We start from the raw sequence: 56,563 nt of genomic DNA, 5'->3' as shown, positions 1-56,563 counted from the left end.
TCTTCCGGATGCTGCGGTCGATCGGGTACGAGGGCCCCGTCTCCGTCGAGTGGGAGGACGCGGGCATGGACCGGCTGGCCGGGGCGCCCGAGGCGCTCGCCGGTCTGAAGCGTTTCGACTTCGACCCGCCGAGCGCGTCGTTCGACGCCGCGTTCGGGGGCGGTGAGTAGGTCCGGAACCCCCGGTACGGGGTCCTCCCCGCCCCGGGGAGTTCCGGTCGCCCGGCGGCGGCTCGCGCCGCCGGGCGGTCCCGGCTGCCCGGCGGGCGCTTTGTCCAGAAACTGGAAGAAGTTCAACTTCACCCGTGCGCAAGGTCTTTCGGTACGGGACGAACACGGCTACCGTCCATGACATTGAGTTGTACAGAACAACGCGTATCACCTGGCATCACACAGCACCACGTTGGTCCCCGATGTGACGGCGCACGTCGGTGACAGAGCCACCTCCACGGGAACCCGGTGCGCGACGAGCACCACCCGGGGAGGAGAGGACGCGAGGGACCGCGTTCTCCCGGCAACCAGCAGGTACGAACAGCCCACTGTGGAGGACTTTCGTGCACAGAAAACGCCCCCGAGCCGGCCAGCACCCCCGAGCCAGAAACCTCCTCGCACTCCTGACGGGCGCCCTGCTCGCCGGGTCGAGCCTGAGCGCCGTACCCGCGTCCGCCGCCGGGTCAGGACCGTCGGCCGCCGAAGAGAGCTTCCAGCAGGTGACCCTCGCCAAGGGCGCCGACGAGGTGGGTGAGCCCATGTCGCTCGCCGTACTCCCGGACCGCCGCGTCCTGCACACCTCGCGCGACGGCACCCTGCGCATCACCGACGCCGGCGGCGACACCATGGTCTCCGGCAACCTGGACGTCTACAGCCACGACGAGGAAGGTCTCCAAGGCGTCGGGGTGGACCCCGGATTCGCCGAGAACCGGGCGATCTACCTCTACTACGCGCCCAAGCTGGACACCCCCGCGGGCGACGCCCCCGAGAACGGGGCGCCCGCCGACTTCGCCCCCTTCGACGGCATCAACCGGCTCTCGCGCTTCACCCTGAACGAGGACGGCACCCTCGACAAGGCGAGCGAGAAGAAGGTCCTCGACGTCGCCGCCACCCGCGGCACCTGCTGCCACGTCGGCGGTGACATCGCCTTCGACGCCGACGGCAACCTGTACCTGTCGACCGGCGACGACACCAACCCGTTCGCCTCCGACGGCTACACCCCGATCGACGAACGGACCGACCGGAACCCGGCGTTCGACGCCCAGCGCAGCGCGGGCAACACCAACGACCTGCGCGGCAAGCTCCTGCGCGTCAAGGTCGCCGAGGACGGCTCGTACACCGTCCCCGAGGGCAACCTCTTCGCCCCGGGCACCGAGAAGACCCGCCCCGAGATCTACGCCATGGGCTTCCGCAACCCGTTCCGCATATCCGTCGACCAGCAGACCGGTGTCGTGTACGTGGGGGACTACGGCCCCGACGCGGGCGCCGCCTCCCCGACCCGCGGCCCGTCCGGCATGGTCGAGTTCGCGCGGGTCACCGGACCCGGCAACTACGGCTGGCCGTACTGCGTCGGGAAGAACGAGCCGTTCGTCGACTACGACTTCGCCACCAAGGAGTCCGGCGCGGCCTTCGACTGCGCCGCGCCGAAGAACACCTCGCGGAACAACACCGGGATCACCGACCTGCCGCCCGCCCAGCCCGCCTGGATCGACTACGACGGCGGCAGCGTGCCCGAGTTCGGCTCCGGATCCGAGTCCCCGATGGCCGGCCCGGTCTACCGTTACGACGCCGACCTCGACTCCCCGGTGAAGTTCCCCGAGGAGTACGACGGCGACTTCTTCGCCACCGAGTTCGGCCGCCAGTGGATCAAGCGGATCGAGCAGGGCGAGGACGGCACGGTCGAGAAGATCAACCCCTTCCCGTGGACCGGCACCCAGGTCATGGACTCGGCCTTCGGCCCGGACGGCGCGCTCTACGTGCTCGACTACGGCCTCTCCTGGTTCGGCGGCGACGAGCACTCCGCGCTCTACCGCATCGAGAACTCCACCGGCGGCAAGTCACCGATCGCCGTGGCCGCCGCGAGCAAGACCTCCGGGACCACGCCGCTGAAGGTCACGTTCTCCTCGGCCGGCACCCAGGACCCCGACGGCGACGCGCTCAGCTACGCCTGGGACTTCGGCGACGGCGCCACCTCCACCGAGGCCAACCCGGCCCACACGTACCGGAAGAACGGCACGTACACCGCGCGGCTCACCGTCACCGACCCGACGGAGCGCACCGGTACCGCGTCCGTACGGGTGGTCGTCGGCAACACCGCGCCCAAGGTGACGCTCGAACTCCCCGCGGACGGACACCTCTTCAACTTCGGGGACAAGATCCCCTTCAAGGTGAAGGTCACCGACCCGGAGGACGGCACGATCGACTGCTCCAAGGTCGTCGTCCGCTACATCCTGGGCCATGACAACCACGGCCACCCGATCACCTCCGCGAACGGCTGCGAAGGCACCATCACCGCGCCCGCGGACACCGAACACGACCCCAACGCCAACATCTTCGGTGTGATCGACGCCGAGTACACCGACGGCGGAGGCGGCGGCCAGGCCGCGCTGACCACCCATGACCAGGCACAGCTCCAGCCGCGCCACCGGCAGGCCGAGCACTTCGACAACTCCTCCGGCGTCAAGGTCTACGAGAAGGCCGCGGCCAACGGCGGCAAGACCGTCGGCGACATCGACAACGGCGACTGGATCTCCTTCAAGCCGTACAACCTGACCGGATCGAAGACGCTCACCGCCCGGATCTCCTCCGGCGGCGCCGGCGGCTTCCTGGAGGTACGGACCGGCTCCGCGACCGGCAACCTGCTCGGCTCCGCGCCGATCCCCGTCACCGGCGGCTGGGAGACCTTCCAGGACATCGACGTACCGCTGCGCTCCGTACCGAAGAAGACCACCGAACTCTTCCTGGTCTTCAAGGGCGGCTCGGGCGCGCTCTACGACGTGGACGACTTCCAGCTCTCCGACGCCGTGCCCGGCAAGACCGAGAAGCGGGTCCTGGTCTTCTCCAAGACCGCCGGATTCCGCCACGACTCGATCCCCGCGGGCGTCACCGCCCTCAAGGAGCTGGGCAAGACCACCGGTATCACCGTCGACTCCACCGAGGAGGCGGGCCAGTTCACCACCAACAACCTCGCCCGGTACGACGCGGTGGTCTTCCTCTCCACCACCGGTGACGTGCTCAGCGCCGACCAGCAGAAGGCGTTCGAGAACTACGTCGCCACCGGCGGCGGCTACATGGGCGTGCACGCCGCGGCGGACACCGAGTACGAGTGGAAGTTCTACGGTGGCCTCGTCGGCGCCTACTTCGACTCGCACCCGGCGATCCAGCCCGCCACCGTACGCGTCGAGGACCACGACCACCCGGCCACCGCGCACCTGGACGACGAGTGGCAGCGCACCGACGAGTGGTACAACTACCGCACCAACCCGCGCGGTCAGGCCCGCGTCCTCGCCACCCTGGACGAGACCACCTACCAGGGCGGCACGATGAAGGGCGACCACCCGATCGCCTGGTGCCAGACCTACGAGGGCGGCCGGTCCTTCTACACCGGCGGCGGCCACACGAAGGAGTCGTACGCCGACGCGCCCTTCCGGGAGCACCTGCTCGGCGGACTGCGGTACGCGGCCGGCCAGGTCAAGGCCGACTGCAAGCCGAAGACCGGCTACCGCTCCCTCTTCAACGGCAAGACCCTCGAAGGATGGAAGCAGGCGGGCCCCGGGAAGTTCGACGTCGTGGACGGCGAACTGCGCTCGGAGGGCGGCATGGGACTGCTCTGGTACCAGGCCAAGGAGCTCGGCTCGTACTCCCTGAAGCTGGACTGGAAGATGGCCGGTGACGACAACTCCGGTGTCTTCGTGGGCTTCCCGGCCTCCGACGACCCCTGGTCCGCGGTGAACAACGGGTACGAGGTGCAGATCGACGCCACCGACACCCCCGACCGCACCACCGGCTCGGTGTACGGCTTCAAGTCCGCCGACGTCAAGGCCCGGGACCGGGTGCTGCGCCCGCCGGGCCAGTGGAACAGCTACGAGATCAAGGTCCAGGGTGAGCGGCTCCAGATCTTCCTCAACGGAGTGAAGATCAACGACTTCACCAACAAGGATCCGGCGCGCAGCCTGAAGAACGGTTACATAGGGCTCCAGAACCACGGGGCCGACGACCAGGTGTCGTTCCGCGACATCCAGATCAAGGAACTGCCCTCCACCTGACGGGCGGGACCGCCGGCCGGCGGCGGGCGGGGAGGCGCCGTACCCCCCGCCCGCCGTCCACCACCGCACCACACCACCGCAGCGCACCACCGCGACATCGCGTGATCACCACACCACACCACACCGCACCACCGCAGGGAGGCAGCCCGTGACCACCACCGGTACGGAATCGACAGCAGCGGGGACGGCCCGGGCCGCCGTACGAACAGGGGTGTGGTTCGTCGGGGCGCGCGGCTCCGTCGCCACCACGGCCGTCGCGGGGTGCGCGGCCGTCACCGCCGGACTCCACCCCCCGACGGGCATGGTCACCGAGACCGCGCCCTTCGCCGGGGCCGGGCTGCCCGCCCTGTCCACACTCGTCTTCGGCGGACACGACACGGCGAGCTGCCCGCTCCCCAAACGCGCGGAGGCGCTGACCACCGCGGGCGTGCTGCCGCACGGACTGACCGCCGGAATCCAGGCCGAACTCACCGCCGCCGACCGGGAGATACGGACCGGCGGCCCCCAGCCCGGCGACACCAGGAGCGACGACGAGATCATCGACGGCTTCGCCGCCGACCTCACCGACTTCGCGCGACGCACCGGCGTCACCCGCACCGTCGTCGTCAACGTCTCCTCGACCGAGGCCGAACCGGACCCCGACGACCCGCGCCTGCCGGCGAGTTCGCTCTACGCGGCGGCGGCGGTACGGGCCGGCTGCTCATACGTCAACTTCACCCCCTCGACCGGGCTGCGCACCGCCGCCCTCACCGCCGCCGCGGCGGCCCGCGGACTTCCCCACGCGGGCCGCGACGGCAAGACAGGCCAGACGCTGCTCCGTTCCGTACTCGCGCCCATGTTCGTCCAGCGGGCCCTGACCGTCCGGGCGTGGTCCGGTACGAACCTGCTGGGCGGCGGGGACGGAGCGGCGCTGGCCGACCCGGCCGCGGCGGCGGCCAAGAACGCGGGCAAGGAGCGCGTTCTCACCGACACCCTGGGCTCCGCGCCCGAGGGCGAGGTCCACATCGACGACGTCCCGGCGCTCGGTGACTGGAAGACCGCCTGGGACCACATCGCCTTCGACGGCTTCCTCGGCTCGCGCATGGTCCTCCAGACCATCTGGCAGGGCTGCGACTCCGCGCTCGCCGCGCCCCTGGTCCTCGACCTGGCCCGGCTGGTGGCCCGCGCCCACGAGACCGGACTCGGCGGCCCCCTGCCCGAACTCGGCTTCTACTTCAAGGACCCGGACGGCGGCCCCGCCGCACTCGCCGAACAGTTCGAGGCGCTGCTCTCCTTCGCGGAGCGGCTGGGGGAGCGCGGATGAGCGCTCGCACCGCGAACCCGGGTACCGGCCGGCTCGGTGCCTGGGCCGAACTGCTGCGCGTCTCCGCCCTGTTCACCGTGGTCGGCGACGGGCTCGCGGGCGCGGCGTCGCTCGGGGTACGGCCCGGCCGTTCCACCGCGCTCGCCGTGGGCGCCTCGCTCTGCCTGTACGAGGCGGGCATGGCCCTCAACGACTGGGCCGACCGCGAGGAGGACGCGGTCGACCGCCCGCACCGTCCGATCCCGTCGGGCCGGATCTCCCCGCCCGCGGCCCTCGCGGCGGCCGGCGGCCTGACCGCCGCGGGCCTGGCGCTCGCCGCCCGCGCGGGCCGCCCCTCGCTGGCGGTGGGCGCGGCGCTGGCGGCCACGGTCTGGTCGTACGACCTGCACCTCAAGCACACCCCGGCGGGCCCGGCGGCGATGGGCGCGGCCCGCTCCCTGGACCTGCTGCTCGGCGCCACGGCGACAGCGACGGCCAACGTGAGTGCGTCGAGTGCCGCGGGGGGCGCCGGGCGTTCGGCCGGGAACGGCGTACGGGCCGCGCTGCCGGCCGCCGCCGTCCTCGGCGTGCACACCGCCGCCGTCACCACCGTCTCGCGCCGCGAGACACAGGGCGGCTCGACCGTCCTGCCGCTCGCCGCGCTCGCGGTGACCGGGACGGTGGGGGCGCTCCTCGGCCGCCGGCCACCGCCGGCCGGCCCCGGCGCCTCCGGCCGGACGGCCCGCCACGCACTCGCCGCCGGCCTCGCCGCCGTCTACGCGGGGACCGCCGGGCGGCCCCTGCTGCACGCCGCGCTCAACCCGTCCCCCGCCCTCACCCAGCGCGCCGTCGGCGGCGGGATCCGGGCCATGATCCCGCTCCAGGGCGCGCTGGCCGCGCGCGGCGGGGCGGCCGGGGTGGCGCTGGGAGTCATGGGGCTGGTACCGCTGGCCCGCACCGTCGCACGGAAAGTGAGCCCCACATGAGTCTGCGTCTCGGATACGGCACCAACGGGCTCACCGATCTACGGCTGGACGACGCCCTCGGCCTCCTCGCCGACCTCGGCTACGACGGCGTCGGACTCACCCTCGACCACATGCACCTCGACCCGACGGCCCCCGAGCTGGCCGCCCGTACCCGCCGCGTCGCCGGCCGCCTCGCGGAACTCGGGCTCGACGTCACCGTCGAGACCGGCGCCCGCTATGTCCTCGACCCGCGCCGCAAGCACGGCCCCACCCTGCTCGACCCGGACCCCGAGGGGCGCGCCGCCAGGACCGGGCTGCTCGTCACGGCCGTCCAGGTCGCCGCCGATCTCGGCGCCCACGCCGTGCACTGCTTCAGCGGCGTCACCCCGGACGGTACGGACCCCGACACCGCGTGGAAGCGGCTCGAAGAGGCGATGGGACCCGTGCTCGACGCCGCCGAGGCCGCCGACATCCCGCTCGCGATCGAGCCGGAGCCCGGCCACCTCGTCGGGGACCTCGCCGGTTTCCACGAACTCAGACACCGCCTCGGAGACCCCGACCCGCTCGGCCTCACCCTCGACATCGGCCACTGCCAGTGTCTGGAGGCCGCGTCGCCCGCCGACTGCGTACGCGAGGCCTCGCCCTGGCTGCGGCACGTACAGATCGAGGACATGCGACGCGGTGTCCACGAGCATCTGCCGTTCGGCGAGGGCGAGATCGACTTCCCGCCCGTCCTCGAAGCGCTGGCCGCCACCGGCTACCAGGGCCTGACCGTCGTGGAGTTGCCCCGGCACTCCCACGCCGGGCCCGAACTCGCCCGTACCTCCTTGGACTTCCTCCGCGCCCTGGAGGTACGCGCATGACGCACGACCACGCGGAACCGGCGGGCACTCTCGCCCCGGACGCCGCCTCCTGGCTCGACGCGGCGCTGGCGGAGGCGAGCGCCGCAGCCGGGCAGCAGGACACCGGCGCCGCCGCCCCCTGGGAGCTGCGCTTCGCCGCCGCCGGGCGCCACTGCGGCCAGGACCACGCGGACGCCGTACGCATCCTGCTGCTCCACCGGGCCGGAGCGGGAACGGCCACCCTCACCCGGCTCTACCACCGGGGCAACGCCGCCGAGCGCCGCGCCGTGCTGCTCGCCCTGCCCGAGCGCGTCACCGGACCCGGCGCGCTGCCCCTGGTCGAGGACGCGCTGCGGACCAACGACACCCGGCTCGTCGCTGCGGCCGTCGGCCCGTACGCCGCCGCCCACCTCGACGCCCACGCCTGGCGGCACGCCGTCCTCAAGTGCCTCTTCACGGAGGTCGCCCTCGACGCCGTCGCCGAGCTGGCCCCACGCGCCCACGGGGACGCCGAACTGGCCCGCATGCTCCGCGACTTCGCCGCCGAGCGTTCTGCCGCGGGCCGCCCCGTACCCGCCGACCTGCACCGTGCGCTCCACCTGACCGGCGAGGAGTCCTGATGCGTATCTTCGACCCCCATATCCACATGACGTCCCGTACCACGGACGACTACCGGGCGATGTACGCCGCCGGTGTGCGCGCCCTCGTCGAGCCGTCCTTCTGGCTCGGCCAGCCCCGCACCTCGCCCGCCAGCTTCTACGACTACTTCGACGCCCTGCTCGGCTGGGAACCGTTCCGCGCCGCCCAGTACGGCATCGCCCACCACTGCACCCTCGCCCTCAACCCCAAGGAGGCGGGCGACCCGCGCTGCACCCCGGTCCTGGACGAACTGCCCCGCTACCTCGTCAAGGACGGCGTCGTCGCCGTCGGCGAGATCGGCTACGACTCCATGACCCCGGCCGAGGACACCGCGCTCGCCACCCAGCTCCAGCTCGCCGCCGACCACGGCCTGCCCGCCCTCGTCCACACCCCGCACCGCGACAAGCTCGCCGGGCTGCGCCGCACCATCGACGTCGTACGGGAGTCCGCGCTCGACCCGGACCGGGTCCTGCTCGACCACCTCAACGAGACCACCGTCAAGGAAGCCGCGGACAGCGGAAGCTGGCTCGGCTTCTCCATCTACCCGGACACCAAGATGGACGAGGACCGGATGGTCGCCGTGCTCAAGGAGCACGGCACGGAGAAGGTCCTCGTCAACTCGGCCGCCGACTGGGGCAACAGCGACCCCCTCAAGACCCGCAAGGTCGCGGACGCCATGCTGGCGGCCGGATTCGACGCCGACGACGTCGATCTCGTCCTGTGGCGCAACCCCGTCGCCTTCTACGGACTCAGCGGCCGGCTCCAGCTCGACGTCCCGGCCCCCGACGCCCTGCACGAGGGCAACTCCGTTCTGCGCGGCGGGGAGTGAGCCGATGCGCTTCCGCCACCCCGACGGCTCCACCGTCCACCTCGCGTACTGCACCAACGTCCATCCCGCCGAGACCCTCGACGGTGTCCTCGCCCAACTGCGCGACCACTGCGAGCCGGTACGCAAACGCCTCGGCCGTGACCGTCTCGGCATCGGCCTCTGGCTCGCCAGGGACGCCGCCCAGGCCCTGATCAACGACCCGGTCGTCCTGCGCGGGCTGCGCTCCGAACTCGACCGGCGCGGACTGGAGGTCGTCACCCTCAACGGCTTCCCGTACGAGGGGTTCGGCGCCGAGGAGGTCAAGTACCGGGTCTACAAGCCCGACTGGACCGACCCCGAGCGGCTGTCCCACACCGCCGACCTGGCCAGACTGCTGGCCGCGCTGCTGCCCGACGACGTCACCGAGGGCTCGGTGTCCACCCTGCCGCTCGGCTGGCGCACCGCCTGGGACGCCACCGCCGCACACACCGCGCACACCGCGCTCACCACCCTCGCCGGACGTCTCGACGCGCTGGAGGAGCTGACCGGCAAGTCCATCCGGATCGCCCTGGAGCCGGAGCCCGGCTGCATCGTGGAGACCACCGCCGACGCGATCGGCCCGCTCTCCGCGCTCCCCGACCGGATCGGCATCTGCGTCGACACGTGCCATCTCGCCACCTCCTTCGAGGACCCGGCCGCCGCCTTCGACGCGCTGGACGCCGCCCGCATCCCCATCCCCAAGGCGCAGCTCTCCGCCGCCCTGCACGCCGAGCACCCGCACCTGCCCGAGGTGCGGGAGGCCCTGCGCGCCTTCGACGAGCCCCGCTTCCTCCACCAGACCCGCACCAGCACCGCCGCCGGACTGCGCGGCACCGACGATCTGGACGAGGCGCTGGCCGGCGGGTCGCTGCCCGAAGGGGCGCCCTGGCGCGCCCACTTCCACGTACCGCTGCACGCGCCGCCCGCCCCGCCGCTCACCTCCACCCTTCCCGTGCTCCAGGAGGCGCTGGGCCGGCTCGTCGGCGGAGCCGAGCCGCGCACCCGCCACCTGGAGGTCGAGACGTACACCTGGCAGGCGCTCCCGCCGGAGCTGCGGCCCCGCTCGCGCGGCCGGCTCGCCGAGGGGATCGCCGCCGAACTCACCCTGGCCAGGGACCTGCTGGTCGACCTCGGCCTCAAGGAGCTGCCATGAGCGACACCCCGGCCGGGCCTCCGGCCGACACGCCGACCGCGCGTCCGACGCCCCTGCTGGTCCTCGACGTCGTCGGCCTCACCCCGCAACTGCTGCGCCACATGCCGCACCTGACGGAGCTCGCCGGGTCCGGCTCGCAGGCCCCGCTGACCACCGTGCTGCCGGCCGTCACGTGCAGCGCGCAGTCCACCTTCCTCACCGGCACCCTTCCCGCCGAGCACGGCATCGTCGGCAACGGCTGGTACTTCCGCGAGCTGGGCGACGTCCTCCTCTGGCGGCAGCACAACGGCCTCGTCTCCGGCGACCGGCTCTGGGACGCGGCCCGCCGCGCGTATCCCGGCTACACCGTCGCCAACATCTGCTGGTGGTACGCGATGGGCGCCGACACCGACTACACGGTCACCCCGCGCCCCGTCTACTACGCCGACGGACGCAAGGAGCCCGACTGCTACACCCGGCCGCCCGCGCTCCACGACGAACTCACCGAGAAATTGGGCACGTTCCCCCTCTTCCACTTCTGGGGGCCCGGCGCCGACCTGGTCTCCTCCCAGTGGATCGTGGACGCGACCCGCCACATCATCGCCACCCGCCGCCCCGATCTCGCCCTCTGCTACGTCCCGCACCTGGACTACGACCTCCAGCGCTTCGGCCCCGACGACCCCCGCTCCCACCGGGCCGCCGCCGAACTCGACGCGGTCCTGGCCCCGTTGCTCGCGGACGCCAAGGCGGAAGGCCGTACCGTCGTGGCGCTCTCCGAGTACGGCATCACCCGGGTCTCCCGGCCCGTCGACATCAACCGCGCGCTGCGCAGGGCCGGGCTCCTTGAGGTCCACACCCAGGACGGCATGGAGTACCTGGACACCATGGCCTCCCGCGCCTTCGCCGTCTCGGACCACCAGCTCGCGCACGTCTACGTACGCCGTCCCGAGGACCTGGAAGCGACCCGCGAGGCGCTCAAGGACCTCGAAGGGATCGACCAACTCCTCGACGACGAGGGCAAGAAGGCGCACGGACTCGACCACCCCCGCTCCGGCGAGCTGGTGGCCGTCGCGGAACCCGACGCCTGGTTCACGTACTACTACTGGCTGGACGACGACCGCGCGCCCGACTTCGCGCAGCTCGTGGAGATCCACCGCAAACCCGGGTACGACCCCGTCGAGCTGTTCATGGACCCCCTCGATCCGTACGTACGGCTCAAGGCGGCCAAGGCGATCGCCCGCAAGAAGCTCGGGATGCGCTACCGGCTCGCCGTCGTCCCCCTCGACCCTTCCCCCATCCGCGGCAGCCACGGCCGCCTCCCCGCGAGCGACGACGAAGGCCCGCTCATCCTCTGCTCCACCCCACACGCCGTCGGCGACCGCGTCGCGGCCACCGAGGTGAAGAGCCTCCTCCTCCACCTTGCCGGACTGCACTGACCGAAGGAGTTCCGCAATGAGCCGCAAGACGTCAGCAGATCCAGAACTCGCCCACCAGCTCAGCCGCCGCGGCATGCTCGGTGTCGCCGCCGGAGCCACCGCGGCGGCGGTGCTCGGCGCCTCGGCCGCCGCCACCCCGGCCGCCGCCCACGGCACGGGCCACCGGCCGGGATCCGGCCACGGCCACGGCAAGGGGCAGCCCGTCCTGCCGCCGGGACGGCTCGGCATCCAGCTCTACTCCCTGCGTGACAAGGTGTCCACGATAGGCTTCGCCAAGGTCTTCGACGAGCTGGAGCGCTTCGGCTACGACGAGATCGAGTTCGCGGGCTACACCCAGGGCAGCGCCGGCGCCATCACCCTGCCGCAGCTGCGGAGACTGGCCAGGGACCACGGCCTCAAGCCCATCGGCAGCCATGTCAACTACGCCGACGACAACAACCCCAACGCCTACAGCTTCGCCCAGAACCTCACCAAGGTCCTGGACGACGCCCAGGAACTCGGCCTGGACCACATCGGCACCGCGTCGGGACCCTTCCGCTACGGATCGACCGTCGACGCCTGGAAGCGGGCGGCGGCCGACTTCAACACCTACGGCGCGGCGGCCAAGCGGCGCGGCATGAAGTTCTACCAGCACAACCACGCGGAGGAGTTCTCCTTCGCCACCGACCGGCCCGGCGTACGGCTCTACGACATCCTGCTCGCCGAGACCGACCCGAGCCTGGTCTATCTGGAGATGGACATCTACTGGGCGTACGCGGGCCAGTTCCGCTTCAGCAAAACACCCGAGGGCAGGCCCGCGCCCTTCGACCCGCTGCGGTACGTCCTCAAGCAGCCGCACCGCTACCCGCTCTTCCACGTGAAGGACGGCATCGAGGACATCACCGCCCGCGACGGCTACCGGATGGTGGACGTCGGCGACGGAGACATCGACTACCGGCGCTTCATCTCGGCGGTCAACAAGACCCACGGCGGCCGGCGCGGCCACCACTGGCAGGTGGAGCACGACCAGCCGGTGGACTCCCTCGCGTTCGCCCGCAAGTCCTCGGCGCACCTGCACGGCCTGCGCGAGAAGCGGTAACGCCGGGGAGACGGACACGACGGCGGCCCTCCGCGCGGCAGGTACAGCGCCGCGGGGAGGGCCGTCCGTCCGTGGTCGGGCCGGTCAGGCGGTCGCCTGACCCGGCTGCCGCGCCCTGGGCAGCCGGACCGTACGCCGCCCGCGCTCCGGGCCGCCCGGTTGCCGCAGAGCCAGCGAGAGCCCCGCGGCGAACAGCGAGACCACACCGGACGCCACGTACGCGCCGACGTACCCCCACGAGGCGACCACGACCGCCCCCATCCCGCCGCCGAACAACCCGCTGACCAGCTTCGCGCTGTAGACCATGCCGTAGTTCGACGCGTTGTAGTTCTCCCCGAAGTAGTCCGGGACCAGTGCCGCGAACAGCGGATAGAACGCCCCGCCGCCGAAGCCGGACAGGAAGGCGAAGACGAGGAAGAGCGTCTGGTTGCCGAGCTCACCCGCCCACAACACACCGAACTGCGATACGGCCAGCACCAGACACACGTACGTCAGCGTGGGCCGCCGGCCCAGCTTGTCCGAGAGCCAGCCGACCACCCCACGGCCCGTCCCGTTGATCACCGACATCAGCCCCATGGACGACGCCGCGATCAGCGGGCCGAACCCCATCTCCTTGGCGAACGGCACCTGGAACGAGATCCCGAAGATAGAGACGCCCGCGCAGCACAGCATGCACAGCCACATGAGGGGCACGACCCCGGTCCGTAACGCCTCCTGCGGTGTGTACTGCCGCACCGCGGGCGGATTCTTGGCCAGGGCCAGCGACGACTTGGTGTCCCCGGAGCGGTGCAGGGGATCCACCTCCTCGGGCCACCAGTTCTTCGGCGGATCCTTGAAGAACAGGCCCGACACCAGCGTCAGCACCAGGACGTACACACCCACGAGGTCCAGCACGGTGTGGAAGTTCGAGGTGTCGAAGCCGTACGTGAAGAGGAAGACGAACGGCACCGCGCCGTAGGCGAACGCGCCGTTGACCAGACCCGTCTTGCCGCCCCTGCGCTCGGGGTACCACTTGCCGACCATGTTGACGCAGGTCGAGTAGATCAGTCCGGAGCCGAGCCCGCCCAGCAGTCCGAATCCGGCCAGCGCGAACCAGAAGTTCGGCGCGTGACTGAGACTGACGAATCCGAGCAGCGAGCAGAACGAGCCGATCAGCATGGCCGCCCTGCTGCTCAGGATGCCCTTCTCCCGTAACCGTCCGGCGGGGAAGGACACCGCCGCCTGGAAGAAGATCCAGACACTGAGCACCCAGAAGGTGTTCGTCGAGGTCCAGTGATGTGCCCTGGACAGGGTCTCCTCGGCCGCCCCGAAGGCGTACTCGAAGACGCTGATGGCGAGCATGGCGAGCCAGGGCAGGGCCACCATCGTCCAGCGGGGGAGGCCGAGGATCTGCCGGTCGGACTCGCCGACCCGGTAGACACGGCCATGGGCGTCGGTGATCTCGCGGTAGTCCACGCCGGCGGTGGCCGACGCGGACGTCCCGGAGAGTGGTTCAGCGGTCATATCAGGCGATCTCCCGGCCGATCGGGTTCGGGTTGGGCTGGATCTTCTTGACGTCGGGCCTGCCAGGTGCCTTCAGGAACACCGCCAGTACGGCGGAGGCGAGCCCGATGCTGCCGGCGATGACGAACGCGCCCTGGTAGTCCCAGGCGCCCACCACGACAGCCCCCACACCGGAGCCGACGAGGCCCGATATGAGCTTGGAGCTGTAGACCATTCCGTAGTTCGAGGCATTGTTGTTCTCGCCGAAGTAGTCCGCGGTCATCGCCGCGAACAGCGGGAAGATGGCGCCGCCGCCGAACCCGGAGACCATCGAGCAGAACAGGAAGAACGGCATGCTGCCCATCGACCCGGAGATCAGCACACCGAACTGTGCGCCGCCGAGCACCAGACAGACGATGATCAGGGTGTTGCGGCGTCCGTACCGGTCGGATATCCAGCCGATGACACCGCGCCCCGTACCGTTCACGACCGCTTTGAGCGACATCGCGGTGGCCACTATCCCGCCCGCGAACCCCATGTCCTTGCCGAAGGGCACCTGGAACGCTATGCCGAAGATGTTGATCCCCGCCGTGCAGAGCAGGCAGAACCACATCATCCACAGCACCGGTGTGCGGGCCGCCTCCCGCGGTGTGTACTGCTTCACCGCCGGCGGGTTCTTCGCCAGCGCACGCCGGACCCTCGGGTCGTCGGAGACCTTCAGTGGATCGGCGCCCCGCGGCCACCAGTACTTCGGCGGGTCCTTGAAGAACCAGCCGGCGCCGGCGACGACGAGGCAGCAGATCACACCGACGAGGACCAGCACACTCTGGTAGTTGCTCAGGTCCATGTACGAGGTGAAGAGGAAGACGAACGGCACCGAGCCGTAGGCGAAACCGCCGTTGACGAGACCGGTCTTGCCCCCCTTGCGCTCGGGGTACCACTTGCCGACCATGTTGACGCAGGTCGCGTAGACCAGACCCGCGCCGATCCCGCTGAACATGCCGAAGCCGAAGTACGCCACGATCACGTGCGGGGCGTACGCCAGGGAGAGATAGCCCAGGAACGTCCCCACCGCGCCCAGCATCATGGCGTAGCGGGCGGGCAGCCTGCCGCTCTCCCTGAGCTGCCCGGCGGGGAAGGCCACGGCCGCCTGGAAGAAGACCCAGACGCCCATCAGCCAGAAGATGTGTCCGCTGTCCCACAGATGGGCCGCGTGCAGCGTGTCCTCCGCGGAGGTGAACGCGTACTCCGACGAACTGATGCCGAGCATGCCCATCCAGGGGAAGAGCACCATCGTCCAGCGTGGCCGGCCCATGATGTCCCGGTCGCTCTCACCGATCCGGTACACGCGTCCGTTGCGGTCCGTTACCTCCTTGTAGGGGACGGAACTGCTGAGTTGAGTGGTTGTCGTTTTCATGGTGGTCTCTCGCACCCCTTGCATCGAAAGAACTGGCCAGCGCCCCCTGTCCAAAACCTTCGTGCTGCGCCCGGGTGAGGTCAGGTCATGAACCGCCTCCCAACAGCCCCGCCGCCCGCGCCCACCGGGCGTCGGTATGCCCGGGGGGCGACCCCCGGACCCCCGGCCGGTGACGGCTGCTGTCCGTACATCACAACAGCCCCGCCGCCCGCGCCCACCGGTACTTGGCGCCCAGCACCGCCACCGGCTGCTCGGTGGTGTACGGGTAGGCCACCACCCCGTGCTCGAAGAGGTACTGGCACGCCTCCTCGACCTCGACATCGCCCGCCAGGGAGGCCACCACCGGCTTGTGGATCCCCTGCTCCCGGAACTCCGCCACGACCCGCGCCGTCAGTTCGGCGAAGACCATGGGCGGTGTGACGATGGTGTGCCAGTACCCGAGGACCAGCGCGTGGATCCGCGGGTCCTCCAGACCCAGCCGGATCGTCGCCTCGTACGTGGACGGCGGTTCGCCCCCGGTGATGTCGACCGGGTTGCCGGCCGCCCCGAACGGCGGGATGAACGCGCGGAACGCCTCGTCCAGATCCGGCGGAATCTCCATCAGGGAGAGCCCGTTGTCGACGATGGCGTCCGAGAGGAGCACCCCCGAGCCGCCCGCGCCCGTGATGATGACGACGTTGTCACCCTGTGGCGTGGGAAGCACGGGCAGCGCCCGCGCGTACTCCAGCATCTCGTTCAGCCCCGGCGCCCTGATGACCCCGGCCTGGCGCAGGATGTCGTCGTACACGGCGTCGTCCCCGGCGAGCGCGCCGGTGTGCGAGCCCGCCGCCTTCGCGCCCGCCGCCGTACGCCCGGCCTTGAGGACGACCACCGGCTTCTTCGGCACGGTGGCCCGCGCCGCCGCCACGAACGCGCGGCCGTCCTTGAGGTCTTCGAGGTGCATCGCGATGCACTCGGTGTGCGGATCCTCACCGAACCAGGTCAGCAGGTCGTCCTCGTCCAGGTCGGACTTGTTGCCGAGGCCGACGATCGCCGAGACCCCCGTCCTCGTGGACCGCGCGAAGCCGAGGATCGCCATCCCGATGCCGCCGGACTGCGAGGTCAGCGCCACGCCGCCCTTGACGTCGTACGGGGTGCAGAAGGTGGCGCAGAGGTCCTGCCAGGTGGAGTAGTAGCCGTAGATGTTCGGCCCCAGCAGCCGTACGCCGTGCTCCTCCGCGATCGCCACGACCCGTTCCTGGAGCTCGTGTTCACCGGTCTCGGCGAAGCCGGACGGAATCAGCACGGCGTTCGGAATGCCCTTGCGGCCGACCTCCTCCAGCGCGGCGGGCACGAACTTCGCGGGGATCGCGAAGACGGCCACATCGGGCTCACCCGGAACGTCCATCACGCTCTTGTACGCCTTGCGGCCGAGAATGTCATGGGCCTTGGGGTTCACCGGGTGGATGTCGCCGGGGAAACCTCCGTCGATGAGGTTCCGCATGACCGAATTGCCGATCTTGCCCTGCTCGTTGGAGGCGCCGATCACCGCCACGGAGCTGGGCTTCATCAGCCGGCCCATCGAGACGAGGATCTCCTCGCGGCTGTACGCGCGCCGCTCTGGGGGCCGTTCGGCGTCGAGCAGGATCCGTACGTCGGCGGCCATCACCCCGTTCGCCGAGGCGAACACCGGGTTGAGGTCGACCTCGGAGATCTCGGGGAAGTCTGCGGCGAGCCGCGACACCTTGACGATCAGCGCGGCCAGCGCGTCCCGGTCGACGGGCGCCGCGCCACGCACCCCGCGCAGGATCTCCGCCGCGCGGATCCCGTCGAGCATCGACAGCGCGTCGTCCGTGGAGGCGGGGGCCAGCCGGAACGTGACGTCCCCCAGGACCTCCACCAGCACCCCGCCGAGACCGAACGCCACGATCTTCCCGAAGGTCGGATCGGTGACGGTGCCGATCAGCACCTCGGTGCCCTCGGGCACCATCTGCTGGATCTGCACGCCCAGGATCCGCGCGTCCGGGTCGTAGGCACGGGCGTTGGAGACGATCGCGGTGAACGCGCCTCGCACCTCGGCGGCCGAGGTCAGCCCGATCCGTACGCCGCCCGCGTCCGTCTTGTGCAGGATCTCCGGCGAGACGATCTTCATCGCCACCGGGAAGCCGATCCGGTCGGCCAGCGCCACCGCCTCGTCGGCGCTCTCGGCCAGCGCCTCGGCCGGCGTGGGGATCCCGTACGCGTCCGTGACGGCCTTGCCCTCGGGCGCGGTGAGCGCGGTGCGGCCCTCGGCGAGCGCCGTGTCCAGCAGCGTCCGTACGGTCTTCCTGGTCTCTTCGTTGCTGTCCACCGCTAGATGACTCCGTCCGTCTTGAGAAGCCGCAATTCCTCGTCACCCAGGCCAAGTTCGCCCACGTACACCTCGGTGTTGTGTTCACCGAGCAGTGGCGAGGTGACCACGTCCACGGGGGAGTCGGAGAGCTTCAGCGGGCTGCCGACCGTGGTGAACGAGCCGCGCTGGGGGTGGGGGACCTCGACGACCATCTCGTTGGCCGCGAGCGAGGCGTCCTCGATGATCTCCTTGGTGGAGAGGATCGGGCCGCAGGGGATGTTGTGGGCGTTGAGCCGTTCCAGCACCTCCCACTTGGGGAGGGTGGCCGTCCACTCCTCGATGAGCTGGAACATCTTGCCGAGCTTCGGCAGCCGTGCCTCGGGCGTCGCCCACTCGGGGTCGTCCGCCAGCTCCGGCCGGCCCATCAGCTCGGTGACCGGGCGCCATCCGACCGGCTGCACGATCACGTACACATAGTCGTTGGGGCCGCCCGGCGCGCACTTGACGGCCCAGCCGGGCTGTCCGCCACCGCTCGCGTTGCCGCTGCGCGGCACCTCGTCGCCGAAGTCGTCGTTCGGGTACTCCGCGAGCGGCCCGTGGGCGAGCCGCTGCTGGTCGCGGAGTTTCACCCGGCAGAGGTTGAGCACGGCGTGCTGCATGGCCACGTTGACGCGCTGGCCGCGCCCGGTGTGCTCGCGCTGGAAGAGCGCGGCGAGTATCCCGGCGACGGCGTGGATGCCGGTGCCGGAGTCGCCGATCTGCGCGCCGGTGGCGAGCGGCGGCCCGTCCTCGAAGCCGGTCGTGGACATCGAGCCGCCCATGGCCTGCGCGACGACCTCGTACGCCTTGAAGTTGGTGTACGGGCCCTCCCCGAACCCCTTGATGGAGGCGTAGACGATCCGCGGGTTGATCTCCTGGATGCGCTCCCAGGTGAACCCCATCCGGTCCACGGCCCCCGGGCCGAAGTTCTCCACCATCACGTCGGAGCGGCGGATGAGCTCGGTGAGTATCTCCTTGCCGCGCTCCGTCTTGGTGTTGAGGGTGATGGAGCGCTTGTTGCAGTTGAGCATCGTGAAGTACAACGAGTCGACGTCGGGCAGATCGCGGAGCTGCTTGCGGGTGATGTCGCCGCTCGGCGCCTCCAGCTTCACCACGTCAGCGCCGAGCCAGCCGAGCAACTGCGTGGCCGAGGGCCCCGATTGGACGTGCGTCATGTCCAGGACGCGTACGCCCGAGAGCGCCTTGGGAGCGGCCCCGGCGGGCGAGGTCTCAAGAGCCTGGGTCATGGGAGGGCTCCTTCACTTGTACATGGTCTGGTTCATGGTTCCGGGGGCGTACGCGTCCGGGTCGACCCAGACGTTGATCAGCGACGGCAGTCCGGACTCGCGGGCGCGCCGCAGCGCGGGCGCGATGTCGGCCGGGTCGCGGACCTCTTCGCCGTAACCGCCCAGCATCTGGGCGAACTTGTCGTAGTGCACGTCGCCGAGGGTGTTGCCGACGCGCTCGCGCTCGTCGCCGTACTTGGCCTTCTGGCCGTAACGGATCTGGTTCATCGAGGAGTTGTTGCCGACGATGCCGACGAAGGGCAGGTTGTAGCGCACCAGCGTCTCGAAGTCCCAGCCGGTCAGCGAGAAGGCGCCGTCCCCGAAGAGCGCCACGACCTCCTTGTCGGGCCGGGCCTGCTTGGCGGCGAGCACGAAGGGCACACCCACGCCGAGGGTGCCGAGCGGCCCCGGATCCATCCAGTGGCCGGGCGACTTGGGCTGGACGACCTGCCCGGAGAAGGTGACGATGTCGCCGCCGTCCCCGATGTAGATCGAGTCCTCGGTGAGGAACTCGTTGATCTCGCTCACCAGTCGGTACGGGTGGATGGGCGAGGAGTCCGAGCGCAACTGCGGCAGCCGCTTCTCGACGGCCGTCTGCTCGGCGGCGCGCAGCTCGTCCAGCCAGGCCTTCCGCTTCACCGCGCCGCCGTTGAGACGCCCGCTCGCGGCCTGGGTGACGGAGGACAGCACGAGCCCGGCGTCCCCGACGATGCCGAGGTCGATGTCCCGGTTCTTGCCGACCGTACGGTAGTCGAGGTCGATCTGGACGACGGTCGCGTCCGGCGAGAGCCGCTTGCCGTACCCCATGCGGAAGTCGAAGGGTGTTCCGACGATGACGATGAGGTCGGCGTTGGAGAAGGCGTAGCGCCGTGAGAGCTGGAAGTGGTGCGGGTCGCGGGGGGGCAGGGTGCCGCGCCCGGCCCCGTTCATGTAGGCGGGGATGTTGAGCGTGCGCACCAGCTCGGTCGCCGCGTCGGTCGCCCGGGTCGTCCAGACCTGGCTGCCGAGCAGGATCGCCGGCTTCTCGGCGTGCGTGAGCAGATCCGCGAGCTTCTCGACGGCCTCGGGGTCGCCGGCCGAGCGGGTCGAGGCGCGGTACTGCCCCGCGGCGGGGACCCGGGCCTTCTCCACCGGCACCTTGGCGTCCAGCACATCGCGCGGGATCTCCAGGAAGGACGGTCCGGGAGCGCCGTGGTAGCACTCGCGGAACGCCATCGAGACCATGTCGGCCGCGCGCGCCGTGTCCGGCACCGTGGCGGCGAACTTGGTGATGGGGGTCATCATGTCGACATGGGGGAGGTCCTGGAGCGACCCCATCTTGTGCTGGGTGTGGGCTCCCTGGCCGCCGATCAGCAGCATGGGTGACTCGGCGCGGAAGGCGTTGGCGACCCCGGTGACGGCGTCGGTGGTGCCGGGCCCGGCGGTGACCACCGCGCACCCGGGCTTTCCGGTGATACGGGCGTAGCCGTCCGCGGCGTGGGCGGCCACCTGCTCATGACGTACGTCGACGACGTCGATGCCTTCGTCGACGCAGCCGTCGTAGATGTCGATGATGTGGCCGCCGCAGAGGGTGTAGATGACCTCGACACCCTCCGCTTTGAGTGCCTTGGCGACGAGATGACCACCGGAGATGAGTTCCTGGCTGTCGTCGGGCATGAGGAGGTCCCTGTCCCTTCGTAGTCCTTCGCCGGGGAGGGATGAGCACCCACCCCGGTACATTGCATACAGTCGACGAATACTGTATGAAGCTTGTTATCCCGCATCCGGGCGGGTGGTGTCCAGGGGGCGTGCGCCACTTTCGGCAAAAGGGAGTGACATGGATCTGTTCGAACACCAGGCGAGGGAACTCTTCGCGGAACACGGCATCGCGGTGCCGGAGGCCGAGGTCGTGACCGCCGCCCAGGACGCCGGGGCCGCCGCACGGCGGCTCGGCGGGCGGGTGGTCGTCAAGGCCCAGGTGAAGACCGGCGGTCGCGGCAAGGCGGGCGGTGTGAAGCTCGCGGCCGACCCGGCGGCCGCCGAACTGACCGCACGCCGGATGCTCGGCGCGGACATCAAGGGGCACACCGTCGGCGCGGTGATGCTCGCCCAACCCGTCGACATCGAGGCCGAGTTCTATGTGAGCTACGTTCTCGACCGGGCGGCCGGCACCTTCCTCGCCATCGCCTCGGCCGAGGGCGGCATGGAGATCGAACAGGTCGCGGCCGTCCGCCCGGAGGCGGTGGCCCGTATCCCCGTCGACCCGGCGGAAGGAGTCACCGAGGCGGTGGCCGTCCGGATCGCGACGGCGGCCGGGCTGCCGGACGGAGCCGTCCCCGTACTCCGCGCGCTGTGGCAGGTGCTGGTCGGCGAGGACGCGCTGCTGGTCGAGGTGAACCCCTTGGTACGCACCACGGAAGGGCTGATAATCGCCCTCGACGGCAAGGTCACCCTTGACGACAACGCCCTCTTCCGTCAGACGCGTTGGGGAGGGGCGGAGACCGGACCCGGGGCCGACCCGCTGGAGGCGGAGGCGGCGGCCAAGGGGCTCAACTACGTGAAGCTCGACGGCGAGGTCGGCATCATCGGCAACGGCGCGGGCCTCGTCATGTCCACCCTCGACGTGGTGGCCGGCTGCGGCGCCCGCCCCGCCAACTTCCTCGACATCGGGGGAGGCGCGTCCGCCCAGGTGATGGCGGACGGGCTGTCCGTCATCCTCTCCGACCCCGCCGTGAAATCCGTCTTCGTCAATGTCTTCGGCGGCATCACGGCCTGCGACGCGGTCGCCGACGGCATCGTACGGGCCCTGGAATCAGTGACGTTGACCCGGCCGCTCGTGGTCCGCCTCGACGGCAACAGCGCGGCCCGCGGCCGGGCGATCCTCGCGGAGCGCGCCCACCCGCTCGTACAGCACGCCACCACCATGGACGGGGCGGCCCGGCAGGCCGCCGCGCTCGCGAACGCCGGATGAGGAGAGGAACACCATGGCCGTCTTCCTGACCAAGGAGAGCAAGGTACTCGTCCAGGGCATGACCGGCGCCGAGGGCATGCGGCACACCCGGCGGATGCTCGCCGCGGGCACCGCGGTCGTCGGCGGCGTCAACCCGCGCAAGTCGGGCACCCACGTCGACCTCGACGGAACCACCGTGCCCGTCTTCGGCTCCGTACGCGAGGGCGTCGAGGCGACCGGCGCGGACGTCACCGTCGTCTTCGTACCACCACGGTTCACCAGGGCGGCCGTGACCGAGGCGGTGGACGCCGGGATCGGACTCGCCGTCGTCATCACCGAGGGCGTCCCCGTCCACGACGCGGTCGCCTTCACCGCGTACGCGAAGCGGCACGCCACCCGGATCATCGGCCCCAACTGCCCCGGTCTGATCAGCCCCGGGCAGTCCAACGCCGGGATCATCCCGGCGGACATCGCCACCAAGCCGGGCCGGATCGGACTCGTGTCGAAGTCCGGCACCCTCACCTACCAACTCATGTACGAATTGCGGGAGATCGGCTTCTCCTCGGCGGTCGGCATCGGCGGTGACCCCGTCGTGGGCACCAGCCACATCGACTGCCTCGCCGCCTTCGAGGACGACCCCGACACCGAACTGATCGTCCTCATCGGCGAGATCGGCGGCGACGCGGAGGAACGCGCCGCCGCCTACGCCGCCGAGCGGGTCACCAAGCCGGTCATCGGCTACATCGCCGGCTTCACCGCGCCCGAAGGCAGGACCATGGGGCACGCGGGCGCGATCGTCTCCGGCGCCTCCGGCACCGCGGAGGGCAAGCGCAAGGCCCTGGAGGCGGCCGGTGTACGGGTCGGCTCGACCCCCTCCGAGACCGCACGGCTGGTCCTGGAGCAGCTCGCGACGGAACGCGACGTCACTCATACTTGAAAGCGAGTGCGTGCCACCACACCACCGGTTCACTACCGTCGAGTAACCGAGATGGGCCGACGTGCGGTCGACCGGCGGTCCCGAACCGAGCCATGCACCTCCCGCCTCATCCGAGCGGAGACCCTCAATGGCACCCTCACTGATCCTCAAACCGGGCACGGCCTGGTCGGACGCCTGGGAGCGCAGCCTCGCCGCCGCACCCGAGGCCTTCCACGACGACCGGGTACGCAACCTCTGGGCCGCGACATGGCGCTCCGACGGCCGCGCCCTGCCCGCCACCAGCCCCGTCGACGGGGGCCCGATCGCCGGCCCGCCACGGCTGGACGGCGGAGCCGCCCGCCAAGCGGTGCGCGCCGCGCTGGACGCGCACCGCGCCTGGCGCCACATCCCGCTGCCGGAGCGCGCCGCCCGCGTCGGCGCGACGCTCGACGCACTCACCGAACACCGCGAACTGCTCGCCCTCCTCCTCGTCTGGGAGATCGGCAAGCCCTGGCGCCTCGCCCAGGCCGACATCGACCGTGCGATCGACGGCGTGCGCTGGTACGTGGACGGCGCCGGGCCGATGCTTCAGGGCCGTACCCCGCTGCCGGGGCCGGTCTCCAACATCGCGAGCTGGAACTACCCGATGTCCGTGCTCGTCCACGCCCTGCTGGTGCAGGCGCTGGCCGGCAACGCGGTCATCGCCAAGGCCCCCACCGACGGCGGCGTCGCCTGCCTCACCCTGGCCTGCGCGCTCGCCGCCCGCGAGGGCGTCCCCGTCACCCTCGTCAGCGGCAGCGGCGGCGAACTCTCCGAGGCGCTGGTGCGCGCGCCCGAGATCGGCTGCGTCTCCTTCGTCGGCGGCCGGGACACCGGCGCCAGGATCGCCACCGCCGTCGCCGACCTCGGCAAACGCCATGTCCTCGAACAGGAGGGGCTCAACACCTGGGGCGTCTGGAACTGCACCGACTTCGGTGCCCTGACCGCCGTGATCCCCAAGCTCTTCGACTACGGGAAACAGCGCTGCACGGCGTACCCCCGCTTCGTCGTCCAGCGCTCCCTCTTCGCGGAGTTCCTCGCCGCGTACCTCCCCGCCGTACGCGCGATCCGCGTGGGCCACCCGCTCGCGGTCGAGTCCCCGGACGACCCGCCGCCGGAGCTGGACTTCGGGCCGCTCATCAACGCCGCCAAGGCCAAGGAACTGGCCGACCAGGTCACCGAGGCGATCGGCCGCGGCGCCGTACCACTCCACCAGGGCGCTCTCGCGGACGCCCGCTTCCTCCCCGATCAGGACACCGGCGCCTACCTGGCCCCCGTCACACTGCTCAACCCGCCTCCGTCCTCCCCGCTGCACCACGCGGAACCCTTCGGCCCGGTCGACACGATCGTCCTGGTCGACACGGAGGCGGAGCTGCTGGCCGCGATGAACGCCTCGAACGGCGCCCTGGTCGCGACCCTGTCCACCGACGACCCGGCGACGTACGCACGGCTGGCACCCCAGATCCGCGCCTTCAAGACCGGCCACGGAAAACCCCGCTCCCGGGGCGACCGCGACGAGCTGTTCGGCGGCTTCGGCCACTCCTGGCGCGGCGCCTTCGTCGGCGGCGAGCTCCTGGTCCGCGCCGTGACGGACGGCCCACCGGGCGAGCGCCCGCCGGGCAACTTCCCCGACTACCACCTGATGCCGTGACCGCCCGGCGGCACGGCCTGTACGTACACCGCGACGGTCTGTGCGCAACCCCCTGAGCAGGCCGATCGCGCACCGCTGACCACCGGATATACGGGTGAGGGGCACCTCGAACCCCTGGTATCGTTGTCCCTGTCGCCGCGGGGAGATCAACCGCGGTTCGACCACTCGTCCGGGTGGCGGAATGGCAGACGCGCTAGCTTGAGGTGCTAGTGCCCTTTATCGGGCGTGGGGGTTCAAGTCCCCCCTCGGACACCATGGTCATCCGACCAAATGAAGCCGGTCAAACCGACACTTTGTCGCGTTGACCGGCTTCATCTTTTGGGTGGATGTGATCTGGCCCTCTGCGGGTTCGCAGAGGGCCAGATGTGTCTGTACTGGTCAGGTGGGGTGTGTGGGGTGGGGTGAGTCAGCTTTCGGGGCTTGGGCCGGGGAGGTAGCCGTTGGGGGTCCAGCGGTGGGGGTTCTTGAGTGCGTGACGGTTGGAGGACCCCGGCGGCGGGCGGGCAGGCGACGATGGGGCGGGTGCCGGCGCCGGGGCAGGGCATGCGGCGGGCGCCGCGCTGGGCGGGGGCGGCTTTGGGGCGCGGCCTGCAGGCCGGCCTCGGGGACCGTCGGTACAGCCGCCGGCGCTGAGAACGATCATGGTCCGATCGGCGCGAGCGTGCTGACGCGGTTCTCGTACTCGCGACGGGCCTTGCGCTGGGCCGGAACAGCAGGGACAGCCCGGCCGCCGTCGAGCGGCTGGCAGCGGTCGAGGAGCTGACGGTGCACGGCGGGGATGGCGGTCACGCGCAGGGTGTAACCCGGGCCTCGCCGTACGGTCGCCCCCTCGTCGAGCGCGGCCCGCTCGGCAGGCTCCAGGTCGGCCGAGCGAGGGAAGCCGGCGACCTTGCCCGGCATGTCGAGGGTGACCAGCGACTCCGGGGCGGGGATGGCCTCCTCGACGCCGGTGTGATCGGGCAGAAGGTCGGCGACGGCCGTGCGGATCGTGTCGCGGCTGACGCCGCGGTCGCGGGCGAGGGCGGCGAGGGAGCGGTTCTCCAGGGTGTGTGCTTCCCGCACTGTGCCGGCCTTGTCCTCAAGGTCTCCCGGCGACGTCGGTGAGGGGATCCGCAGCATGCCCCTGCCCCGTACCCTCGCGGCTTTGCGCGAGGAGCCAGCCCGGATCTCGGTGGGTTTCAGAGGAAGATGCCGGGGTTCTGGGCAATCTTGTCGGTCTGCCGGGCGATAAAGGCGTTCCAGTCGGAGGCGCGGTCGACGAGCACGTCACGGACCTGGTCGTGGGTGTAGAGCATGAACGTGTCGTTGAGGACGGCTTCGGCGACCTGCTCGCCGACGACCTCGGGGTCCAGGAGCGCGAACTGTTCGCCCGGGCCGCGGATACCGACCGCGGGGCCGAACGTGGGCGGCATCGAGGCGCTGATGTTGGTGAGCACGGGACCGGGGCACAGTACGGTCACACCGATGCCCTGGGGGTGCAGATAGACGCGCAGGCCTTCGGAGATCTGCACGATCGCGGCCTTGCACGCGGCGTAGGGCAACCGGTCGTAGGCGTAGGTGAACAGCCCGGCGAACGACGCCGTGTTGATGATGTGCCCGCTGCCCTGCTCGATCAGCGGAGGCAGGAAGGCGGCGTTGCTGCGCACGACGGAGAACAGGTTGATGTTGATGATTCGCTGCCACTCCTCGACCGGCAGGTGGTCGGGCCGCCCGCTGGTGAGCACGCCGACATTGTTCATCACCACGTCGACCTGGCCGAAGTGGCCCAGGGTGAAGGCTTTCAGGTCGTCGAACGCCGATTCCTCGGCCACGTCGCAGCGTACGCCGACGGCCTGGCCGCCGGTACGGGTGATGTCGGCGGCGACGGTGTCGGCCCCTTCGGCGTTGATGTCGGCGACCACGATGCGCGCACCGTGCTCGGCCAGCGCGTGGGCGGTGGCGCGGCCTATGCCGCTGCTGCCGCCGGTGATGATGGCAACCTTGTTGTGCAGGGATTCCATGATGTGGTCCTTTCGTACGGACGAGTCCGGGTTGTTCGTCGAGTTACCAGGCGACCGGAAGTTCATGGACGCCGTAGGTGGCCATTTCGTGCCGGAACCGCAGCTGTTCGACCGGCACCGCCAGCCGGAGTCCCGGCAGCCGGTGCAGCAGAGAAGGCAGCGCGATCTCCAGCTCCACGCGCGCGAGCGACTGCCCGAGGCACTGGTGCACTCCGTAGCCGAAGGCGAGGTGCCCGCGAGGGTTGCGGGCCGCGTCGAAGCGGTCGGGGTCGGTGAAGACCGCGGCGTCCCGGTTACCCGCGGGCAGGTTCATGACCAGATGCTCGCCGGCCCGGACGAGTTGCCCGCCGACGGTGAGGTCTTCAAGGGCTACCCGTACGATCACGTCCTGGGCGATGGTCAGGTAGCGCAGGAGTTCCTCGACCGCGCTCGCGATCACCGCGGGGTCGTCGGTGTCGCGGATCAGCGCCAGCGCCTCGGGGTTCCGCAGAAGGGTGAGGGTGCCCAGACCGATCATGTTGGACGTGGTCTCGTGCCCGGCGATCAGCAGGACCAGACTGTTCATCGCCACTGATTCGCGGCTGAGCTCGCCGGTGGCCATCCGCTCGGTGATCAGCCTGCTGATGAGGTCGTCCCCCGGCTCGCGTTCCTTGCGCTCCACCAGGTCGAGAAGGTAGCCGAAAAACGCCGCCCTGGCTGTGGCCTTCTCCTTCTCGGGGGAGGTCACATCGAGCAGGATGCTGCTCTGCTCCTGGAAGAACGCGTGGTCGGAGTAGGGCACCCCGAGCAGCAGCGAGATCACCAGCGAGGGAATGGGCAGCGCGTAGTCGGTGACGAGATCGGCGGGCTGTCCCTTGCCGATCATCTTCTCCAGGAAGTCGTCCACCATCTCCTGGATCAGCGGGCGCATCTCCCGCGCCCGCTTGACCGTGAAGTCCTTGGTCAGCATCCGGCGCAGCCGGGCGTGTTCCGGGTCGTCCATCTTGGGGAAGATCGGCGGGCTGCCGTCGCGGTCGAGCGCGTCGGCGCTGATGCGCGGATCGCTCAGGGCTGTCCGTATGTCCTCGAACCGGCTCACCACCCAGGTCGGGCTGCCATGCCAGTCCGCCCGCTGCATGCCTTCCTTGTTCCGCCAGTCCGCGTACTCAGAGGGCGGATCCAGAGGACAGCGCGCGTCCCGCACGCCGGGAAACGCGGGAGGGGCTGCCTTGCCGTCCGTGTCGGTGTCCGCGCTCACGTCTGCGTCTTGAGGTGCCATCCGGGATGCCCCGCCATTTCGATAGTCGAACTATCACTTAAGTCCGCGATCAGGCTACCACGAAGCGATAGTTGTCCTATCGGATGTTATGGTTTTCCGGTGACTACCGATGCCTCGCGCCCCCTGCGCGCCGACGCGGCGCGGAACTTCGAGCGGATCCTGCGTGCAGCGCGAGAGGTTTTCGCCGTCAGCGGTCCTGACGCGTCGCTGGACGAGATCGCCCGCCACGCCGGTGTGGGCATCGCGACGCTCTACCGCCGCTTCCCCGACAGGGAAGTACTCGTTCGGGCCGCGCTCGACCAGGGCCTTGCCGAGTTGGTGGCTCCCGCTGTCGAGCGGGCGCTCGGCGATGAGGATCCGAGGCGGGGACTGATCACCTATCTGGATGCCGCGATGTCCATGGCGGCCCGTGAGCGCAACACCCTGGCCGCGGCGAAGAGCGCCGGCGCCATCGCCGCGGAGGTGTCGGAACAGTTCTTCGAGTCGCTGACCCTGCTCGCGCGCCGAGGACAGCAGGCAGGCCTGATCCGGGCCGACCTGCTGCCCGAGGACCTGCCCAGGATCATGGCGATGCTCGTCGCCGTCCTGTGGACCATGGAACCCGGCAGCGACGGCTGGCAACGCTACGTCGCGCTCGTCCTCGACTCCCTGTCCCCGGCGGCGGCCAACCCCCTGCCGCCCGCGGTCGCACTGTGGCCGCTACGGAAACCCGGCTACTGGCCGGTCCCCTCCGACGAATAGGCCCACCACTCGCGGCCGCCGGCGAGAGGACGCCGGAGACATCGAGCAGGAAGGCCAAGCCCGACGGCCACGGGGCGAGTGCTCGCCGGCGATCTGTGGGTCAGTCGAAGGTGACGACGACCTTGTCGGTGGCGCCGGGCTTGCCCGCGAGGTCGATGGCGCGGGCGGTCTCCGCGAAGGGGACGACGTCGCTGACGATGAGTGCGTACTTGTCGGTGTTCTCGGCGATGTCCTGGGCGACCGTGGCCATCTCGGTGGGGTGGCCCATCGAGTGGACGATGGTCAGTTCCGACGGGATGAGCTGCTGGAAGTCGACCTCGACGCTCTGGTGGTGGATCGCGACGATGCCGAAGACGGCGCCGAGCTTGGGCCCGGCGAAGACGGTCCGTGCCACCGCCGGGACGCCGGCCGCGTCGAGGTAGATGTCGGTGCCAGGCAGCCCGGGGCGCCCGAAGGCGTCGGTGCCCTCGCCGTGCAGTTCGACGAGGCGGGCGCGGACGTCCTCGGTACGGGAGTCGATGACGGCGTCGGCGCCGAGTTTGAGGGCCTTCTCCAGGCGGTTCGGCTGTACGTCGGCGACCACTACATGCCGTACGCCATGGGCCTTGAAGGCGAGCAGCGCACCGAGGCCGACCGGCCCGGCGCCGAACACGATCGCCTGGTGTTCGGGCCGGGGGTTGGTCTTGTCGACGCAGCGGCGGGCGACGGCGAGGGGCTCGGTCAACGCGGCCACGTGCCAGGGGACATGGTTCGGCATGACGATCACGTTCTTGCCGGCGGTCGCGTCACGCACGGCGAGGTACTCGCTGAGGGCGCCCTGCGGCCCGCCGCCGCCGATGATGGCATCGGCGACTCCGGTCGGGTCGATGACCACATGGTCTCCGACGTGGAGGCCGGTGACCTCGGCACCGACCTCGACGATCTCCCCGGCCGGTTCGTGGCCCATGGGCGAGGAGGCGGCGCCGGGCATGATGCCGCCCTCCTGGAGGGCGTGCGGGTCGGCGCCGCAGATGCCGCATGCCTTCATCTTCACCAGGACGTCGCGGGGGCCGGCGACCGGTCGCGGGATGTCGATGGTCTGGAGCCGACGGGGGCCGGTCACTGTCACGCTTTTCATCAGGTTCCTTAGTGTTTCCGAGGGTTGTGAGAGTGGTGCGGGCCGTTGCCGAAGAGGCGGGCCACGGGGCCGGCTTGTCGGGCCCCGACTCAGCGGCCCCGGTGCCGGCCGACGAAGCGCCGCAACTCGCGGGTGCGGTCTTCGCTTTCGGGTGTGCCGATGAATCCGATGTGGGTGGCGGCGTCGAAGATGTGAAGGTCGGCGTCGATACCGGCGCGGCGCAGGGCGCGGTGCATGAGGACGGTGTTGGACAGGAACAGGTCGCGGGTGCCGCTGACCAGGAAGGTGGGCGGGAATCCGGCCGTGAAGTCGCCGAACAGCGGGGAGACGTACGGATCGGTGAGGTCGTGGCCGCCGGCGTACAGCAGATTGGCCGGCATCAGCCGGCTGGTGAGCCCGGTGTCGAGGCCCATCAGGGTGTTGAACGAGTCGCCGGATTCCGTGAGGTCGAGTTCGGGGGTCATCAGTACGGCCGCGGCCGGCAGCGGGAGCTCTTGGTCACGGGCCTTGAGGATGGTGGCTGCCGCGAGGTTGCCGCCGGCCGAGCTGCCACCGACGATGATCTTCTCGGCGGAACGGTCGCGCAGGAGCGCGCGGTAGACGGTGACGCAGTCGTCGACCCCGGCCGGGTAGGGGTGGTCGGGCGGCATCCGGTAGTCGACGGCCCAGACCTCGGCGCCGACCATACCGGCGGTGATGATCGCCAGGGCCCGGCAGCTCCTGCCACCGCCCCACAGGAGCGCTCCGCCATGGATATCGAGATGGACGGACCCGTCGGTGGACGCACGGTCGTCCGGTGTGACCACGTATACGCGTACGCCGTCAACATTGATCTCTTCGACCGTGGCCGACACCTGATCGGCCATTACCGTCAGGCCGGCCAGGCCGGTCTCGTCCATCGTCGCGATCAGCGCCCGCCAGCCGTCGATGTCGTCCCTCGCGGGCCAGGGCGGGTTCGAGATGCCGGCGCTCCGCGCGAGCTGCGCCTGCGCTCCGGGGCTGAGCAGGGTGGGGATCGGAACCTCGCGAGCCGGCAGGTGCGTAACTGATGCCTTGCCGGTTGCGGTCACGATGTCTCCTTCCACGCTTCGCCGAGGAAGCGGTCCTGCGACAACAGGGGCATCGTGGCCGGGGCCTCGGGGCTCACCGCCGTGGGCCGCGGAATGGCGCGCGCCGGGATGCGCCGGGGCCTGTCGACGCACGGGCTCATCGCGGTTCTCCCGTCAGGCGGTTGATGAGGAAGCGGGCCTGGACCTCAAGGACCTCCTGGTCCTCGGGTGCGCCGAAGAAGCCGCCGTGCGGCATCGCTTCCCAGATGTCCAGTTCAGCCTCGATGCCGGCCCGGCGCAGGGCGCGGTGCATCAGGACGGTGTTGGAGAGGAACAGGTCGCGGGTGCCGCCGGTCAGCAGGGTGGGCGGGAAACCTCGGCCGAAGTCGCCGAACAGCGGGGACAGGTACGGGTCGCGCAGGTCGTGGCCGTCGGCGTAGAGGCTGATGCTGTCGGTGAGCCGGGCTCCGCCGACGACATCGACGTGGATCAGCGTTTCGAAGGAGTCGCCGGATTCGGTCAGGTCGGCCTCGGGGGTGGCCAGCACGCAGGCAGCGGGCAGGGGCAGTCCGAGGTCGCGGACTCTGAGAGCGAGCGCGGCCGCGAGTCCCCCGCCGGCCGAGCCGCCGGCGAAGGCGATCCGGGCGGGCTCGTAGCGTTCGAGGAGCCACCGGTACGTGTCGACGGCATCGTCGAGTCCGGCCGGGAACGGGTGATCGGGCGGCATCCGGTAGTCGACGGCGAAGGCCCGGATCCGCGCGTGGCCGGCGAGCGGCATGGCCATGTAGGCACCGGCCAGGCCGGCGCCGTGGAGGTAGGCGCCGCCGTGGAGGTAGAGGATGGCGGATTCCGGCGCGGCGTCGGCCGGGACGACCTCGTGGAGCGCCGTGTTCGGAAGCCGGTGGGTGACGACCTCGGCCGGGAAGGCTTCCGCGCTTGCCAGCAGGCCGGCGGTCAGCCACGTGTTGCTGCCCTCGATATAGGAGCGCCAGGCGTCCTTGTCCGCGGTGCCGGACGGCTGGGCGGGCCCGGTGGGCTCCAGTCGCTGGGAGAGGAAAGCCTGAGCGTGCGGGCTCACCGTGGTGGGAGCCGGAACGTTGTGTTCGGGAACACGGAGGGGCATCGGGGTTCCTTTCGGGCACGCACCGTGGTGCCGCCGACGCGGAACACCTGTCCGGTAGTCCACGCCGAGAGGTCGGCGAGCACGGACGCGGTGATGGCGTCGAGGCCGGCGGGTCGGCCGTACGCGTTGCCGGATCAGAAACGTACACTGGTGTACGGAAAGTTGCCAGTAGTCTTCGGGGCATGCCAGACGACGTACAGCGCGCCCCCCGGCGTGACGCCATCCGCAATCGCGAGCGGCTTCTGATCGCGGCCCGCCAGGTTTTCGCGGAGCGGGGGGCCGACGTGGCCCTTGAGGAGGTCGCGCGGCTGGCCGAGGTCAGCCGCACCACGCTCTACCGGCACTTCACCACCCGCGAGCAGCTCGCGGCGGCGGTCTTCGAGGAGAACGTGGCGCTGATCGAGCATCGCGCCGTCGAGCTGCGGGACGCCGACGACGGGATCGTGACGCTGTTCGGCTTCGTGCTCGACCAGCAACGAGCGAACCGAGGATTCGAGCGGTTGCTGTCCCCCGCCGACCTCACCTGGCTGACCGAGCTCTCCGCCCGGACCATCGCCGCGTTCGAACCCCTCCTCGCCCGGGGGCGCGCGGCCGGCACCGTACGTCCGATGGTCGTCGTCGACGATGTGATGCTGGCCTTCCCGATGGCGGCCGGAGCGATGGCGGACAGTGACCTGGCGGGCCGGCCGGAAGCCGCCGACCGGGTCCGCGCCATGCTGTTCCGTGCGCTGTTCACCGACGCGGCCGGCTAGCCGACGCGGCCGGCCGGGCCTGGCGTTCATGCGGCGTTGTCGGGCGACCGGAACGGCTTCGTGCGGATCGCGTCTCCGCTCGGGGCGCCTCCGCTCAGGGCGCGTGCCGGAGTCCGTTGAAGAGCAGGTCGGCGAGTTCCGCGAAGGATTCGGCGGCCGAGAGGCCGGTGTGTTCGAGCAGGGTGCCGGACTGTACGGCCTGAATGGCGAGCGCGACGACCTGGGCGGCGAGGGCGCCGTTGGTGGCCCGGAACACCCCGGCGCGTACGCCGTCGCCGATCATCTCCTGGATGCGCTCGGCGGCGCGGGCGGTGTTGCGCGCGTAGATCGCCGCGGTGGGCGGGTAGGCGACCATGTCGGCGTAGAACGCGGGCGAGTTGCGCCGCATGGCCTGTGCCACGCCTTCGAGATAGGTGGTGATCCTGGCCTGGGGGTCGTCGTGCCGCTCGACGGCGCGCTCGATGCGTTCGGCCTCACTGCCGAAGAAGTGTTTGGTGGCCGTGACCACCAACTGCTCCTTGGTCGCCCCCACCCCGTAGAGCGTGGACTTCGAACAGTGCAGCCGCCGGGCGAGGTCGTTCACGCCCACCGAGGTGAATCCCTCGGCCAGGAAGATCTCGGTGACCTGTGCCAGCAGCTCCTCGCGCCGCCGCGTGTCGACCCGGCGCCGGCGCGCGGTCCTGAGCGGGGCCGGGGGCGGCGCGTCATGGGTGCGCATCATGGCCCCGAGTCTGGCACAGGGCGGGCGCGGGGACGGGAACGGACCCTTGCCAGAGGGTACCGGTGAGGGTACTTTCGGCATCATTAAAGTACCCAGCCGTGAGGGGCAATGATGCTCGACTCGGTCAAGCGCACCGCGGAGCTGGTGCGTCGATATTCGGCGGCGTCATTGGACGTGGCGGGTTTGCTGTGCGACCGCCACCCCGGCGGCGCGGTCGCGGTCAAGGTGGTCGGCGACGACCTGACGGTGACCACGCTGACCTACGCGGAGCTGTCCGAGGCCTCGCGCCGGTTCGCCGCCGTACTCGCCCGCCGCGGGGTCGGTCCCGGGGATCGGGTGGCGACGCTGATGGGCAAGAGCGCCGACTTGCTCACCGTGCTGGTCGGCAGCTGGCGCGTGGGCGCCGTCCACGTGCCACTGTTCACCGCCTTCGCCGAGGCAGCGGTGAGCGACCGGCTGCGCAACTCGAAAACGCGCCTCGTGGTCGCCGACGCCGTCCAGAGACACAAGATCGGCGAAGGCGGCTGGGAGGTGCTCGCGGCCGAGGACCTCGCCACGGAGCTGGCGGAGACGGAGCCCTGGGAACCGGGGTCGGTGGCGATCGGCGGCGACGGTCCGCTGGTCCACATGTTCACCTCGGGGACCACCGGCTCACCCAAGGGCGTGGTGCACCCGGCGCGGTATATCGGGGGCTGGCACAGCTACCTGGAGTTCGGGCTCGGGGTCGGCCCGGAGAGCGTGTACTGGTCGGCAGCCGATCCCGGCTGGGCCTACGGCCTCTACACCGCGGTCGTCGCGCCGCTGGCCGCGGGCGTCCCGACGATCCTGCTGCCCGGCGGATTCTCCGCCGACACCACGGCAGGAGTGCTCTCGCGGCTGAAGGTGACCCACTTCGCAGCCGCCCCGACGGTCTACCGCAGCCTGCGCAACTCCGGCCGCATCGGCGCCGGAGAGCTGAGTGTGCCTCACCTCTCCAGCGCGGGGGAGCCGTTGACCCCTGATGTCAACGCATGGGCGCCCAGCACTCTGGGGGCACTCGTACACGACCACTACGGACAGACCGAGCTGGGCATGCCGATCGGGTTCCCGCACGACCCGGGGATCGCCCGGCCGGTGCTCGACGGCGCGATGGGGGTGGCGCTGCCGGGCTGGTCGGTGACCGTGCTCGACCCGGACCGCGACGAGCCGGGCGCGCCGGGGACCCTCGGCAGGCTGGCGGTCGTGGTGGCGGACAGCCCGCACATGACCTTCACCGCGTACGCCGACGGCGAGGACCACGGCCGCTTCGTCGGCGACGGCCGCTACTACGTCACCGGCGACACCGCGAGCATCGACACCACCGGAGTGGTGCGCTTCTCCGCCCGCGACGACGACGTGATCATCATGGCCGGGTACCGCATCGGACCGTTCGACGTCGAATCGGCGCTCGCCCGGCACCCCGCGGTCGCCGAGTGCGCCGTGATCGCCGCGGCGGACGAGGTACGGGGCGAGGTCATCGAGGCGTATGTCGTCACCGCCACCGGCCACACCGTGACGGAGGCCGAGCTGCGGCAGTGGGTCAAGGACCTCTACGCCGCCCACGCCTACCCGCGCCGCATCCATTTCGTCCCCCACCTGCCCAAGACCCCGAGCGGAAAGATCCAGCGCGCCGAACTGCGCAGGCGGCGCCGCGAGGAGATCCTCGACGAGAACGGCTCATGACCCACACCTCTGACGTCCTGGGCGTCGAACACGCGGGCCCGGTAACGGTCCTGACCCTCAACCGCCCGCAGCGGCGCAACGCTCTCGACCCCGCGCTGATCGACGCTCTCGACCGGGCGCTGACCGACGCCGAGGCGGACCCGGGCGCCCATGCGATCGTGCTCCGCGGCGCGGGCGGATCCTTCTGCGCCGGCGCCGACCTGCGCCACCTGATCGAACTCGACGACCGTGGCACGAAACCCACGGCGTTCCTGCGCACCGTCTCCGCCCTGGCCACCCGCCTGGAAACCAGCCCCTTGCCGGTCGTGGCAGCACTGCACGGCCACGCCGTGGCAGGAGGCATCGAACTCGCACTGGCCTGCGACATCGTCGTCGCCGCCGAGAGCACACTCATCGGTGACGGACACATCCGCCACAACCTGATGCCCGCAGCCGGCGCCGCGGTGCGCATGCCGCACCTGCTCGGTGGGGCCACCGCGCGGCGTCTCGCGATGACCGGCGAGCTGATGCGCGCCGATCGGCTGGCCGGCACCGGCTGGCCCCACGAGATCGTCGCGGAGGACGCGGTCGACGCCGCCGCCGGGCGGATCGCCCGAACCCTCGCCGCAGCACACGGCCCGGCCCAGTCCGGATACAAGCGGCTGCTGTCCCGAACCCCCAGCATGCCCGTCCAGGACGCACTCGCACTCGAACTTGAGGCGTTCGCCGAGCACTGGGCCGCACACGATGTCGCCACCGCACTGCGGGAGTTCGTGAACCGGCCAACCCCCTCTCGAACGGAGCCGTCGGCGTGAACAGATTCACCGGCCAGGTCGTCATCGTCACCGGCGGAGGACAGGGCCTCGGCGCGGCGATGGCGCACCGATTCGCCGCCGAAGGCGCCACCGTCGTCATCGGCGACATCGACAAGCACACCGCCGGCGCCCAGGCCGACCGGCTACGCACGGAGTTCGGCCTGCCTGCCGAGGGGGCCGGCATCGACGTCACCGACTCCACGGCGGTCACCGGATGGATCGACGACACCGCCGCCCGGCACGGCCGCATCGACGTACTGATCAACAACGCCGGAATCATCCGCGACAACCGGATCACCGACATCAGCGACGCCGACTGGCGAGCGGTCCTGGACGTCTCGCTGACCGGCGGCTTCTACTGCGCGCGAGCGGTGGTCCCGCACATGCGCGCCCGCTCCCACGGCCGCATCGTCTCGTTCAGCTCGATGAGCTGGCGCGGCAACTTCGGCCAGGCGAACTACGTCGCCGCCAAGGCCGGCATCGTCGGCCTGACCCGCACCATCGCCCTGGAAGGCGCGCGCGACGGCATCACCGCCAACGCCATCGCGCCCGGACTGATCGAGACCCCGATGCTGGCCTCCATGAACGCCGCGGCGCGGGACAAGCTCATCGGCAAGGTGCCGCAACGCGCCACCGGCCGGCCGGCCGACATCGCCGAGGCCGCGGCCTTCCTCGCCTCGCCCGCCGCCGGCTACATCACCGGCGTCGTCCTCGACGTGGACGGCGGGCTCGGCATCGGATCCTCCATCCGCTGATCGGATCCTCCATCCGCCAGTGCCGGTCGCGGCGCCGGCGACACCCCAAGGAGCAGACGACCATGACCGGTTCCTACCCTCCGGTGACCGTCCCCGAACGCCAGGTCCCCATCCCCGCCACCCTCAGCGAGTCCGCCCGGGCGGTCACCGCGATGGGCAGCCGCCTCACCCCCGAACCGTGGCCGCCGCTGGACGACCGAGAGGCGGTGCGGGCGTTCATCGCCGAGCGGGACGGGCTGATCCCGCCGGGCGGTGCCGGGCCGATGGTGGCGTCGTGCTACGGCAGTGCCGACACGGGCGTGCACTGTGAGACCGAGCGCATCGAGCTCGACGACGTCGGCGTCTACCAGGCGGTACCCGACGGTGTCACCGAGGACGACCGGCGCGTCCACCTGGTCATCCACGGCGCGTGGATCAGCGGCGGCGGTGAGATGGCCCGCGCCGGCGCGGTCATGACGGCCGGCGCGCTCGGCGCCCGGACCTGGGCGGTGGACTACCGGATGCCGCCGTTCCATCCCTTCCCCACACCGCTCGACGACTGCCTGACCGCCTACCGCGCGCTGCTGCGGGACCACCGTCCCGAGGACATCATCATCGGCGGCATGTCCGGCGGGGCCAACCTCACCGTCGCCACCATCCTGCGCGCCCGCGACGAGGGCCTGCCCCTGCCGGCCGCCGCCGTGGTCAACACCCCGCCGATCGACCTCACCAAGGCCGGCGACACCCACCACACCAGCCACGGAATCGACATCTCCTACGACGCGGACGAACTGGAGACCGTCTTCCAGCTCTACACCGACGGCCACGACCGCACCGACCCCTATGTCTCCCCGATCTTCGCCGACTTCGGCAAGGGCTTCCCGCCCACCGTCCTGACCACCGGCACCCGCGACTTCCTGCTCTCCGACACCGTGCGCCTGCACCGCAGACTGCTCGCCGCCGGAGTGCCCGCGGAACTGCATGTGTGGGAAGGCGCACCGCACTTCATGTTCCTGGGTATGGCACCGGAGGACCACGAACGGGCCGCACAGGTACGCGACTTCTGCGAGCGGCAGTGGGCCGGAGCGGAAGCGGGACGAAAGGTCGCACAGTGAGCGTCATCACCACCGTGCGCGGCGACATCGCGCCGGCCGACCTCGGTTACACCAGCATGCACGAGCACCTCAACGCCGACATGTCGTTGATGCTCGCCCTGGCCGAGCGATACGGGGCGCCCCCCATGCCGGCCGACCAGCTCACCCTGAAGAATGAGAATCTCGCGTTTCTCCGTGATGGTGGCGCCGCGCTGTCGTCGGAGAGCTCGACGGTGGGCGACATCGACTTCACCACGGCCGAACTCGGCTACTTCTCGCGGATCGGGGGCAGAGCGGTCTGCGACGCCTCACCCATCGGCCTGCGCGGTGATGTCCGGGCCCTCAGGACGGCATCCGAACGCGCCGACGTACATGTGGTGTTCGCCACCGGGCTGTACGTCGCCGATGCCCGGCCCGCCGGATACCAGGACATGACCGAGGACGAGCAGGTGGCCTTCTTCAGGCGCGAGGTCACCGACGGCGTCGGCGACACCGGCCTGCGCCCCGGCTTCCTGAAATGCGCCCTGTCGACGACGGATCCGTCCGCTCCACTGCAGCTCGCCGAAACGACCACGCTCCGAGCCATCGCCCGGGTGTCCGCGGAGACAGGATTGAGTGTGCACGTGCACACCGCGTTCCCGATGTCGCTCACCCAGGTACTCGCCGGCGTCGACATCGCACTCGACGCGGGCATGAGTGTCGACCGGCTCGTCATGATGCACATGGACTCCTTCTTCCGTCCCTGGGACGCCATGGCGGCATACGTGGGGGATATGGAGACGCCCCGCACCATCACCACGGAGACAGCGCGCGCGGTCCTCGACCGCGGGGCCAACGTCGGCCTCGACGCGTGGTCGTCGACCGTGGCACTGCTTCCCGACGACTTCGACCGGATGAAGGGCCTCGTGGATCTGCTCCGTGGCGGATACGGCGACCAGATCGTGCTCGGCCACGACACGACGAGCAAGCCGCACGGCAAGTCGTACGGTGGATACGGCTATACCCGGTTCGGTCAGTTCGTGCCGCCGATGCTGCGGCAACTCGGATTCGACGACGATGCCTACCGACGCCTGGTCATCGACAACCCGGCGCGCATCTTGGCACACGAAGCATGACAGGAAGCCGTGGTGGCGACGCACTGTTGATGGAGACGATGAACGCGGCGAAAAGCGCGTCTCCGGTCGTAGAGATGACGGGACCAATCCCCGTGACCGCCGAGTCCGGCGAGCCTTTCGGCGGCGCGGAATCTCCACCGGGGCTGCCTGTCCAGGCCGGCCTCACCCCGATCCAGGCCTTGCCCACGGCGACCCTCACCCCGGCACGTCGCTTCGGCCTGGAGGACCGTGGCCGCATCGCCGAGGGCTCACGGGCCGATCTGCTGCTCGTGGACGGCGGCCCCACCACCACGATGATCAGCGACACCCTCAACCTGCGTGACGTGTGGCGTTCCGGCACCCGCATCACACTCTCGGCCCGATAGAAACCGCCCCAGCCAACGACCGCTGCCCGCCATGTCCTCCGTGGCGGGCAGCCGCCTTGCGGCCACGCACCCTGAGCTCCGCCATCAGCGAGGGCACGCCATGGGCCGGGGCGGCCACCTGTGAGTGGACGGCGGCCGGTCAGGCCGCGGGGACGGGCAGTAGCCGGTAGGCGTTGCCGTGCGTGATCACGCGGCCGGCGGTGGGCGGTGCGAAGTGGGTGCCGAGGAGGAGGGTGTCCGTGCCGGCGAGGGAGCCGAGCAGCTCGTGGCGCGTGGCCTCGGACCGCCGTGGGTCGATGTCGACGCAGGCGCCGATGGCGGGGTGGGCGAGCTGGACCGGGTGGTGGACGCAGTCGCCGGTGATCAGCGCCTTCTCGCCCTGGCTCGCCAGCTGGACGGCGACATGGCCGGGGGTGTGACCGGGCGTGGGGATCAGACGCAGGCCCGGGGCGATCTCGGCGCCCTCGGCCGGGACGTCGACGACGTCCAGCAGACCGGCCCGCTCGACCGGGATCACGGAGTCGCGGAACATCTGTTCGCGTGCCTCCTCCATGTCGTACCCGGCCCAGAACTCCCGCTCGGTGCGGGAGGTGAGGTAGCGGGCGCGGGGGAAGGTGGGGACCCACTCGCCGTTCGCCTCCCGGGTGTTCCAGCCGACGTGGTCCGCGTGCAGGTGGGTGAGGATCACCAGGTCGACGGAGTCCGGGGGGAAACCGCCGGCGGTGAGGCGCTGAAGGAAGTCGGTCCGCAGGTGGTGCCAGGCCGGGTTGGCCCGCTCCTTGCCGTTGCCGATGCCGGTGTCGACCAGAACGCGCAGTCCGTCCACGACGAACGCGAAGCTGTGACTGTCGATCCGCAGCACGCCTTCACGGTCGGCGAAGTGAGGATGCAGCCAGTCCTGGCCGCTCACCACCTCGGGGGTGGCGTCGGGCAGCAGCCACGGTCCGGTCGCGGGCGGCAGGGCGACTTCGTCCACCCGGTGGACGGTGATGTCGCCCACGGTCCAGGAGGGGAGGGAGGTGGCGAGGGGGATCGGCATGGTGCGTCGTTTCCTTTGCTCTTCGACGGAGGGGGAGTCCGCGGCGACCGCGGGCAGGGGGACTCAAGGAGGCCCCGTCTCCATAAACGCAATGTGTTTGCTTTAAGTCACCGTAGAACTTACGGTCGCGCTAAAGCAAATTGTTAGCTTTTGTTGGGCGTGTCACGTCACTCCCGCCCCGATCGGGAGGGAACGCCCATGTCCTCCGCCGAACTCACCCCGCCCGAGGCCGCCCGCTGGGCCGCCCGCGCCGGACTTCCGCTGCCCACCGACCGCCCCATCGCGGTCGCGGCCACCGCCGACCACATCCACTCCGTCGTCGCGGTCCTGCGGGAGCTGGACTTCGGGGACACCCCGCCCGCCGCCTACCGTGCGGGAGGGGAGCCGCACGATGCGACCGTATGGGCTGTCCCTCGCCGCCGCCGCGGCCGCGATCCGGGCCCGCCGGCTGTCCCCCGTCGAACTGGTGGAGTCGGTCCTCGGCCGCGTCGAGCAGGTCGAACCGCACCGGCGCGTACGTCGCGATCGCCGCGGAGGGGGCCCGTCGGGCGGCGTGCGAGGCCGAACGCGAAGTGGTACGAGGCCTTCACCGGGGGCCGTGCGGTCGACCGCGAGGAGCACGCCCGCCGTCGAGACGGCCATGGACCGCGTCGTCGCCCCCCTGATGTACCGCGTTCTCTTCCGTCCGGCCGGACTGGACACCGCGTACGCGCGTCACCTCGTGGACGAATTCCTCGGCGCGGGAGCGAGGGACGGCCGGTGAGCAGGTGACACGGAACGGCGCGGAACGGCGACGCGGAGCGGTGCCACCCGTCACGCCGCCGGCGCCGTGATCCGCCCGCGCGGACCTGCGAGGACGGCTGCTTCTCCCGCACCGCCCCCCGCCCCGTATCCGCTGCTCGGCGGCATCGTCTAGCGGTGCCGGCCCGCAGCCCGCGCCGGGGCGCCGGTCGTGGAGCGGACCATCAGGCGTGGTGTGAGGACGATCTCGCGCGGGGCCGAACGCCCGTCGTCCAGCCGCTCCACGGCCGCCGCCACCGCATGACGTGCCTGTTCCTCCGGGTTCTGGCTGACGGTGGTGAGGTCGAAACTGGCCAGCCGGGACAGGAGGCTGTCGTCGTAGCCGACGACCGAGAGAGTGCCCGGTACGGAGACGCCCGCCTGGCCGAGCGTGCTCAACACGCCCACCGCGCACCGGTCGTTGCACGCGATGACCGCGCTCGGCAGTCCGTCCTCGGCGAGCAGCAGCTCCGCCGCCCGCGCCCCGGCCTCCTCCGTGTGATCGCCGGGGAGCACCCTGATCCGGTCGCTGAGCCGGTGGGCGCGCATGGCGGTGCGGTAGCCGCGGCGCCGGTCCCCCGCGATGCCGCCCTTGCCCCCGTCGATGAAGGCGATGTCGCGGTGGCCCAGCTCCACCAGATGGGCCACCGCCCGGCCCAGCCCCTCGTCGTCCGAGGCGCGTACGACGTCCAGATCGGCCGCCGGGACCCGTCGCCCCACGGAGATCACCGGCAGGCGGCGGTCGAGCGCGGTCAGCCGCGCGGCGGGAATCTCGGTGCCGAGCAGGACCAGCGCCTCGGCCCGGAAGTCGAGCAGGGTCTCCACGGCCTGGCCCTCGTCGCGGACGCGCGTGAGGGTGGAGAGCGCGAGGTCGTACCCCACCTCCTCGGCCGCGACGTACAGGTTCTCGACCAGCTCGGCGTGGAAGCTGTTGCGGATGTCGAAGGTGACGCCGAGCACGCGGCTGCGCCGGCGCGCGAGCAGGCTGGCCGTGCGGTCCGGGCGGTAGCCGATCCGGCCTGCGGCTTCGAGGACCCGCTCGCGGGTCTGCGCGCTGGGCCCCGGGGCGTTCCTGAGGACCAGTGAGACCGACGCGGGGGAGAGCCCCACCAGCTCGGCGACGTCCTCCAGCCGCGGGCGCCGGTTCGGCGCGCCGTCGGCCTCGCCGGTCTCCCGGCCGTCGGAGCCCGGTCTCTTCACTGGCTGAACCCTCCCAGGCCGTCCGGCCGTTCTGTGCGGCATCTCTTGACACCTCGCGGCGACCCGGCCGATAGTACCAGCGACTTAAAGCGCTTTAAATGCGCTCGGAGCACGAGCGAGAAGGAGGATCCCCATGCCCGCACCGTCGATCGGGGTGGCCGTCATCGGAGCCGGGATGGCAGGCCGCGCGCACCTCAACGGGTACCGCACGGCGTCCACCCTCTTCGATCCGGATCTGCCGGAGGTACGGCTCGTCGCCGTCGCCGACGCCCACGAGCCGTTCGCCCGCGACGCCGCCCGGCGGTACGGCTACCAGCGCGCCGAGACCGACTGGCGGGCCATCGCCGCCGCCCCGGACATCGACGCCGTGAGCGTCGTTGTCGCCAACCCGCTGCACCGCGAGATCGTCGAAGGACTGCTCGCGGCCGGAAAGCACGTGCTGTGCGAGAAGCCGCTGGCGCCGAGCACGGCCGACGCGCAGGCGATGGTCGACGCCGCGGCGCGGACGGACCGCGTGGCCGCCGTCGGCTTCACCTTCCGCCGCTCGCCCGCGATCAACGCGATCCGGGAACAGATCACCGAGGGCGGCCTCGGCCAGGTGCGCCACTTCAACGGTCACTACTGGTGCGACTACGGGCACCACCCCGATGCCCCCATGAGCTGGCGCTACCGGGGCGGCCCCGGCTCCGGCGCGCTCGCCGACATCGGCAGCCACCTCGTCGACCTCGGCGAATTCCTGTGCGGACCCGTCGAGAGCGTGCGCGGTACGGTCCTTACCACCGTGATCACCGACCGGCCGACCCCGCTGGGCACCGCCGTCGGCCACTCCGCGGACGTCCCGGTCGGTGACGAGCGAGTCCCGGTCGAGAACGAGGACATCGCGACCTTCACCCTCACCTTCCGCAGCGGCGCCGTCGGTACCGTCTCCGTCTCCCGGGTCGCCTACGGCCTCGCCAACTCCCTCGGGTTCGAGGTCTTCTGCGACGGCGGGGCAGCCGCGTTCGACCTGGTGCGTCCCGGCGAGTTCACCATCGCCGACGCCTCCCCGGCCGGACCCGTCAACGGATACCGGCAGGTCCTGATCGGCCCGAGCCACCCGTACATCGCGCGGGGGCTGCCCATGGACTTCCCCAGCGTGGGCCACGGGCAGAACGATTTCTTCGCCTTCCAGGCGCGGGCGTTCCTCGACCAGATCGCCGGTCTCGACCGGCTGCCGCACTGCCCTCCGCTCGCCCACGGCCTGCACAACCTGCGGATCCTCGACGCGGCCGTGGCCGCCGCGACCGCGGACGGCGGGAGCGTCGCGGTCGGGTAGGCCGGACAGCGGGCCCGGTCGTCCGGGCCGCGCCGGACGCGCCGGCCGGTCAGGCCCGTGCGGCGACGGTGATGATCTCCGGGCTGGTCCCGGTCAGCGGCTCCCGGTGCCAGTCCCCGTACCGCTCCTGAACGGTGAGACCCGCGTCGGCCAGGAACGATGTCACCGCGTCCGCGCCGAGGAAGCGCAGGGTGGAGCGGCTCAGCCGGGGTTCGTCCCAGCCGGGGCTGGTGCAGCGCGTGGTGAAGGCGACCCTGTCCCCGCCCTCGTACGGATCGGCCTCGTTGGCGACCCGTACGACGTCACCGGCGGCGTCGGCCACCTCGACGGCGCGGTCCGGGGTCCACGCGCGCCAGGCGCGCGCCGCCGGGTTGCGGGTCTCGAAGACGAAGCGGCCCTCGTCGGTCAGGGCGGACCTGACCGCGGCGCACGCGCCCCGTACCTCCTCGTCCTCCAGGAGGACCTGGAAGGCGTGCCCCGTCATGACGACCAGGTCGAACGCGCGCTCCCAGTGGGTGGTGGAGAGATCGCCGAGGATCCACTCGACGTCCGTCCCGCGCCGGGCCTGCTCCAGCATGCCGTCCGCCGGGTCGAGACCGCACAACCGCCCCCGGTGCCCCGCCGCGCGGGCCCGGTGCAGCAGGTCGCCCGTACCGCAACCGACATCGAGTACGGAGCGCGCCGACATCACCAGCGGCAGGTAGAAGGCGAAGTCCGGCCGGTCCGCGCAGACCGCGTCGTACAGCGCGGCCAGATCCCGGTCGGAGAAGAGCCGGTCCACCATGGAGCCTGTATACCCTGGGAACCCGGCCGGTACTGTGGGATTTTCCCAGGGGCAGCACAGGGGAGTGACGGCCCTGACGGTCCTGACGGCAGGAGAACGGCCCTGTGGCAGGGACTTCCGGGCAGATGCGCTGTACGCGGTACGCGCGGGAAATGAGGCAAGGCCGGTGAGCGCGCCGCTGTACCAACTGAAGGCCGAGTTCTTCAAGACGCTGGGGCACCCCGTCCGCATCCGGGTGCTCGAACTGCTCAGCGAGCGGGAGCACGCGGTCTCCGAGATGCTTCCGGAGGTCGGGGTCGAGCCCGCTCAGCTCTCCCAGCAGTTGGCCGTACTGCGCCGTGCCAATCTCGTGGTGACGCGCAGGGAGGGTTCGGCCGTCCACTACGCGCTCGCCCATCCCTACCTCGCGGATCTGCTGAGCGTCGCACGGGCGATTCTCTCCGGGGTGCTGGCAGGGCAGGCCGAACTCCTCGCCGATCTGCGCGCCGCGGATTCCGGCGCCACACCTCCGCAGGGCGGTCGGTACGGGAGTTCCTAGGCCGGCCGGACGAGGGCGCGGCCGCCCGCCGCCCTTCTCGTGGGAGGCTTCCGCGTCCGTCCCGCCGCCTACATGTCCACCTCGTGCTCGATCCGCTTCAACTGGTGGCGCGCCATGGCCAGGTTGGCGCGCGCCCGGTCCAGTACGAGGTACAGGAACAGCCCCTGGCCTGCCGAGCCGGCCAGCGGCCGGATCACGTGGTACTGGGAGCCCAGCGTGATCAGGATGTCCTCGATGGCGTCCTGGATGCCGAGCGTTTCCAGGGTCCGCATCTTGGCCCGTACGACATCGGTGTTCCCCGCCGCGGCGACGGCGAGGTCCAGATCCTTGCTTCCGCCCAGCGTGCCCAGCGCCATGCCGCTGGTGTAGTCGACCAGAGCGGCGCCCACGGCGCCCTCGATCATCATCGCGTCCTTCAGTGCCACGTCCGCGCTTGCCATGAACCCCGGTCCTCTCACCCTGTGAACCCTCAGGATGACGAGTTTATCGAGTAACGACTTACGCGGGATGGCGAATTGAAGATATCTTCAACTAGAAGACATGATTCCGCTTCTGCCGCCCGTTCGGGCGGTCCCGGCCCTGATCCATGGGTGTGCGAGAGGGGGGACGGGCCGGCCCCTCAGGAAACTTCCTCCCGCGCCAGGGAACGGCCACGGTCGCGCAACTGCGAGAGCAGATCCTCCTGGCCGGCCAGCAGCTCGACCAGGATCCGCCGCGCCGCGCGCAGCAGCTCCGCCACGTCCCCGCCCGCCAGCTCGTACACGACGGTCGAGCTGCTCCGCGTCGCCGTCACGATCCCCGCGCGGCGCAACACCGCGAGCTGCTGCGAGAGGCTGGACGGCTCGATCTCGATCGCGGTGAGCAGGTCCCGTACGGGCATCGGCCCGTCCTGGAGGAGTTCCAGCACACGGATGCGCACCGGATGCCCCAGCATCCGGAAGAACTCCGCCTTCGCCTGGTACAGCGGAATCTGCGGCCCCGACACGGAACGCCCCTCACTCTCCGGCGGCGCCACCCCGGCGCCCCGCCACGACGGAATTCCTCCACCCTATTACCCCCTCGCGGCGGGCCGGTTCAGGGGCGCCGCGGCGGCTCGGGCCACTCCCAGGAGACGCCGTGGATGCCCGCCGGGCAGCGGCCCGGCGCCGAGTGGACGGTGTGCGAGGCGTCCAGGGCGACGCGGTGGTTGTAGCTCTTGTCCGCCTCGGAGTGCTCGCGGTAATAGCGGTGACTGACCACCGGAAGGGCCTCCGGATGGAAATAGACATGGAGCAGATAATCGCGCAGCCGGACGCGGGTGCGGCGCTCGTAATGGTCGTCGGTGCCGTCCCCGGGATCGACGGAGAGGGTGTAGTCGATGACCACCGTCTCGTTCTTGGCGAGTTGCCGGCCGAACTCTATGTCGAGGACGACCGTACTCACTTCGGGAAGAAAGCGGACAGGCCCGGGAATTCCGCAGCGCACCGTGGTGCGGACCGCGCGCGCCCCGCTGTCGACGGTGTGGACGGCGGTGAGCCGGTCGGCGCCCTCACGCGCCGCGCGCAGCACCTGCTGGATGGCGATGGAGCACAGCCGCCGGTTCTCGTCGATGGTGACGGTCTCCCGGATGCTCAGCGTGGAGATGGCCTCGTTGAGCCGCGCGAAGTCGGGGCCGAGGATCTGTTCCGCCAGGGAGTTCTCGCCGAAGACGCGGTGGGAGGAGCTGAGGTCGTGGGCGGGCGGCGCGACCCGGCCACGGGGACGGTACGGGCCGATCAGCGAGCGCAGTGTGCCGGGCGGCAGTTCGAGGATGGTCTCCAGCGCGTCCACGGCGCGCAGCGAGTCCGCCCGTTCGGGCTCGCTGCGCCCCCGCTGCCAGTAGCTGAGGGTGGTCAGGCTGATCTGGATGGACTGCTCCGCGAGCCGGCTGCGTACACGCTCCAGGGACAGGCCGCGTCTCTTGATGGCCTGCTGGAAGACCTCGGCGAAGACGGGCGAGGAGGGATCCGGGTCCTGATGCACTGGATTCCCCTCCGGGTCGAGCGGTGGAGCCGCGCCGTGCCCGCACGGGCAGGACCGCCCACCGTATCCGATGGGCGGTCCTGGGGGCCGGTGGGGGCGGCCCGGTGATGCGGTACGCGGGGCGTTCGCGCCCGGGTGGGATCAGTTGGTGTTGAGGGTGAGGCCGTAGTGCGAGAGGGCGTCGTCCAGCGGCTGGAAGTAGGAGGAGCCGGGCGAGTTGACACTGCCGGTGCAGCGCTGCGCGGACGGTCCGCCCGAGGTCATCCCCTGGGCCTGGTTGCCGGAGATGTAGGCGCCGCCGCTGTCGCCGCCCTGGGTGCAGACCGAGGAGCTGCCCAGGCCGGTGACGACGGTGTTGGGACCGCCGTTGGCGTCGCTGTAGGTGACGGTCACGTTGTACGAGTTGACCTTGCCGCAGGTCCAGAAGGTCGTACGGCCCGACTTGCACAGGGCGGCGCCGGACGCGGCCCGCGAGCTGCCCTGGACGGCGACGGTGCCCGCGCTGCCGTACGTGCCGACCTGCGTGGCGATGGAGCTGCCCGAGTCGACGGCCGCTATGCCCATGTCGACGCTGCGGCTGCCGACCGCGAACCGGGTGTTGGTGCCCTGGGCGAAGCGCGTGCCCTTGTACGACAGGACGGGCAGGTCCTCGATGCAGTGGCCGGCGGTGACGAGGTACTGGCGGCCCGACGCGTCACGGGCGCCGTAACCGACGGAGCAGACGTAGCCGTTGAAGGACATCTCGTCACCCGGGGAGACGACGGCCTGGGTGGACAGTTCCTCCGTGCCCTCGACCACGCGGACGGCGTCACCGTGGGCCTTCGCGGCCGTGAGGAAGGACTGCGCCGCCGCGCTCCTCGCGCTGTTGACCTCGACGGTGACGGTGTCGGTGGCGAGATCGACCGACCAGGCGGTCACCCCGTCGGGCGTCCGGTCGAGGGCCTTGGCGTCCAGCTCCGCCTTGATGCGGTCGAGCGCGGCCTGGCCGTGCTCGGCCACCCGCGGGGTCAGACCGGCGTCCTCGATGCGCTGTTCGGCGCGGGGGTCGGCGGCGTTGACGACGAGGGCGCCGGCTCTGTCGAAGAAGGCGCCGTCCGTGGCGACCCCCTGCCGGTCGAGCTTCGAGAGTTCGGCCTGCTGGTCGGCCTGGTCGTCCAGCCGGGCGGCGGCCGCGGTCTCGCTGACGCCGAGTGAGGTGGCCAGGGCCTTGACCATCGCCGGGTCGTAGCGCTCGGCGGTCTGTTCGCCCGCCTGGGCTCCGGTCACGACGGTGACGGAGAGCAGCGCGCCCGCGGCGGCGGCCGCGAGGATGTTCCGGGAGACTCGCACAGTCATTCCTTCCGGTTCACGGAACACACGGCCGTGTATGGGGGGAGGAAAACGGCGTGGGGGAGCCGTTTTCACAGAGGGGGGAGCCGTGTGTCCGGCGGCAACCAGGTTGCTTGGTGGCCGCGTTCGGAACTCTGGCCTATTTTCTCGGGCCGATTCAAGAGAGTTCCGGCGGCAGGAATTCAACAGAGTTGAACCGCCCTGTTGAAACTCTTCGAGGGGAAAGGGAAAAAGAGGAATATGCCGGGCGCCGGGCGCGGTGGATGTGGTCGAACCGTGTGCTCGCGGCGAGTGTTCGATGGAGGGGTGTTTCGTGCGGTGCGGTGTTTCGTGCGGTGCGGTGGATCGTGTGGTGAAGGGACGGGGTGACGAGAGGGAGCGGCAGGGAGCGGGGGCCGGGGTCATGGGCGGCCGGGGGGGTGTCGTGGGCCGCGGCGTTGACGCCTCGATCCGCGCGGGCGGCGCCTTCGCGGCGGGCCGGCTCGGCGGGCTGCCGGACGGCCGGGACCAGGAGACCCGGCTCCGGCCCGGCCGCCGCGCCGTCTCCCGGGTGCTGCTCCCGCCCTCCGGGCGCGCGGTACTGGAGCCGGCCCGCCGGGCCGTCGCCCTGCTGGGGAACGGCTCGCCGCGCGCCGGTACCTGACCCGCTTGTCGCTCGTGCGGCGCTCCTGGGGGCCGTCCCGCGCGGCGCGGTATACTAGTTGTATGCAACCGTGGGGGAAGTCGTGACGTCGGGCCGCGAGAAGGCGTACGCGTTCCTCAAGGAGGAAGTCCTCACCGACCCCGCTCTCCAGGGCGGGTTCCTCTCCGAGCAGGAGATCGCGGACCGTATCGGCGTCTCCCGCACCCCCATCCGCGAGGCGCTGCTGCTGCTCGCCGCGGAGGACCTGGTCAGGCTCGTCCCCAAGCGCGGCGCGCAGATCGTTCCCCTCTCCGGGAGGGAGATCACCGAGCTGATGGAGTTGCGCGGCATCGTCGAGCGGTACGCCGCCGAGCGCGTCGTCCCGGACGGCCGGGCCCCCGTGGCCGAGCTGACGGCGTTGCTGGAGCGGCAGCGTGAGCTGAGCGGGTCCGAGCACGCCAAGGAATTCATCGCGGTGGACCACCAGTTCCACGCGACGATGGTCGCCGCCGTGGGCAACGCGCTGCTCACCCGCCACTACGACGGGCTGCGCAGCCGGCAGATCCGGGCCGGAGTGGTGGCGCTCTACAACCAGCACGGCCGGCAGGAGTCCGTGCTGCGGGAACACCGTGCGATCCTGACCGCGATCGCCGCCGGCGACGCGGGGGCCGCGTGCACGGCGATCGACAGTCATCTGGAAACGACCCTCAAGGTCCTCCTCGCGGGCTAGGCGCTCTGTCTGACGAATAGCGCCGTCCGCCCGTAGGGCGGGGCGCGCGGCGTCCGGTGCACTGCACTCGCTCCGTCTCGGCGCACTGAACGGCCCTTCGGATGCCGAGCGCGATCGCGAGGCGGAGGATCGGCACCCTCGATGGCCCGGACGTACGCGGACGACTCCGACCACGCGGCGAGCGTGCGTGCCAGGCGTCGCGTGTTAGGCGGGATGTGTCAGACAGAGCCTGGGGAAACCAATCAACTCGCTGCGGAGAGGCGGCGGTTGGCCAGTACGGGCACGGCTCGGCGTACGGAGGTGACCTCGTCGGGATCGAGGTCGGCCAGCAGCATCCCCGGTTCCCGGCCGAGTGACTGTCGTACGGTCCCGTCGGGGCCGATGACCGCGCTGTGGCCGATCCCGGTGGGCGCCTTCGACGTCGCGGGCGCGCCGGACGCCGCCGGGTCCGCCTGGTCCACGGCGGCGAGCCAGAGAGTCGCGTCGAGGGCACGGGCACGCGTCAGCAGCTCCCACTGCTCGCGCTTGCCCGGCCCCGCGCCCCACGACGCCGGCAGCAGCGAGACGACCGCGCCCGCGTCGGCGTGGGCCCGGAACAGCTCGGGGAAGCGGACGTCGTAACAGGTCGCGAGGCCGATGCGGAGACCGTCCACGTCGATGGTGACCACTTCGGAGCCGGGCGCCACGGTGTCGGACTCGGCGTAGCCGAAGGCGTCGTACAGGTGGATCTTGTCGTACGACGCCTCCACCCCGGGGCCGGTGGCCAGCAGTGTGTTCGCCACCTTGCCGTCCGGTGCGGGGGTGAACATCCCCGCGACCACCACGAGCCCGGTGTCCTCGGCGATCCGGCGGACCTCCCCGGCCCAGGGGCCGTCGAGCGGTTCGGCGACCGGGGCGAGCGGGGTGCCGAAGCAGGCCATCGACGCCTCGGGGAAGACGACGGCGCGGGCGCCCCCGTCCGCCGCGCGGTGGGCCTGTTCGCGGAGGAGTCCGATGTTCGACCCGGGGTCGGGGCCGGTGGTGAGCTGGCTCAGCGCGATGCGCATGGGCGGTTCCTTCCGTGTGTACGGGGTGAGGCGTGCGGAGGCCGTGGGCAAGGGAGTCGGGGCGGTGCGGTCAGCGGGTGGGTGCCTCGTCCGGCCGTACGGAGGCCGGAGCCGCGTCCTCGGCCGGAGTGTGCGGCGGATCCTCCTCGTCGGAGTCCGCGCCGTCGCGGCCCAGCCACACGCCGCCGATCGTGACGACCGCGGTGATCGCGATGTAGAGCGCCAGCGGCACCCACGAGTGGTACGCGTCGAGCAGCGCCGTGAACAGCAGCGGAGCCACCGCCCCGCCCACGACCCCGGCCAGGGTGTAGGCGAGCGACGAGCCCGTGTAGCGCAGTCGCGGGGAGAACTGCTCGGAGATGAAGGCCGCCTGCGGACCGTACATCAGCGAGTGGATGGCGAGCGCGACCACCACACCGGCGGCGAGCAGAGGCCAGCTCCCGCCCGCGGTCAGCGGGAAGAACACGAACGGCCACACGCCGGCCGCCACCGCGGAAATCCCGTACAGCAGGCGCCGGTTGACCCGGTCCGAGAGGGCGCCCGCCAGGGGGATGAGGAAGATCTGGAACGTGGAGCCGATCAGGACGGCGGCCAGCGCCGAGCCGCGTGACATACCGAGTTCGCCGGTCGCGTACGTCAGGACGAAGACGGTGAACAGCGCGTACAGCACGTCCGGGGCGATCCGGCTGAGGATCGCCGCGGTCAGGGCACGCGGGTGGGTGGTGAAGACTTCCCTGATCGGTGCCTCGGGGCGCTTCTCCTCCGCCTCCATGGCCAGGAAGACCGGGGTCTCCTCCAGCTTCGTACGGATCCACAGCCCGAAGACGACCAGGACCCCGGAGAGCAGGAACGCCACCCGCCAGCCCCAACTGACGAACTGCTCGTCCGTCAGCAGGATGCCGAGGGCGGCGAGAACACCGTTGGCGAGCAGATTGCCGGCGGGCGGGCCGACCTGTGCGGCCGAGGCGTAGAAGCCGCGCCGCCGCGGATCGCCGAACTCGCTGGAGAGCAGTACGGCGCCGCCCCACTCGCCGCCGACCCCGACGCCCTGTGCGAAGCGGAGGATCACCAGCGCGATCGGGGCGGTCACGCCGATCGTCGCGTACGACGGGAGCAGGCCGATGAAGAGGGTCGCGACGCCGATCAGGACGAGCGTCGCGATGAGGACCTTCTTGCGGCCGATCTTGTCACCGAGGCGGCCGAAGACGAAGCCGCCCAGTGGGCGGGACACGTAGCCGACGGCGTACGTGGAGAACGCCAGCAGGGTGCCGGTGGCCGGATCCTCCGAGGGGAAGAACACCTCGCCGAAGACCAGGGCGGCGGCCACGGAGTAGATGGCGAAGTCGTACCACTCCAGGGCGGTTCCGGTGAGGCTGGCGAAGAAGGCGCGGCGGACCGCGGAGCCGCCGGGCGGGGGTTGATCCGTACTCGTGGTGGTGTGGTTCACGGCATCCGTCCTTGGGTGGGGCGCACCGCCGTCGGGGGAGGGCGCGCTGTCGACCTTCCGGCATACTTCTTGTATACAGGTGGTATGCGCAAGTCTTCCGCGCAAAGTTAACCTCGCCGATACCGCGAACGATGTGGAGAACTCCCATGGCGCTGCTCACCTTCGAACTGCCCGACGGCACCACCCGGCAGGCCGATGTCGTCCAGGTGCTCAACGCCGGCTACGCGGGCCGCAGCCAGGACGACGTGGCCGCGCACGTGGCCGAACTGGCCGAGCTCGGCGTGCCCGCGCCGTCCGTCACCCCCGCCCTCTACCCGGTTTCCCCGTACCTCGCCCAGCACACCGAGCGGGTCAGCGTCCAGCACGGGCGCACCTCCGGTGAGGCGGAATGGGCCCTGATCGTGGACGGGGAGGGCGAGCTGCTGCTGACCGCCGCCTGCGACCACACCGACCGCGAGCTGGAGGTGCACGGGGTGGCCTGGAGCAAGAACGCGGGCCCGGACGTGCTCGCCCGCCGCGCCTGGCGGCTGGCCGACGTGCAGGACCGGCTCGACAGCCTCACCCTGCGGGCGTGGGTGGGCCGCGAGGGCGGCGAATCCCTCATCCAGGACGGCACGCTCGCCGAACTGCTGACCCCGGCGTACTGGGCCGAGGTGCTGCGGGAGCGCGGCGATCTCGTGCCCGGCACGGTGCTGATCTCCGGCACGATCCCCATGGCCGAGGGCGTCGACCAGTTCGCCGACCGCTGGCGGGTGGAGCTGGGCGACCCGGGCACCGGCGACACGATCGGGCTCGCGTACGACGTGGTGCGCATGCCGGCGCCCATCGGCTGACCCGCGCCGCCGGTCCCGGGCGCGCGTACGCATCCGTAGACAGTGTCTACTCGGTGCTGGTGGACGGTGTCTATGAGTGAAAATGACGCGGGCCCGCGGGCCCGGCTGGTGGCGGTCGGTGTCGATCTCGTGGCCCGGGAGGGCGTGCAGGCGCTCTCCCTGCGCGAGATCGCCCGGCAGGCCGGGGTCTCGCACGGCGCGCCGCGCCGCTACTTCCCGACGCATGCCGCTCTGCTGTCCGCCATCGCACGCCAGGGCTTCGCCGGGCTCGCGGACGAGGTCGCCGCGGCGATGGCGGACTGCGATGCGGTGGACGACGACGATACGAGCGCCGCGGGCGCGGGCGCGGACGCTGGGGCGGTGGTGTTCGGCGGGGGGAGCCCTCGCGCCCGGATCCTGGCGCTCGGACGGGTCTATCTCGGCTTCGCGGCGGCCAACCGCGGCATGTTCGAGCTGATGTTCCGCCATGACCTGCTGGAGAACGGCGGGCTCGGGCAGGCCCCGGGGCTGCGCGAGACCAGCCTGCCGCTCTTCGGCGTGCTCGTGGACCTGGTCCGCCGCGCGGGGACCCGGGCCGACGGGGAGCCGGGGCCGGCCGAGGAGCTGACGCCGGAGGTGGTCGCGGGCGCGCTGTGGGCCAATCTGCACGGCGTCGCGCAGTTGTGGGCGTGGGGCAGTCTTCAGCTCGCCTCGGGCGACGACGACGCCGAGCCACTGCTCCGCGCCGCGCTCGACGCGCACCTCGGGCCGGAGCGCCCGTGAACTCCGGGGAGCCGACGAGGCCCGCGACGTCCCGGAATTCCGGAGAGTCGACGGGCCCCGCGATGTCCGTGAACTCCGGGGAGCCGACGAGCCACGCCGCGTCCGTGAAGCCCGGGCTTCCGCGGCGTCTCGTTCTCGCCGGGAGCGTCGCCGGTGCCACGATCGTCGCCCTCTACGGCACCGTACTGTCCGTCGCCCCTCGGAAGCGGGGTGCGCGTCCTGCCGCTGGCCGTGCTGATGGTGCTCAGCGCACCCGTCGCCGCCGCACTGTCGCGCCGGCGGGGCCGCGCGGGACGGCCGTGCCGGCGATGGTCCTGATCGTCCTCGGCGTCCTGACGCTGTCCACGCTCGACCGGGCGTCGCCGCCCCTGGTGATCAGCGGCGGCTTCCTCGTGCTGGGGGCCGGTTTCGGTACGGTCATGGTCACCGCGACGGCCGTCGTCGTGCGCCACGCGCCGGTCGCCCGGGCCGGCCGGGTGGCGCGGGCGGTGCGCGGGACGGCGGGCCGTACGGGGCGGCACCGTACGGCGGCGCGGAAGGCCTCACCTCCGCCATGGGCACCACGCCGCCGGTCCTCGCGGCCGTGGCCGCGCTCGGCGCGCTGCTCGCGACCAGGCTTCCCGGACCGGGGACGGACCCGGCCGGCGGCTCCGGCGGAAACTTATCGATCTTGGACAGGCGTTCCCAACAGTCCGACTCGTGTGTAGCGTCTAGGCGCCGGGCTCCTGGTGAACCGGCTCCCACGCCCTGCTCGACCCCACAGGAGAGTTCGTTGAAACGACCGCCCTACCTCGCCGCCGCCGACCGCTACGAGGGCATGCGGTTCCAGCGCAGCGGTCTGAGCGGCGTACGGCTGCCGCAGGTCTCCCTGGGGCTGTGGCACAACTTCGGTGACACCGCCCCGCTGGAGAAACAGCGCGCCGTGCTGCGCCGCGCCTTCGACCGGGGTGTCTCCCACTTCGACCTCGCGAACAACTACGGCCCGCCGTACGGCAGCGCCGAGGCGAACTTCGGGACGATCTACGCGCAGGACTTCCAGCCCTACCGCGACGAGCTGTTCCTCTCCACCAAGGCGGGCTACGACATGTGGCCCGGTCCGTACGGCGAGTTCGGTTCCCGCAAGCACCTGCTGTCGAGCCTCGACCAGTCGCTGAGCCGGATGCGCGTGGAGTACGTCGACCTCTTCTACTCGCACCGCTTCGACCCGGACACGCCCCTGGAGGAGACGGTGGGGGCGCTCGCCTCGGCCGTACAGCAGGGCAAGGCCCTGTACGCCGGGCTCTCCAACTATCCGCCGGAGCAGATGCGGCGCGCCTCCGAACTCCTCAAGGAGCTCGGCACCCCGCTGCTGATCAACCAGCACGCGTACAACATGCTCGACCGCGGCATCGAGCGGAACGGGCTGATCGCCGCCTCCGACGAGGTCGGCGCCGGGGTCATCGCCTTCTCGCCGCTCGCGCAGGGGCAGCTCACCGACCGCTATCTCAACGGGGTGCCCGCCGACTCGCGGATGGCCGTCGGTCACTTCCTCAAGCGGGACACGCTCAGCGACGAGAAGCTGACCCTGCTGCACGCGCTCAACAAGGTCGCGGGCGACCGCGGCCAGACCCTGGCCCAGCTCGCGCTGACCTGGGTGCTGCGCGACGCGCGCGTCACATCGGTGCTGATCGGCGCCAGCAGTGTCGGCCAGCTCGACCAGAACCTGGCCGTCCTGGACGCCACGCCCCTGACGGAGCAGGAACTGGCCACGATCGACGCTCTGCTGGCGGACAGCGCGGTGGCGTAGCGGTAGGTACGGGGCGGCGCGCCACGTACCGCACGGCCTGGAGGAGGGGCCGACCGGAGGAGAAGCCGGTCGGCCCCTCGGCGTGTCCGGCCAGGGCGATGCCCGGCGTCCGGAGTGGGTTTCACAGCTCCCGGCGGAAGGCGGCCAGGAGCTGTCTCGTATGGTTCGCGGGCTCCGCGTGGGTGACCATCCGGTCCATCGCCTGCATGTGCGCGGACACCTCGTGGGCGTCGTCCAGATAGAGCGCCCCGGTCAGATACTCGATGTAGACCATGTCGGGCACTTCGGGGATGTCGAAGCGGAACAGAACGAACGGGCTGTACGTGCCCGGGTGCGGCCCCGCGCCGAACTCGGCTATCTGGAGCGTCACGTTCGGCATCTCGACCGCTTCGATCAGCCGGTCGATCTGGGCGCGCATCACGGCCTTCGAGCCGACGGGCCGGCGCAGCACCGTCTCGTCGAGGACGGCCCAGAAGGCAGGGGCGTCGGAGCGTGTGAGCAGCGCCTGTCTCTCCATCCGCAGGGCGACATGGCGCTCGATCCGGTGCGGGTCGGTGGTCCGGCCGACCGCCCCCGTGGCCAGGACCGCGTGCGCGTACTCCTCGGTCTGGAGCAGCCCCGGCATGAAGTGCGGCTCGTACGAGCGGATGGTCTTCGCGGCCTCTTCGAGGCTGACGTACCCGCTGAACCAGTCGGGGAGTATGTCGTGGAACCGCTGCCACCAGCCGGGCTTGTTGGCCTCCTCGGCCAGCCGGAGGAAGACCTCGGTGTCCTGGGGGCCGAGCCCGTACTCGGGCAGCAGGAACTGGAGGTAGGGGATCTTGAGGGAGACCTCGGCGGTCTCCATCCGGCGGACGGTGGCGGCGGTGACCCGGAGCAGCCTCGCCGACTGTTCCCGGCTGAGCCCGGCCCTCTCGCGGAGTGACTGGAGCTGCCTGCCGAGAACGAGCTGCCCGATGGTGGGGGCAGGCCGAGGCTCGCTCACACTCCACCCCCGACGACCGGTGTCATACCGGGGAGTCTGTCACAGCGGTACGGGGGTGAGGAGGCCCTGTTGACGGCTTGTGATGTCTGTGCGGCGGGCCGCACGTGGACGGGAGGAACGGAGGGGGAGAGGGAGGGAGAGGGAGGGGGAGGGGAGACGAGGCGACGGCGGTGAGAGCCGCCCGTCAGGCGGGCCGAAGGGGTCGCGTCCCGGAACCCGGACCCGACCCCAAACGCCTGCGCGGGCCCCGGCCCGG

At 71.0% G+C, this 56,563-nt stretch carries 50 protein-coding genes, 1 tRNA gene and 3 pseudogenes (1 of these 54 cut by a window edge); 32 read left to right on the top strand and 22 right to left on the bottom strand.

The annotated features are described in order from the left end of the window. From ACFXPL_RS07565 to ACFXPL_RS07520, 10 genes are all read left to right on the top strand, one after another. On the top strand, positions 1 to 170 hold the 3' portion of the coding sequence (locus ACFXPL_RS07565; RefSeq protein ID WP_384914017.1) for a sugar phosphate isomerase/epimerase family protein. It extends 835 nt beyond the left edge of the window; 170 of the gene's 1,005 nt are visible here — the last part of the coding sequence; its start codon lies off the left edge, out of view; the stop codon is at positions 168 to 170. Between the two features lie 383 nt (positions 171 to 553). Beyond that, on the top strand, positions 554 to 4,255 hold the full coding sequence (locus ACFXPL_RS07560; protein WP_384914014.1) for a ThuA domain-containing protein: 3,702 nt from the start codon (positions 554 to 556) through the stop codon (positions 4,253 to 4,255). 148 nt (positions 4,256 to 4,403) lie between these two features. Continuing rightward, on the top strand, positions 4,404 to 5,558 hold the full coding sequence (locus tag ACFXPL_RS07555) for an inositol-3-phosphate synthase (RefSeq protein ID WP_384914012.1): 1,155 nt from the start codon (positions 4,404 to 4,406) through the stop codon (positions 5,556 to 5,558). After that, positions 5,555 to 6,523, top strand: coding sequence for an SCO3242 family prenyltransferase (locus tag ACFXPL_RS07550; RefSeq protein WP_384914009.1), 969 nt, complete (start codon positions 5,555 to 5,557; stop codon positions 6,521 to 6,523). The genes ACFXPL_RS07555 and ACFXPL_RS07550 overlap by 4 nt, the downstream gene beginning before the upstream one ends. Then, complete coding sequence (locus tag ACFXPL_RS07545) at positions 6,520 to 7,365, top strand: sugar phosphate isomerase/epimerase family protein (RefSeq protein WP_384914005.1); 846 nt, start codon at positions 6,520 to 6,522, stop codon at positions 7,363 to 7,365. The genes ACFXPL_RS07550 and ACFXPL_RS07545 overlap by 4 nt, the downstream gene beginning before the upstream one ends. After that, entirely contained in the window at positions 7,362 to 7,964 is a 603-nt protein-coding gene (locus tag ACFXPL_RS07540; protein ID WP_384914002.1) for an EboA domain-containing protein, read from the top strand. The genes ACFXPL_RS07545 and ACFXPL_RS07540 overlap by 4 nt, the downstream gene beginning before the upstream one ends. Then, positions 7,964 to 8,812, top strand: a complete 849-nt coding sequence (locus ACFXPL_RS07535) for a TatD family hydrolase (RefSeq protein WP_384913999.1) — start codon at positions 7,964 to 7,966, stop codon at positions 8,810 to 8,812. Before ACFXPL_RS07540 ends, ACFXPL_RS07535 begins: the two co-directional genes overlap by 1 nt. 4 nt (positions 8,813 to 8,816) lie before the next feature. Continuing rightward, the gene (gene eboE, locus ACFXPL_RS07530; protein WP_384913996.1) at positions 8,817 to 9,983 is read left to right on the top strand and encodes a metabolite traffic protein EboE; all 1,167 of its coding nucleotides are present in this window, start codon (positions 8,817 to 8,819) and stop codon (positions 9,981 to 9,983) included. Next, positions 9,980 to 11,398: an alkaline phosphatase family protein gene (locus tag ACFXPL_RS07525; protein ID WP_384913993.1), complete on the top strand. Its 1,419-nt coding sequence runs from the start codon at positions 9,980 to 9,982 to the stop codon at positions 11,396 to 11,398. Before eboE ends, ACFXPL_RS07525 begins: the two co-directional genes overlap by 4 nt. Positions 11,399 to 11,414: 16 nt before the next feature. Further along, positions 11,415 to 12,476, top strand: a complete 1,062-nt coding sequence (locus ACFXPL_RS07520; RefSeq protein ID WP_384913990.1) for a sugar phosphate isomerase/epimerase family protein — start codon at positions 11,415 to 11,417, stop codon at positions 12,474 to 12,476. Between the two features lie 84 nt (positions 12,477 to 12,560). Here ACFXPL_RS07520 and ACFXPL_RS07515 read toward each other — a convergent pair whose 3' ends face one another. From ACFXPL_RS07515 to ACFXPL_RS07495, 5 genes are all read right to left on the bottom strand, one after another. Further along, a complete protein-coding gene (locus ACFXPL_RS07515; RefSeq protein WP_384913987.1) occupies positions 12,561 to 13,979 on the bottom strand; it encodes an OFA family MFS transporter in 1,419 nt (472 codons plus the stop codon). A 1-nt stretch (position 13,980) separates the two neighbouring features. Continuing rightward, complete coding sequence (locus tag ACFXPL_RS07510; protein ID WP_384913984.1) at positions 13,981 to 15,375, bottom strand: OFA family MFS transporter; 1,395 nt, start codon at positions 15,373 to 15,375, stop codon at positions 13,981 to 13,983. A 190-nt stretch (positions 15,376 to 15,565) separates the two neighbouring features. After that, a complete protein-coding gene (locus ACFXPL_RS07505; RefSeq protein ID WP_384913981.1) occupies positions 15,566 to 17,704 on the bottom strand; it encodes an acetate--CoA ligase family protein in 2,139 nt (712 codons plus the stop codon). Between the two features lie 2 nt (positions 17,705 to 17,706). Next, on the bottom strand, positions 17,707 to 18,972 hold the full coding sequence (gene frc, locus ACFXPL_RS07500; RefSeq protein WP_384913978.1) for a formyl-CoA transferase: 1,266 nt from the start codon (positions 18,970 to 18,972) through the stop codon (positions 17,707 to 17,709). 12 nt (positions 18,973 to 18,984) lie between these two features. Continuing rightward, entirely contained in the window at positions 18,985 to 20,667 is a 1,683-nt protein-coding gene (locus ACFXPL_RS07495) for a thiamine pyrophosphate-binding protein (protein WP_384913974.1), read from the bottom strand. Positions 20,668 to 20,827: 160 nt separating this feature from the next. On the opposite strand from ACFXPL_RS07495, the gene sucC reads away from it, so the two are divergent. The 4 genes from sucC (at position 20,828) to ACFXPL_RS07475 (ending at position 24,801) form a co-directional block, all read left to right on the top strand. Next, positions 20,828 to 21,961, top strand: coding sequence for an ADP-forming succinate--CoA ligase subunit beta (sucC, locus tag ACFXPL_RS07490; protein WP_384913971.1), 1,134 nt, complete (start codon positions 20,828 to 20,830; stop codon positions 21,959 to 21,961). Positions 21,962 to 21,974: 13 nt separating this feature from the next. Continuing rightward, positions 21,975 to 22,877 (top strand): succinate--CoA ligase subunit alpha, encoded by a 903-nt coding sequence (gene sucD, locus ACFXPL_RS07485; RefSeq protein ID WP_384913968.1) that lies wholly within the window; start codon positions 21,975 to 21,977, stop codon positions 22,875 to 22,877. Between the two features lie 127 nt (positions 22,878 to 23,004). Next, positions 23,005 to 24,546, top strand: a complete 1,542-nt coding sequence (locus ACFXPL_RS07480) for an aldehyde dehydrogenase family protein (protein WP_384913965.1) — start codon at positions 23,005 to 23,007, stop codon at positions 24,544 to 24,546. 167 nt (positions 24,547 to 24,713) lie between these two features. Next, positions 24,714 to 24,801 (top strand) — tRNA-Leu (locus ACFXPL_RS07475). 384 nt (positions 24,802 to 25,185) lie between these two features. Here the strand turns inward: ACFXPL_RS07475 and ACFXPL_RS07470 are convergent. From ACFXPL_RS07470 to ACFXPL_RS07460, 3 genes are read right to left on the bottom strand one after another with little or no spacing between them, the layout of a single operon-like run. Next, positions 25,186 to 25,665 (bottom strand): resolvase, encoded by a 480-nt coding sequence (locus ACFXPL_RS07470; RefSeq protein WP_384913962.1) that lies wholly within the window; start codon positions 25,663 to 25,665, stop codon positions 25,186 to 25,188. Between the two features lie 59 nt (positions 25,666 to 25,724). Continuing rightward, positions 25,725 to 26,546 carry an SDR family oxidoreductase gene (locus ACFXPL_RS07465; protein ID WP_384913959.1) on the bottom strand — a complete coding sequence of 274 codons (822 nt, stop codon included), beginning with the start codon at positions 26,544 to 26,546 and terminating at the stop codon, positions 25,725 to 25,727. Between the two features lie 43 nt (positions 26,547 to 26,589). Beyond that, positions 26,590 to 27,663 (bottom strand): cytochrome P450, encoded by a 1,074-nt coding sequence (locus ACFXPL_RS07460; protein WP_384913955.1) that lies wholly within the window; start codon positions 27,661 to 27,663, stop codon positions 26,590 to 26,592. A 240-nt stretch (positions 27,664 to 27,903) separates the two neighbouring features. Here ACFXPL_RS07460 and ACFXPL_RS07455 point away from each other — a divergent pair, with 240 nt between their 5' ends. Continuing rightward, positions 27,904 to 28,545 carry a TetR/AcrR family transcriptional regulator gene (locus ACFXPL_RS07455; protein ID WP_384913952.1) on the top strand — a complete coding sequence of 214 codons (642 nt, stop codon included), beginning with the start codon at positions 27,904 to 27,906 and terminating at the stop codon, positions 28,543 to 28,545. Between the two features lie 100 nt (positions 28,546 to 28,645). On the opposite strand, the gene ACFXPL_RS07450 is transcribed toward ACFXPL_RS07455, so the two are convergent. From ACFXPL_RS07450 to ACFXPL_RS07440, 3 genes are all read right to left on the bottom strand, one after another. Continuing rightward, positions 28,646 to 29,662, bottom strand: a complete 1,017-nt coding sequence (locus ACFXPL_RS07450) for a zinc-binding dehydrogenase (RefSeq protein ID WP_384913950.1) — start codon at positions 29,660 to 29,662, stop codon at positions 28,646 to 28,648. Between the two features lie 89 nt (positions 29,663 to 29,751). Further along, positions 29,752 to 30,732 carry an alpha/beta hydrolase gene (locus tag ACFXPL_RS07445; RefSeq protein WP_384913947.1) on the bottom strand — a complete coding sequence of 327 codons (981 nt, stop codon included), beginning with the start codon at positions 30,730 to 30,732 and terminating at the stop codon, positions 29,752 to 29,754. Between the two features lie 136 nt (positions 30,733 to 30,868). Continuing rightward, positions 30,869 to 31,834, bottom strand: coding sequence for an alpha/beta hydrolase fold domain-containing protein (locus tag ACFXPL_RS07440; protein ID WP_384913944.1), 966 nt, complete (start codon positions 31,832 to 31,834; stop codon positions 30,869 to 30,871). Positions 31,835 to 32,016: 182 nt separating this feature from the next. On the opposite strand from ACFXPL_RS07440, the gene ACFXPL_RS07435 reads away from it, so the two are divergent. Further along, entirely contained in the window at positions 32,017 to 32,586 is a 570-nt protein-coding gene (locus tag ACFXPL_RS07435; protein WP_384913941.1) for a TetR/AcrR family transcriptional regulator, read from the top strand. Positions 32,587 to 32,680: 94 nt separating this feature from the next. On the opposite strand, the gene ACFXPL_RS07430 is transcribed toward ACFXPL_RS07435, so the two are convergent. Beyond that, positions 32,681 to 33,307 (bottom strand): TetR/AcrR family transcriptional regulator, encoded by a 627-nt coding sequence (locus tag ACFXPL_RS07430; RefSeq protein WP_384913938.1) that lies wholly within the window; start codon positions 33,305 to 33,307, stop codon positions 32,681 to 32,683. Positions 33,308 to 33,415: 108 nt separating this feature from the next. Here ACFXPL_RS07430 and ACFXPL_RS07425 point away from each other — a divergent pair, with 108 nt between their 5' ends. From ACFXPL_RS07425 to ACFXPL_RS07400, 6 genes and pseudogenes are all read left to right on the top strand, one after another. Further along, positions 33,416 to 35,008, top strand: a complete 1,593-nt coding sequence (locus ACFXPL_RS07425; protein WP_384913936.1) for an AMP-binding protein — start codon at positions 33,416 to 33,418, stop codon at positions 35,006 to 35,008. Further along, positions 35,005 to 35,802: an enoyl-CoA hydratase/isomerase family protein gene (locus ACFXPL_RS07420; RefSeq protein WP_384913933.1), complete on the top strand. Its 798-nt coding sequence runs from the start codon at positions 35,005 to 35,007 to the stop codon at positions 35,800 to 35,802. The genes ACFXPL_RS07425 and ACFXPL_RS07420 overlap by 4 nt, the downstream gene beginning before the upstream one ends. Then, a complete protein-coding gene (locus ACFXPL_RS07415) occupies positions 35,799 to 36,557 on the top strand; it encodes an SDR family NAD(P)-dependent oxidoreductase (protein WP_384913931.1) in 759 nt (252 codons plus the stop codon). Before ACFXPL_RS07420 ends, ACFXPL_RS07415 begins: the two co-directional genes overlap by 4 nt. Before the next feature lie 62 nt (positions 36,558 to 36,619). Next, positions 36,620 to 37,651 carry an alpha/beta hydrolase gene (locus tag ACFXPL_RS07410; RefSeq protein ID WP_384913928.1) on the top strand — a complete coding sequence of 344 codons (1,032 nt, stop codon included), beginning with the start codon at positions 36,620 to 36,622 and terminating at the stop codon, positions 37,649 to 37,651. Continuing rightward, entirely contained in the window at positions 37,648 to 38,745 is a 1,098-nt protein-coding gene (locus tag ACFXPL_RS07405; RefSeq protein ID WP_384913925.1) for a phosphotriesterase, read from the top strand. Before ACFXPL_RS07410 ends, ACFXPL_RS07405 begins: the two co-directional genes overlap by 4 nt. Before the next feature lie 149 nt (positions 38,746 to 38,894). Continuing rightward, a pseudogene (locus ACFXPL_RS07400) lies at positions 38,895 to 39,110 on the top strand (amidohydrolase family protein); the annotation flags it as partial. A 139-nt stretch (positions 39,111 to 39,249) separates the two neighbouring features. Here the strand turns inward: ACFXPL_RS07400 and ACFXPL_RS07395 are convergent. Continuing rightward, complete coding sequence (locus ACFXPL_RS07395) at positions 39,250 to 40,149, bottom strand: MBL fold metallo-hydrolase (RefSeq protein ID WP_384913922.1); 900 nt, start codon at positions 40,147 to 40,149, stop codon at positions 39,250 to 39,252. A gap of 198 nt (positions 40,150 to 40,347) precedes the next feature. Here ACFXPL_RS07395 and ACFXPL_RS07390 point away from each other — a divergent pair. The 3 genes and pseudogenes from ACFXPL_RS07390 to ACFXPL_RS07380 form a co-directional block, all read left to right on the top strand. Next, positions 40,348 to 40,551 (top strand): annotated as a pseudogene (locus tag ACFXPL_RS07390) (hypothetical protein); the annotation flags it as partial. Beyond that, positions 40,541 to 40,748, top strand: a pseudogene (locus ACFXPL_RS07385) (Asp-tRNA(Asn)/Glu-tRNA(Gln) amidotransferase GatCAB subunit A); the annotation flags it as partial. The pseudogenes ACFXPL_RS07390 and ACFXPL_RS07385, both read left to right, overlap by 11 nt. Beyond that, positions 40,748 to 40,912, top strand: a complete 165-nt coding sequence (locus ACFXPL_RS07380; RefSeq protein ID WP_384914212.1) for a hypothetical protein — start codon at positions 40,748 to 40,750, stop codon at positions 40,910 to 40,912. The pseudogene ACFXPL_RS07385 and the gene ACFXPL_RS07380, both read left to right, overlap by 1 nt. A 149-nt stretch (positions 40,913 to 41,061) precedes the next feature. On the opposite strand, the gene ACFXPL_RS07375 is transcribed toward ACFXPL_RS07380, so the two are convergent. After that, entirely contained in the window at positions 41,062 to 42,129 is a 1,068-nt protein-coding gene (locus ACFXPL_RS07375; RefSeq protein ID WP_384913919.1) for a LacI family DNA-binding transcriptional regulator, read from the bottom strand. A gap of 133 nt (positions 42,130 to 42,262) precedes the next feature. Between ACFXPL_RS07375 and ACFXPL_RS07370 the strand changes: the two genes are divergently transcribed. After that, complete coding sequence (locus ACFXPL_RS07370) at positions 42,263 to 43,444, top strand: Gfo/Idh/MocA family protein (protein ID WP_384913916.1); 1,182 nt, start codon at positions 42,263 to 42,265, stop codon at positions 43,442 to 43,444. A 49-nt stretch (positions 43,445 to 43,493) separates the two neighbouring features. Here the strand turns inward: ACFXPL_RS07370 and ACFXPL_RS07365 are convergent, their stop codons facing one another. Then, the gene (locus tag ACFXPL_RS07365) at positions 43,494 to 44,228 is read right to left on the bottom strand and encodes a class I SAM-dependent DNA methyltransferase (RefSeq protein WP_384913913.1); all 735 of its coding nucleotides are present in this window, start codon (positions 44,226 to 44,228) and stop codon (positions 43,494 to 43,496) included. Between the two features lie 166 nt (positions 44,229 to 44,394). On the opposite strand from ACFXPL_RS07365, the gene ACFXPL_RS07360 reads away from it, so the two are divergent. Further along, positions 44,395 to 44,766 (top strand): ArsR/SmtB family transcription factor, encoded by a 372-nt coding sequence (locus ACFXPL_RS07360; protein ID WP_384913910.1) that lies wholly within the window; start codon positions 44,395 to 44,397, stop codon positions 44,764 to 44,766. A 68-nt stretch (positions 44,767 to 44,834) separates the two neighbouring features. Here the strand turns inward: ACFXPL_RS07360 and ACFXPL_RS07355 are convergent, their stop codons facing one another. The 4 genes from ACFXPL_RS07355 to ACFXPL_RS07340 all read right to left on the bottom strand — a co-directional run bounded on the left by ACFXPL_RS07355 (position 44,835) and on the right by ACFXPL_RS07340 (position 48,096). Further along, complete coding sequence (locus ACFXPL_RS07355) at positions 44,835 to 45,206, bottom strand: hypothetical protein (RefSeq protein ID WP_384913907.1); 372 nt, start codon at positions 45,204 to 45,206, stop codon at positions 44,835 to 44,837. Between the two features lie 179 nt (positions 45,207 to 45,385). After that, positions 45,386 to 45,751 carry an ArsR/SmtB family transcription factor gene (locus tag ACFXPL_RS07350; protein ID WP_384913904.1) on the bottom strand — a complete coding sequence of 122 codons (366 nt, stop codon included), beginning with the start codon at positions 45,749 to 45,751 and terminating at the stop codon, positions 45,386 to 45,388. An 89-nt stretch (positions 45,752 to 45,840) separates the two neighbouring features. Then, positions 45,841 to 46,767 carry an XRE family transcriptional regulator gene (locus tag ACFXPL_RS07345; protein WP_384913901.1) on the bottom strand — a complete coding sequence of 309 codons (927 nt, stop codon included), beginning with the start codon at positions 46,765 to 46,767 and terminating at the stop codon, positions 45,841 to 45,843. Positions 46,768 to 46,908: 141 nt separating this feature from the next. Next, the gene (locus ACFXPL_RS07340) at positions 46,909 to 48,096 is read right to left on the bottom strand and encodes a S1 family peptidase (RefSeq protein WP_384913898.1); all 1,188 of its coding nucleotides are present in this window, start codon (positions 48,094 to 48,096) and stop codon (positions 46,909 to 46,911) included. Positions 48,097 to 48,520: 424 nt separating this feature from the next. Here ACFXPL_RS07340 and ACFXPL_RS07335 point away from each other — a divergent pair, with 424 nt between their 5' ends. Further along, entirely contained in the window at positions 48,521 to 48,739 is a 219-nt protein-coding gene (locus tag ACFXPL_RS07335) for a hypothetical protein (RefSeq protein WP_384913895.1), read from the top strand. Between the two features lie 82 nt (positions 48,740 to 48,821). Next, positions 48,822 to 49,448 (top strand): GntR family transcriptional regulator, encoded by a 627-nt coding sequence (locus ACFXPL_RS07330; RefSeq protein WP_384914187.1) that lies wholly within the window; start codon positions 48,822 to 48,824, stop codon positions 49,446 to 49,448. Between the two features lie 242 nt (positions 49,449 to 49,690). Here ACFXPL_RS07330 and ACFXPL_RS07325 read toward each other — a convergent pair whose 3' ends face one another. Together ACFXPL_RS07325 and ACFXPL_RS07320 are read right to left on the bottom strand one after the other, a co-directional pair. Beyond that, positions 49,691 to 50,494, bottom strand: coding sequence for a carbon-nitrogen hydrolase family protein (locus ACFXPL_RS07325; RefSeq protein WP_384913892.1), 804 nt, complete (start codon positions 50,492 to 50,494; stop codon positions 49,691 to 49,693). Positions 50,495 to 50,564: 70 nt separating this feature from the next. After that, on the bottom strand, positions 50,565 to 51,941 hold the full coding sequence (locus ACFXPL_RS07320) for an MFS transporter (protein ID WP_384913889.1): 1,377 nt from the start codon (positions 51,939 to 51,941) through the stop codon (positions 50,565 to 50,567). A gap of 146 nt (positions 51,942 to 52,087) precedes the next feature. On the opposite strand from ACFXPL_RS07320, the gene ACFXPL_RS07315 reads away from it, so the two are divergent. From ACFXPL_RS07315 to ACFXPL_RS07305, 3 genes are all read left to right on the top strand, one after another. After that, complete coding sequence (locus ACFXPL_RS07315) at positions 52,088 to 52,774, top strand: DUF2848 domain-containing protein (RefSeq protein WP_384913884.1); 687 nt, start codon at positions 52,088 to 52,090, stop codon at positions 52,772 to 52,774. Positions 52,775 to 52,846: 72 nt separating this feature from the next. Then, positions 52,847 to 53,536, top strand: a complete 690-nt coding sequence (locus ACFXPL_RS07310) for a TetR/AcrR family transcriptional regulator (RefSeq protein ID WP_384913881.1) — start codon at positions 52,847 to 52,849, stop codon at positions 53,534 to 53,536. Positions 53,537 to 54,353: 817 nt separating this feature from the next. Beyond that, positions 54,354 to 55,322, top strand: a complete 969-nt coding sequence (locus ACFXPL_RS07305; RefSeq protein WP_384914184.1) for an aldo/keto reductase — start codon at positions 54,354 to 54,356, stop codon at positions 55,320 to 55,322. A 121-nt stretch (positions 55,323 to 55,443) separates the two neighbouring features. Here the strand turns inward: ACFXPL_RS07305 and ACFXPL_RS07300 are convergent, their stop codons facing one another. Continuing rightward, on the bottom strand, positions 55,444 to 56,307 hold the full coding sequence (locus ACFXPL_RS07300; protein WP_384913878.1) for a helix-turn-helix domain-containing protein: 864 nt from the start codon (positions 56,305 to 56,307) through the stop codon (positions 55,444 to 55,446). Positions 56,308 to 56,563: the final 256 nt, after the last annotated feature.

Origin of the sequence: Streptomyces sp. NPDC059092 (assembly GCF_042756365.1) — a bacterium.
Classification (GTDB): Bacteria; Actinomycetota; Actinomycetes; order Streptomycetales; family Streptomycetaceae; genus Streptomyces.
The sequence above is the reverse complement of the archived record's forward strand: the minus strand, read 5'-3'. Positions and strand labels throughout refer to the sequence as shown.

Excerpts from the sequence above, each read along its gene's own strand:
- ACFXPL_RS07550 (WP_384914009.1), top strand. The coding sequence starts at position 5,555 with ATGAGCGCTCGCACCGCGAACCCGGGTACCGGCCGGCTCGGTGCCTGG.
- ACFXPL_RS07545 (WP_384914005.1), top strand. The coding sequence starts at position 6,520 with ATGAGTCTGCGTCTCGGATACGGCACCAACGGGCTCACCGATCTACGG.
- ACFXPL_RS07540 (WP_384914002.1), top strand. The coding sequence starts at position 7,362 with ATGACGCACGACCACGCGGAACCGGCGGGCACTCTCGCCCCGGACGCC.
- ACFXPL_RS07535 (WP_384913999.1), top strand. The coding sequence starts at position 7,964 with ATGCGTATCTTCGACCCCCATATCCACATGACGTCCCGTACCACGGAC.
- eboE (WP_384913996.1), top strand. The coding sequence starts at position 8,817 with ATGCGCTTCCGCCACCCCGACGGCTCCACCGTCCACCTCGCGTACTGC.
- ACFXPL_RS07525 (WP_384913993.1), top strand. The coding sequence starts at position 9,980 with ATGAGCGACACCCCGGCCGGGCCTCCGGCCGACACGCCGACCGCGCGT.
- ACFXPL_RS07520 (WP_384913990.1), top strand. The coding sequence starts at position 11,415 with ATGAGCCGCAAGACGTCAGCAGATCCAGAACTCGCCCACCAGCTCAGC.
- ACFXPL_RS07515 (WP_384913987.1), bottom strand. The coding sequence starts at position 13,979 with ATGACCGCTGAACCACTCTCCGGGACGTCCGCGTCGGCCACCGCCGGC.
- ACFXPL_RS07510 (WP_384913984.1), bottom strand. The coding sequence starts at position 15,375 with ATGAAAACGACAACCACTCAACTCAGCAGTTCCGTCCCCTACAAGGAG.
- frc (WP_384913978.1), bottom strand. The coding sequence starts at position 18,972 with ATGACCCAGGCTCTTGAGACCTCGCCCGCCGGGGCCGCTCCCAAGGCG.
- ACFXPL_RS07495 (WP_384913974.1), bottom strand. The coding sequence starts at position 20,667 with ATGCCCGACGACAGCCAGGAACTCATCTCCGGTGGTCATCTCGTCGCC.
- sucC (WP_384913971.1), top strand. The coding sequence starts at position 20,828 with ATGGATCTGTTCGAACACCAGGCGAGGGAACTCTTCGCGGAACACGGC.
- sucD (WP_384913968.1), top strand. The coding sequence starts at position 21,975 with ATGGCCGTCTTCCTGACCAAGGAGAGCAAGGTACTCGTCCAGGGCATG.
- ACFXPL_RS07480 (WP_384913965.1), top strand. The coding sequence starts at position 23,005 with ATGGCACCCTCACTGATCCTCAAACCGGGCACGGCCTGGTCGGACGCC.
- ACFXPL_RS07470 (WP_384913962.1), bottom strand. The coding sequence starts at position 25,665 with ATGCTGCGGATCCCCTCACCGACGTCGCCGGGAGACCTTGAGGACAAG.
- ACFXPL_RS07465 (WP_384913959.1), bottom strand. The coding sequence starts at position 26,546 with ATGGAATCCCTGCACAACAAGGTTGCCATCATCACCGGCGGCAGCAGC.
- ACFXPL_RS07460 (WP_384913955.1), bottom strand. The coding sequence starts at position 27,663 with ATGCAGCGGGCGGACTGGCATGGCAGCCCGACCTGGGTGGTGAGCCGG.
- ACFXPL_RS07450 (WP_384913950.1), bottom strand. The coding sequence starts at position 29,662 with ATGAAAAGCGTGACAGTGACCGGCCCCCGTCGGCTCCAGACCATCGAC.
- ACFXPL_RS07440 (WP_384913944.1), bottom strand. The coding sequence starts at position 31,834 with ATGCCCCTCCGTGTTCCCGAACACAACGTTCCGGCTCCCACCACGGTG.
- ACFXPL_RS07435 (WP_384913941.1), top strand. The coding sequence starts at position 32,017 with ATGCCAGACGACGTACAGCGCGCCCCCCGGCGTGACGCCATCCGCAAT.
- ACFXPL_RS07430 (WP_384913938.1), bottom strand. The coding sequence starts at position 33,307 with ATGATGCGCACCCATGACGCGCCGCCCCCGGCCCCGCTCAGGACCGCG.
- ACFXPL_RS07425 (WP_384913936.1), top strand. The coding sequence starts at position 33,416 with ATGATGCTCGACTCGGTCAAGCGCACCGCGGAGCTGGTGCGTCGATAT.
- ACFXPL_RS07420 (WP_384913933.1), top strand. The coding sequence starts at position 35,005 with ATGACCCACACCTCTGACGTCCTGGGCGTCGAACACGCGGGCCCGGTA.
- ACFXPL_RS07410 (WP_384913928.1), top strand. The coding sequence starts at position 36,620 with ATGACCGGTTCCTACCCTCCGGTGACCGTCCCCGAACGCCAGGTCCCC.
- ACFXPL_RS07395 (WP_384913922.1), bottom strand. The coding sequence starts at position 40,149 with ATGCCGATCCCCCTCGCCACCTCCCTCCCCTCCTGGACCGTGGGCGAC.
- ACFXPL_RS07370 (WP_384913916.1), top strand. The coding sequence starts at position 42,263 with ATGCCCGCACCGTCGATCGGGGTGGCCGTCATCGGAGCCGGGATGGCA.
- ACFXPL_RS07365 (WP_384913913.1), bottom strand. The coding sequence starts at position 44,228 with ATGGTGGACCGGCTCTTCTCCGACCGGGATCTGGCCGCGCTGTACGAC.
- ACFXPL_RS07355 (WP_384913907.1), bottom strand. The coding sequence starts at position 45,206 with ATGGCAAGCGCGGACGTGGCACTGAAGGACGCGATGATGATCGAGGGC.
- ACFXPL_RS07325 (WP_384913892.1), bottom strand. The coding sequence starts at position 50,494 with ATGCGCATCGCGCTGAGCCAGCTCACCACCGGCCCCGACCCCGGGTCG.
- ACFXPL_RS07315 (WP_384913884.1), top strand. The coding sequence starts at position 52,088 with ATGGCGCTGCTCACCTTCGAACTGCCCGACGGCACCACCCGGCAGGCC.
- ACFXPL_RS07310 (WP_384913881.1), top strand. The coding sequence starts at position 52,847 with ATGAGTGAAAATGACGCGGGCCCGCGGGCCCGGCTGGTGGCGGTCGGT.
- ACFXPL_RS07305 (WP_384914184.1), top strand. The coding sequence starts at position 54,354 with ATGCGGTTCCAGCGCAGCGGTCTGAGCGGCGTACGGCTGCCGCAGGTC.